53 protein-coding genes, 2 tRNA genes and 1 pseudogene (2 of these 56 only partly in view) are annotated in these 56,543 nt (G+C 60.0%); 36 read left to right on the forward strand and 20 right to left on the reverse strand.

Features of this window, described 5'->3' with window-relative positions:
• The 6 genes from ODQ19_RS02020 to ODQ19_RS02045 all read left to right on the forward strand — a co-directional run.
• Nucleotides 1-1,290: the 3' portion of an ABC transporter substrate-binding protein gene (locus tag ODQ19_RS02020; protein WP_116668350.1), read on the forward strand. 309 nt of this gene lie to the left of the window's left edge; 1,290 of the gene's 1,599 nt are visible here — the last part of the coding sequence; its start codon lies beyond the left edge, outside the window; its stop codon occupies nt 1,288-1,290.
• A gap of 76 nt (nt 1,291-1,366) precedes the next feature.
• A complete protein-coding gene (locus ODQ19_RS02025) occupies nt 1,367-2,377 on the forward strand; it encodes an ABC transporter permease subunit (protein ID WP_003171721.1) in 1,011 nt (336 codons plus the stop codon).
• 10 nt (nt 2,378-2,387) lie between these two features.
• On the forward strand, nt 2,388-3,299 hold the full coding sequence (locus ODQ19_RS02030; protein WP_003188486.1) for an ABC transporter permease subunit: 912 nt from the start codon (nt 2,388-2,390) through the stop codon (nt 3,297-3,299).
• A gap of 10 nt (nt 3,300-3,309) precedes the next feature.
• Nucleotides 3,310-4,278, forward strand: coding sequence for an ABC transporter ATP-binding protein (locus tag ODQ19_RS02035; RefSeq protein ID WP_003188485.1), 969 nt, complete (start codon nt 3,310-3,312; stop codon nt 4,276-4,278).
• Nucleotides 4,278-5,249, forward strand: coding sequence for a peptide ABC transporter ATP-binding protein (locus ODQ19_RS02040; RefSeq protein ID WP_330209216.1), 972 nt, complete (start codon nt 4,278-4,280; stop codon nt 5,247-5,249). Before ODQ19_RS02035 ends, ODQ19_RS02040 begins: the two co-directional genes overlap by 1 nt.
• Nucleotides 5,250-5,641: 392 nt before the next feature.
• Nucleotides 5,642-7,900: a TonB-dependent siderophore receptor gene (locus ODQ19_RS02045; RefSeq protein ID WP_330209217.1), complete on the forward strand. Its 2,259-nt coding sequence runs from the start codon at nt 5,642-5,644 to the stop codon at nt 7,898-7,900.
• 79 nt (nt 7,901-7,979) lie between these two features.
• On the opposite strand, the gene ODQ19_RS02050 is transcribed toward ODQ19_RS02045, so the two are convergent.
• Nucleotides 7,980-8,234, reverse strand: coding sequence for a hypothetical protein (locus ODQ19_RS02050; protein WP_330209218.1), 255 nt, complete (start codon nt 8,232-8,234; stop codon nt 7,980-7,982).
• A gap of 279 nt (nt 8,235-8,513) precedes the next feature.
• Nucleotides 8,514-10,097 (reverse strand): peptide chain release factor 3, encoded by a 1,584-nt coding sequence (locus ODQ19_RS02055; RefSeq protein WP_003188476.1) that lies wholly within the window; start codon nt 10,095-10,097, stop codon nt 8,514-8,516.
• A gap of 332 nt (nt 10,098-10,429) precedes the next feature.
• On the opposite strand from ODQ19_RS02055, the gene ODQ19_RS02060 reads away from it, so the two are divergent.
• From ODQ19_RS02060 to ODQ19_RS02080, 5 genes are all read left to right on the forward strand, one after another.
• Nucleotides 10,430-11,146 carry an ABC transporter permease gene (locus ODQ19_RS02060; RefSeq protein WP_004372306.1) on the forward strand — a complete coding sequence of 239 codons (717 nt, stop codon included), beginning with the start codon at nt 10,430-10,432 and terminating at the stop codon, nt 11,144-11,146.
• Between the two features lie 19 nt (nt 11,147-11,165).
• Nucleotides 11,166-12,059, forward strand: a complete 894-nt coding sequence (locus ODQ19_RS02065) for a glycine betaine ABC transporter substrate-binding protein (protein ID WP_330209219.1) — start codon at nt 11,166-11,168, stop codon at nt 12,057-12,059.
• A gap of 12 nt (nt 12,060-12,071) precedes the next feature.
• The gene (locus ODQ19_RS02070) at nt 12,072-12,725 is read left to right on the forward strand and encodes an ABC transporter permease (RefSeq protein ID WP_003188473.1); all 654 of its coding nucleotides are present in this window, start codon (nt 12,072-12,074) and stop codon (nt 12,723-12,725) included.
• Nucleotides 12,722-13,879 carry an osmoprotectant ABC transporter ATP-binding protein OsmV gene (locus ODQ19_RS02075; protein WP_003188471.1) on the forward strand — a complete coding sequence of 386 codons (1,158 nt, stop codon included), beginning with the start codon at nt 12,722-12,724 and terminating at the stop codon, nt 13,877-13,879. The genes ODQ19_RS02070 and ODQ19_RS02075 overlap by 4 nt, the downstream gene beginning before the upstream one ends.
• Before the next feature lie 444 nt (nt 13,880-14,323).
• The gene (locus ODQ19_RS02080; RefSeq protein ID WP_003188470.1) at nt 14,324-15,487 is read left to right on the forward strand and encodes a type III PLP-dependent enzyme; all 1,164 of its coding nucleotides are present in this window, start codon (nt 14,324-14,326) and stop codon (nt 15,485-15,487) included.
• Nucleotides 15,488-15,534: 47 nt separating this feature from the next.
• Here the strand turns inward: ODQ19_RS02080 and ODQ19_RS02085 are convergent, their stop codons facing one another.
• Together ODQ19_RS02085 and ODQ19_RS02090 are read right to left on the reverse strand one after the other, a co-directional pair.
• Entirely contained in the window at nt 15,535-16,284 is a 750-nt protein-coding gene (locus tag ODQ19_RS02085) for a tetratricopeptide repeat protein (RefSeq protein WP_330209220.1), read from the reverse strand.
• A gap of 2 nt (nt 16,285-16,286) precedes the next feature.
• A complete protein-coding gene (locus ODQ19_RS02090) occupies nt 16,287-16,967 on the reverse strand; it encodes a Fe2+-dependent dioxygenase (protein ID WP_003188464.1) in 681 nt (226 codons plus the stop codon).
• 206 nt (nt 16,968-17,173) lie between these two features.
• On the opposite strand from ODQ19_RS02090, the gene ODQ19_RS02095 reads away from it, so the two are divergent.
• Nucleotides 17,174-19,474, forward strand: coding sequence for a TonB-dependent receptor (locus tag ODQ19_RS02095; RefSeq protein ID WP_330209221.1), 2,301 nt, complete (start codon nt 17,174-17,176; stop codon nt 19,472-19,474).
• A gap of 123 nt (nt 19,475-19,597) precedes the next feature.
• Nucleotides 19,598-22,123, forward strand: a complete 2,526-nt coding sequence (locus ODQ19_RS02100; RefSeq protein WP_330209222.1) for a sulfite reductase flavoprotein subunit alpha — start codon at nt 19,598-19,600, stop codon at nt 22,121-22,123.
• Nucleotides 22,124-22,253: 130 nt separating this feature from the next.
• Here the strand turns inward: ODQ19_RS02100 and ODQ19_RS02105 are convergent, their stop codons facing one another.
• The 4 genes from ODQ19_RS02105 to ptsP form a co-directional block, all read right to left on the reverse strand.
• Nucleotides 22,254-23,795, reverse strand: a complete 1,542-nt coding sequence (locus ODQ19_RS02105; protein ID WP_330209223.1) for an alkaline phosphatase D family protein — start codon at nt 23,793-23,795, stop codon at nt 22,254-22,256.
• A 181-nt stretch (nt 23,796-23,976) separates the two neighbouring features.
• Entirely contained in the window at nt 23,977-25,686 is a 1,710-nt protein-coding gene (locus tag ODQ19_RS02110; protein ID WP_330209224.1) for a PTS fructose-like transporter subunit IIB, read from the reverse strand.
• An 11-nt stretch (nt 25,687-25,697) separates the two neighbouring features.
• On the reverse strand, nt 25,698-26,618 hold the full coding sequence (gene pfkB, locus ODQ19_RS02115) for a 1-phosphofructokinase (protein WP_330209225.1): 921 nt from the start codon (nt 26,616-26,618) through the stop codon (nt 25,698-25,700).
• The gene (gene ptsP, locus ODQ19_RS02120) at nt 26,619-29,477 is read right to left on the reverse strand and encodes a phosphoenolpyruvate--protein phosphotransferase (protein ID WP_330209226.1); all 2,859 of its coding nucleotides are present in this window, start codon (nt 29,475-29,477) and stop codon (nt 26,619-26,621) included.
• A gap of 284 nt (nt 29,478-29,761) precedes the next feature.
• On the opposite strand from ptsP, the gene cra reads away from it, so the two are divergent.
• Nucleotides 29,762-30,757 (forward strand): catabolite repressor/activator, encoded by a 996-nt coding sequence (cra, locus tag ODQ19_RS02125; RefSeq protein WP_014716882.1) that lies wholly within the window; start codon nt 29,762-29,764, stop codon nt 30,755-30,757.
• Nucleotides 30,758-30,759: 2 nt separating this feature from the next.
• Nucleotides 30,760-31,536, forward strand: coding sequence for a TatD family hydrolase (locus ODQ19_RS02130; protein WP_330209227.1), 777 nt, complete (start codon nt 30,760-30,762; stop codon nt 31,534-31,536).
• Here the strand turns inward: ODQ19_RS02130 and ODQ19_RS02135 are convergent.
• The 6 genes and pseudogenes from ODQ19_RS02135 to ODQ19_RS02155 form a co-directional block, all read right to left on the reverse strand.
• A complete protein-coding gene (locus ODQ19_RS02135; RefSeq protein ID WP_116668364.1) occupies nt 31,483-31,911 on the reverse strand; it encodes a hypothetical protein in 429 nt (142 codons plus the stop codon). The genes ODQ19_RS02130 and ODQ19_RS02135 overlap by 54 nt on opposite strands.
• A gap of 125 nt (nt 31,912-32,036) precedes the next feature.
• Nucleotides 32,037-32,966, reverse strand: coding sequence for a methyl-accepting chemotaxis protein (locus tag ODQ19_RS28120; protein ID WP_442962719.1), 930 nt, complete (start codon nt 32,964-32,966; stop codon nt 32,037-32,039).
• Nucleotides 32,943-34,034, reverse strand: a pseudogene (locus tag ODQ19_RS28125) (methyl-accepting chemotaxis protein); the annotation flags it as partial. The gene ODQ19_RS28120 and the pseudogene ODQ19_RS28125, both read right to left, overlap by 24 nt.
• Before the next feature lie 297 nt (nt 34,035-34,331).
• The gene (gene ampE, locus ODQ19_RS02145; RefSeq protein WP_014716879.1) at nt 34,332-35,168 is read right to left on the reverse strand and encodes a regulatory signaling modulator protein AmpE; all 837 of its coding nucleotides are present in this window, start codon (nt 35,166-35,168) and stop codon (nt 34,332-34,334) included.
• Nucleotides 35,165-35,728: a 1,6-anhydro-N-acetylmuramyl-L-alanine amidase AmpD gene (gene ampD / locus ODQ19_RS02150; RefSeq protein WP_330209229.1), complete on the reverse strand. Its 564-nt coding sequence runs from the start codon at nt 35,726-35,728 to the stop codon at nt 35,165-35,167. The genes ampE and ampD overlap by 4 nt, the downstream gene beginning before the upstream one ends.
• A gap of 61 nt (nt 35,729-35,789) precedes the next feature.
• On the reverse strand, nt 35,790-37,937 hold the full coding sequence (locus ODQ19_RS02155; RefSeq protein WP_330209230.1) for a DUF1631 domain-containing protein: 2,148 nt from the start codon (nt 37,935-37,937) through the stop codon (nt 35,790-35,792).
• A gap of 244 nt (nt 37,938-38,181) precedes the next feature.
• Here ODQ19_RS02155 and nadC point away from each other — a divergent pair, with 244 nt between their 5' ends.
• Nucleotides 38,182-39,030: a carboxylating nicotinate-nucleotide diphosphorylase gene (gene nadC / locus ODQ19_RS02160; RefSeq protein ID WP_073523961.1), complete on the forward strand. Its 849-nt coding sequence runs from the start codon at nt 38,182-38,184 to the stop codon at nt 39,028-39,030.
• 170 nt (nt 39,031-39,200) lie between these two features.
• Here the strand turns inward: nadC and ODQ19_RS02165 are convergent, their stop codons facing one another.
• The 3 genes from ODQ19_RS02165 to ODQ19_RS02175 all read right to left on the reverse strand — a co-directional run bounded on the left by ODQ19_RS02165 (nt 39,201) and on the right by ODQ19_RS02175 (nt 40,209).
• Nucleotides 39,201-39,506 carry a DUF6388 family protein gene (locus ODQ19_RS02165; protein ID WP_330209231.1) on the reverse strand — a complete coding sequence of 102 codons (306 nt, stop codon included), beginning with the start codon at nt 39,504-39,506 and terminating at the stop codon, nt 39,201-39,203.
• 149 nt (nt 39,507-39,655) lie between these two features.
• Nucleotides 39,656-39,731 (reverse strand) — tRNA-Thr (locus ODQ19_RS02170).
• A 64-nt stretch (nt 39,732-39,795) separates the two neighbouring features.
• A complete protein-coding gene (locus ODQ19_RS02175) occupies nt 39,796-40,209 on the reverse strand; it encodes a pilin (protein WP_116668369.1) in 414 nt (137 codons plus the stop codon).
• A gap of 201 nt (nt 40,210-40,410) precedes the next feature.
• Between ODQ19_RS02175 and ODQ19_RS02180 the strand changes: the two genes are divergently transcribed.
• From ODQ19_RS02180 to yacG, 4 genes are read left to right on the forward strand one after another with little or no spacing between them, the layout of a single operon-like run.
• A complete protein-coding gene (locus ODQ19_RS02180; protein ID WP_330209232.1) occupies nt 40,411-41,619 on the forward strand; it encodes a type II secretion system F family protein in 1,209 nt (402 codons plus the stop codon).
• A complete protein-coding gene (locus tag ODQ19_RS02185) occupies nt 41,616-42,482 on the forward strand; it encodes a prepilin peptidase (RefSeq protein WP_330209233.1) in 867 nt (288 codons plus the stop codon). The genes ODQ19_RS02180 and ODQ19_RS02185 overlap by 4 nt, the downstream gene beginning before the upstream one ends.
• Nucleotides 42,479-43,102, forward strand: a complete 624-nt coding sequence (gene coaE, locus ODQ19_RS02190; RefSeq protein ID WP_330209234.1) for a dephospho-CoA kinase — start codon at nt 42,479-42,481, stop codon at nt 43,100-43,102. The genes ODQ19_RS02185 and coaE overlap by 4 nt, the downstream gene beginning before the upstream one ends.
• Nucleotides 43,099-43,299, forward strand: coding sequence for a DNA gyrase inhibitor YacG (gene yacG, locus ODQ19_RS02195; RefSeq protein WP_003188437.1), 201 nt, complete (start codon nt 43,099-43,101; stop codon nt 43,297-43,299). Before coaE ends, yacG begins: the two co-directional genes overlap by 4 nt.
• Here the strand turns inward: yacG and ODQ19_RS02200 are convergent.
• Nucleotides 43,296-43,511: a hypothetical protein gene (locus ODQ19_RS02200; protein WP_003171680.1), complete on the reverse strand. Its 216-nt coding sequence runs from the start codon at nt 43,509-43,511 to the stop codon at nt 43,296-43,298. The genes yacG and ODQ19_RS02200 overlap by 4 nt on opposite strands.
• A gap of 64 nt (nt 43,512-43,575) precedes the next feature.
• Nucleotides 43,576-44,265, reverse strand: a complete 690-nt coding sequence (locus ODQ19_RS02205; protein ID WP_330209235.1) for an energy-coupling factor ABC transporter permease — start codon at nt 44,263-44,265, stop codon at nt 43,576-43,578.
• 127 nt (nt 44,266-44,392) lie between these two features.
• Between ODQ19_RS02205 and ODQ19_RS02210 the strand changes: the two genes are divergently transcribed.
• The 3 genes from ODQ19_RS02210 to ODQ19_RS02220 are packed head-to-tail and all read left to right on the forward strand — an operon-like array spanning nt 44,393 to nt 46,608.
• A complete protein-coding gene (locus ODQ19_RS02210; RefSeq protein ID WP_003188431.1) occupies nt 44,393-45,022 on the forward strand; it encodes a DUF1780 domain-containing protein in 630 nt (209 codons plus the stop codon).
• Nucleotides 45,023-45,075: 53 nt separating this feature from the next.
• Nucleotides 45,076-45,249: a DUF3094 family protein gene (locus ODQ19_RS02215; RefSeq protein WP_116668373.1), complete on the forward strand. Its 174-nt coding sequence runs from the start codon at nt 45,076-45,078 to the stop codon at nt 45,247-45,249.
• A gap of 60 nt (nt 45,250-45,309) precedes the next feature.
• Nucleotides 45,310-46,608 carry an NAD(P)/FAD-dependent oxidoreductase gene (locus ODQ19_RS02220; protein WP_014716868.1) on the forward strand — a complete coding sequence of 433 codons (1,299 nt, stop codon included), beginning with the start codon at nt 45,310-45,312 and terminating at the stop codon, nt 46,606-46,608.
• Between the two features lie 124 nt (nt 46,609-46,732).
• Here the strand turns inward: ODQ19_RS02220 and ODQ19_RS02225 are convergent.
• Nucleotides 46,733-46,809, reverse strand: a tRNA-Pro gene (locus ODQ19_RS02225).
• Between the two features lie 241 nt (nt 46,810-47,050).
• On the opposite strand from ODQ19_RS02225, the gene ODQ19_RS02230 reads away from it, so the two are divergent.
• The 13 genes from ODQ19_RS02230 to ODQ19_RS02290 form a co-directional block, all read left to right on the forward strand.
• Nucleotides 47,051-47,911, forward strand: a complete 861-nt coding sequence (locus tag ODQ19_RS02230) for a ParA family protein (RefSeq protein WP_032877846.1) — start codon at nt 47,051-47,053, stop codon at nt 47,909-47,911.
• A gap of 1 nt (nt 47,912) precedes the next feature.
• Nucleotides 47,913-48,671 (forward strand): hypothetical protein, encoded by a 759-nt coding sequence (locus tag ODQ19_RS02235; protein WP_169850551.1) that lies wholly within the window; start codon nt 47,913-47,915, stop codon nt 48,669-48,671.
• Nucleotides 48,668-49,369 (forward strand): DUF2786 domain-containing protein, encoded by a 702-nt coding sequence (locus tag ODQ19_RS02240; RefSeq protein ID WP_372436543.1) that lies wholly within the window; start codon nt 48,668-48,670, stop codon nt 49,367-49,369. The genes ODQ19_RS02235 and ODQ19_RS02240 overlap by 4 nt, the downstream gene beginning before the upstream one ends.
• Nucleotides 49,366-50,085, forward strand: a complete 720-nt coding sequence (locus ODQ19_RS02245; protein WP_198717404.1) for an HNH endonuclease signature motif containing protein — start codon at nt 49,366-49,368, stop codon at nt 50,083-50,085. The genes ODQ19_RS02240 and ODQ19_RS02245 overlap by 4 nt, the downstream gene beginning before the upstream one ends.
• Complete coding sequence (locus tag ODQ19_RS02250; RefSeq protein ID WP_032877851.1) at nt 50,069-50,287, forward strand: hypothetical protein; 219 nt, start codon at nt 50,069-50,071, stop codon at nt 50,285-50,287. Before ODQ19_RS02245 ends, ODQ19_RS02250 begins: the two co-directional genes overlap by 17 nt.
• A complete protein-coding gene (gene dnaB / locus ODQ19_RS02255; RefSeq protein WP_169850549.1) occupies nt 50,284-51,633 on the forward strand; it encodes a replicative DNA helicase in 1,350 nt (449 codons plus the stop codon). Before ODQ19_RS02250 ends, dnaB begins: the two co-directional genes overlap by 4 nt.
• Before the next feature lie 180 nt (nt 51,634-51,813).
• Nucleotides 51,814-52,335 carry a hypothetical protein gene (locus ODQ19_RS02260; protein WP_169850548.1) on the forward strand — a complete coding sequence of 174 codons (522 nt, stop codon included), beginning with the start codon at nt 51,814-51,816 and terminating at the stop codon, nt 52,333-52,335.
• On the forward strand, nt 52,332-52,571 hold the full coding sequence (locus ODQ19_RS02265; protein WP_083216575.1) for a type II toxin-antitoxin system HicA family toxin: 240 nt from the start codon (nt 52,332-52,334) through the stop codon (nt 52,569-52,571). Before ODQ19_RS02260 ends, ODQ19_RS02265 begins: the two co-directional genes overlap by 4 nt.
• The gene (gene yejK / locus ODQ19_RS02270; protein ID WP_169850547.1) at nt 52,571-53,572 is read left to right on the forward strand and encodes a nucleoid-associated protein YejK; all 1,002 of its coding nucleotides are present in this window, start codon (nt 52,571-52,573) and stop codon (nt 53,570-53,572) included. The genes ODQ19_RS02265 and yejK overlap by 1 nt, the downstream gene beginning before the upstream one ends.
• Before the next feature lie 33 nt (nt 53,573-53,605).
• A complete protein-coding gene (locus tag ODQ19_RS02275; RefSeq protein ID WP_032877856.1) occupies nt 53,606-53,842 on the forward strand; it encodes an Arc family DNA-binding protein in 237 nt (78 codons plus the stop codon).
• The gene (locus ODQ19_RS02280) at nt 53,839-55,611 is read left to right on the forward strand and encodes a ParB family protein (protein WP_169850546.1); all 1,773 of its coding nucleotides are present in this window, start codon (nt 53,839-53,841) and stop codon (nt 55,609-55,611) included. Before ODQ19_RS02275 ends, ODQ19_RS02280 begins: the two co-directional genes overlap by 4 nt.
• A 28-nt stretch (nt 55,612-55,639) precedes the next feature.
• Complete coding sequence (locus tag ODQ19_RS02285; RefSeq protein WP_008437329.1) at nt 55,640-56,335, forward strand: DUF2857 domain-containing protein; 696 nt, start codon at nt 55,640-55,642, stop codon at nt 56,333-56,335.
• A protein-coding gene (locus ODQ19_RS02290; RefSeq protein ID WP_169850545.1) for an STY4528 family pathogenicity island replication protein crosses the window boundary here: on the forward strand, nt 56,332-56,543 show its beginning. It continues 1,090 nt past the right edge of the window; 212 of the gene's 1,302 nt are visible here — the first part of the coding sequence; its start codon is at nt 56,332-56,334; its stop codon lies off the right edge, out of view. The genes ODQ19_RS02285 and ODQ19_RS02290 overlap by 4 nt, the downstream gene beginning before the upstream one ends.

Genomic DNA, 56,543 nt, shown 5'->3' on the forward strand with positions numbered 1-56,543 from the left:
AAACCCACGCGCAACCTGAACGCCGATGATGTGCTTTGGAGCTTCCAGCGCCAGCTGGACCCGAATCATCCGTGGCATAAAAAATCCCTCGTGGGCTACCCGTACTTCGAAAGCATGGGGTTCAAGGAACTGCTCAAGAGCGTAGAGAAGACCGACGATCATACCGTCGTCTTTACCTTGACCCGTCCTGAAGCTCCATTCCTGGCTGACCTGGGCATGGCGTTCTCTTCAATCCATTCGAAGGAATACGCCGACCAGTTGCTCAAATCCGGCAAGACCGAAGACCTCAACGCCAAGCCCATCGGCACTGGCCCGTTCATCTTCACCCGTTATCAGAAAGACGCCCAGGCACGCTTCAAGGCTAACCCCGACTACTTCCGCGGCAAACCGGCGGTCGATCCGCTGATTCTGGCAATCACCGTCGATAACAACGTGCGCCTGCAGAAGCTCAAGGCCAACGAATGTCAGATCGCGTTGTTCCCCAAGCCGGATGACATTCCAAGCATCAAGAAAGACCCGAACCTGAAGGTCGATGAACTGGCGGCGATGACCACCAGCTACACCGCATTGAACACCACTCGCAAATACATGAGCGATGCCCGGGTACGTCACGCGATCAACATCGCGTTCGACAAGGCCGGCTATACCGAAGCGCTGTTCGGCAAAGGCAATGCAGTCGTGGGCACCGGCCCGTATCCGCCGACATTGCTGGGTTTCAGTGAAAAGCTGAAAAACCCTGCGCGCGACCTGGACAAGGCCCGTGCCCTGCTCAAGGAAGCCGGCGTGCCGGAAGGCACCGAATTCACCCTGTTCACCCGTAACGGCGGCGGCCCGACCAATCCCAACCCGATGCTTGGCGCCCAGCGTATGCAAGCAGACCTGGCCCAGATTGGCTTGAAGATCAATATCAAGGTCATGGAATGGGGCGAGATGCTCAAGCGTGCCAAAAATGGCGAGCACGACATGGTTTCGGCGGGCTGGGTCGGTGATAACGGCGACCCGGATAACTTCCTGACGCCAAACCTGAGTTGCGATGCAGCCAAAAACGGCGAAAACTACGCCCGCTGGTGTAACAAAGAGTTTCAGGACTTGATCGACAAAGCCCGTGCAATCGCGGAACCGGCCGAACGGGCCGCGCTCTATGAACAAGCACAGGATGTGTTCGAGAAAGACCAACCCTGGCTTCCCATGGCTTACCCGAAACTGTTCACCGCCCTGCGCAAGAACGTAGAAGGCTTCACCCAAAGCCCTCTGGGTACAAATAACTTCGCCACCACCCAGGTGAAGTAAATAAGAAAAACGCTCGGCACCGTCGACATTGACGGTGCCGAACCTGCCTAACCGGCTGATTGAGGTACACACCAAGATGTTTAGTTTTATTGCCCGCCGATTGGGGTTATTGATCCCCACGTTCTTCGGCATCACGTTGCTGACTTTTGCGTTGATTCGCATGATTCCAGGCGACCCCGTAGAAGTCATGATGGGCGAGCGGCGGGTTGACCCCGAAATGCACGCCCAGGCAATGGAGCGCCTTGGCCTTAACAAGCCGCTGTACGCGCAATACCTGGATTACGTCGGCAAGCTCGCCCAGGGCGACCTTGGCGAATCACTGCGCACCCGCACCAGCGTGTGGACCGAGTTCACCGCCCTCTTCCCCGCGACCCTGGAGCTGTCCATGGCCGCGCTGTTGTTCGCCGGTATCCTGGGCCTGTTGGCCGGGGTGATCGCGGCACTCAAGCGAGGATCCCTGTTCGACCATGGGGTGATGGGCATCTCCCTGGCGGGGTATTCGATGCCGATCTTCTGGTGGGGCCTGATCCTGATCATGTTCTTCTCGGTAAGCCTGGGCTGGACCCCGGTTTCCGGGCGTATCGACCTGCTCTACGACATCGAGCCGCGCACCGGTTTCATGCTGATCGACACCCTGCTGGCTGACGAGCCGGACGCGTTCTGGGATGCCTTGCACCACCTGATCCTGCCAGCCATCGTGCTCGGCACCATCCCGCTGGCTGTGATCGCGCGCATGACCCGTTCGTCGATGCTCGAAGTGCTGCGTGAGGACTACATCCGCACCGCCAAGGCCAAGGGCCTGTCGCCGGCCCGCGTGGTGTTCGTGCACGGCCTGCGCAACGCGCTGATCCCGGTGCTCACCGTGGTCGGCCTGCAAGTCGGCACGCTACTGGCCGGTGCGGTACTGACCGAAACCATCTTCTCGTGGCCCGGCATCGGCAAATGGCTGATCGAAGCCATTGGCGCGCGGGACTACCCGGTGGTGCAAAACGGCATTCTGCTGATCGCCTGCCTGGTGATCTTGGTGAACTTCGTGGTGGATATCCTCTACGGCTTCGCCAACCCACGCATCCGTCACCAGCGCTGAGATCATGACCATGACCACACCTACTCAAGTGTCAGCAGTCGATCAGAGCCTGCTGTACCCGTCCCCGTACAAAGAATTCTGGCAAGCCTTCTCCAAGAACAAAGGCGCGGTTGCCGGCCTGTTGTTCATGTTGCTGATCGTGTTCTGCGCGATCTTCGCCCCGTGGGTTGCACCGCATAACCCCAGCGAGCAGTACCGCGACTTCCTGCTGACCCCGCCAGCGTGGCTGGAAGGTGGACAGATGCAGTTCCTGCTCGGCACCGACGAACTGGGCCGTGACTTGCTCTCGCGCCTGATCCAAGGCTCACGTCTGTCGTTGCTGATCGGTTTGTCGTCGGTGGTGATGTCGCTGATCCCGGGCATTTTGCTGGGCCTGTTCGCCGGATTCTTCCCGCGCTTGCTGGGCCCGACCATCATGCGCCTGATGGACATCATGCTGGCCCTGCCGTCGCTGCTGCTGGCCGTGGCTATTGTCGCCATCCTCGGCCCTGGCCTGATCAACACCGTGATCGCCATCGCCATCGTGTCGTTGCCGTCCTACGTGCGTCTGACCCGCGCCGCGGTGATGGGCGAACTGAACCGCGACTACGTGACCGCCGCCCGCCTCGCCGGTGCCGGCCTGCCACGCCTGATGTTCATCACCGTGCTGCCTAACTGCATGGCACCGCTGATCGTACAGGCAACCTTGAGCTTTTCCTCGGCGATTCTCGATGCCGCGGCCCTGGGCTTCCTGGGCCTTGGCGTACAACCGCCAACCCCTGAGTGGGGCACCATGCTGGCATCGGCCCGCGACTACATCGAACGCGCCTGGTGGGTCGTGAGCCTGCCTGGTTTGACCATTTTGCTCAGCGTGCTGGCAATCAACTTGATGGGTGACGGCCTGCGCGATGCGCTGGACCCGAAACTCAAGAACGCCGCCTGAGGAGATTCCCATGTCACTGTTAGAAATCAAGAATCTCAACGTGCGCTTCGGCGACAAGACCGCCGTGCCGGTGGTCGATGGCCTCGACATTTCCGTCGACAAGGGCGAAGTACTGGCAATCGTTGGCGAGTCGGGCTCGGGTAAATCCGTGACCATGATGGCGCTGATGGGCCTGATCGAGCATCCCGGCATCGTGACCGCCGATGCGCTGAACTTCGACGGTAAGGACATGCTCAAGCTGAGCAACCGCCAGCGCCGCCAGATCGTCGGCAAAGACCTGGCGATGGTGTTCCAGGACCCGATGACCGCGTTGAACCCCAGCTACACCGTGGGTTTCCAGATCGAAGAAGTGCTGCGCCTGCATCTGAAAATGTCCGGCAAACAAGCGCGCAAACGCGCCATCGAGCTGCTGGAAAAGGTCGAGATCCCAGGCGCTGCCAGCCGTATGGATGCCTACCCGCACCAATTGTCCGGCGGTATGAGCCAACGCGTGGCAATCGCCATGGCGATTGCCGGCGAGCCCAAGCTGCTGATCGCCGATGAACCGACCACTGCGTTGGACGTGACCATCCAGGCGCAGATCATGGAGCTGCTGCTGGCCCTGCAAAAAGAACAGAACATGGGCCTGGTGCTGATCACTCACGACCTCGCGGTAGTGGCTGAGACCGCCCAGCGCGTGTGCGTAATGTACGCCGGCCAAGCGGTGGAAGTCGGCCAGGTGCCACAGTTGTTCGACATTCCGGCACACCCGTACAGCGAAGCGTTGCTCAAGGCGATTCCCGAGCACAGCCTTGGTGCTACGCGCCTGGCCACCCTGCCAGGCATCGTTCCGGGCCGGTATGACCGTCCGCAGGGTTGCCTGCTGTCGCCGCGCTGCCCGTATGTGCAGGACGCCTGCCGCGCCCAGCGGCCGGGCCTTGATCCGAAAAGCAACAGCCTTGCCCGCTGCTTCTACCCGCTGAACCAGGAGGTGGCGTAATGGCCGTCGTACTTACCGCCCGCGACCTCACCCGTCACTACGAAGTCTCCCGTGGCCTGTTCAAGGGCCACGCCACCGTGCGAGCCCTCAATGGCGTGTCCTTTGAACTGGAAGCTGGCAAGACCCTCGCCGTAGTGGGCGAGTCGGGCTGTGGCAAATCCACCCTGGCCCGCGCCCTGACGCTGATTGAAGAGCCCTCGTCGGGCTCGTTGAAAATCGCCGGGCAGGAAGTGGCCGGCGCCGACAAGGCCCAGCGCAAGCAATTGCGCAAAGACGTGCAGATGGTGTTCCAGAGCCCCTACGCCTCGTTGAACCCACGCCAGAAAGTCGGTGATCAACTGGCGGAGCCGTTGCTGATCAACACCAACCTGTCCGCTGCCGAGCGCCGCGAAAAAGTGCAGGCGATGATGAAGCAAGTGGGCCTGCGCCCTGAGCATTATCAGCGCTACCCGCACATGTTCTCCGGCGGCCAGCGTCAGCGTATCGCCCTGGCTCGGGCAATGATGCTGCAACCCAAGGTGTTGGTGGCGGATGAACCGACCTCGGCACTGGACGTGTCGATCCAGGCCCAGGTGCTCAACCTGTTCATGGATTTGCAGCAGGAATTCAACACTGCCTACGTGTTCATTTCCCACAACCTGGCGGTGGTGCAGCACGTGGCAGACGATGTGATGGTGATGTACCTCGGCCGCCCGGTTGAGGTGGGGCCCAAGGCAGACATCTACGCCCGTCCTTTGCACCCTTACACCCAGGCGCTGCTGTCGGCCACCCCGACCATTCACCCGGACCCGAGCAAGCCGAAGATCAAGATCGTCGGCGAACTGCCCAACCCACTGAACCCGCCGCCTGGCTGCGCGTTCCACAAGCGCTGCCCGTATGCGACCGAGCGCTGCAGCAGTGAGGAGCCGCTGTTGCGGCCGTTGGATAACCGGCAGGTGGCTTGCCACTACGCGGAGCAATTCGTGGCCTGAAGCAACATTGTTTCCCTCTGTGGGAGCGGGCTTGCTCGCGAATGCGTGGGTTCAGCTACAGATGGGTTGCTGACACACCGTCTTCGCGAGCAAGCCCGCTCCCACAGGGGTAATGCGTGATATCGAGTTCCATCGCCCTTCCCGCCAGATTGCGCATCAGTCTGGCCGGAGGGGCTTTTTTTTGCGCGGCTGTAACAAAAAACATACCGTTTGAACCCATGCCAAAAGCCCTGAAAATATTGAGCCAGACCGTTTTGAAAAGTGTATAGATTGTAAATGCAATTTACTTCTGTTTGAGAATCAATACCATTACGGCGCACGAAGAGCGCTGGATGCACGAAAAAATTCAGACGCCTCTCGTTCAATCGCCCCTCCTAAAGGACTTTGTGGACATGTCGTCTCAATTCAGGCTCAGCCATCTCTCGCTAGCGTTTATCGCTACCCTTTCGTCCCCCGCGCTGCTGGCGCAGAGTGTGGAAAAAGAACGCGACAAAGTGCCGATCCAAGCGACAGACCTGCCTGTGGATGGCACGCCCCAAGCCCTGGTGCTGGGCGAAACGCGTGTACTGGGCACCGCCGCCGAAGAACTCAAGCAGGCACCCGGCGTATCGATCATCACCGCCGAAGACATCAAGAAACGTCCACCCACCAACGACCTGTCGGAGATCATCCGCCGCGAGCCGGGTGTGAACCTGACTGGCAACAGTTCCAGCGGCAGCCGTGGCAACAACCGCCAGATCGACCTGCGCGGCATGGGCCCGGAAAACACCCTGATCTTGATCGATGGCAAGCCGTCCACCTCCCGCAACGCGGTGCGTTACGGCTGGAGTGGTGACCGTGATACCCGTGGCGAAACCAACTGGGTACCGGCCGAAGAAGTCGAACGCATTGAAATCCTGCGCGGCCCGGCCGCCGCCCGCTATGGCTCCGGCGCCATGGGCGGGGTGATCAACATCATCACCAAACGCCCCACCGACCAACTGCACGGCTCGCTGACCGCCTACACCGCCTTCCCCGAAAACGATGCCGAAGGCGCGAGCAAACGCACCAACTTCAACCTCAGCGGCCCGTTGACCGACACCCTGGCGTTCCGCGTCTATGGCGGCCTGAACAAGACCGATGCCGATGACGCCGACATCAACCGCTCAGCGCAGGCGACGCCGGACTCGCTGGTGGCCGGCCGTGAAGGCGTGCGCAATAAAGACGTGAACGGCTTGCTGAGCTGGCAGTTCACCCCTGAGCAAACCCTCGACCTGGAGGCCAGCTACAGCCGCCAGGGCAATATTTTCGCCGGCGATACCATGCTCAACGGCGGTGGCGAGTTCGTGGAAAGCCTGGTGGGCAAGGAAACCAGTGTGATTCAACGCAGCAGCTTTTCTGCCACGCACCGCGGCGAGTTCGACTGGGGCTCGGCCCTGGCTTCGCTAACCCACGACCTGACCCGCAACGAACGCCTCAATGAAGGCCTGGCCGGTTCTGGCGAAGGTGCGCCGTCTGCCAGCGCAGGCCGCTTCGAGTCGCGCTTGCGCAACACTCGGGCCACCGCCGAGGTCAACCTGCCCCTGAGCGTCGGTGCCGAGCAGGTGCTGACCCTGGGCAGCGAATACCTCTACGAGTCGATGAACGATCCAGGCTCGTTGCGCCCGCAAACTTATGACCCGGGTACCGGCGGCGTCCCCGCCATCCCCGGCGTCAGCCGCAACAGCACCAAGACCACCGCATCGAGCTATGCCTTGTTTGCCGAGGACAACATCGAACTGGGCAGCAAGACCATCATCACCCCTGGCCTGCGCTTCGACGACCATGAGGAATACGGCGGCAACTGGAGCCCCAGCTTCAACGCCTCGCACCAGTTGACCGATGAACTGAGCATCAAGGGCGGCATCGCCCGCGCCTACAAGACCCCGAACCTGTACCAGTCCAACCCGAACTATTTGCTCTACAGCCGTGGCAATGGCTGCAACGCCAGCGAAGCCAACATGGGCGGTTGCTACCTGGTGGGCAACCGGGACCTGAAGCCGGAAATCAGCGTCAACAAGGAAATCGGCCTGGCTTTCGACAAGGGCACCTGGCGTACCAGTGCGACGTACTTCCGTAATGACTACAAGAACAAGATCAACGCCAGTAACGAGGCGGCTTTCCGCCTGGGCAACGGCCGCCGCGTGCTGGAGTGGGAAAACAGCGGGCCCGCCTTGGTGCAGGGTGTTGAAGGCAACCTGTTCATCAGCCTGCGTGATGATCTGGACTTGAACACCAACCTGACCTACATGATCGACTCCAAGGACAAGGACACCGGCGAGCCCTTGAGCATCATCCCCAAATACACCGTCAACACCACGCTGGATTGGCAAGCCACCGACAGGCTGTCCTTCCAGGTCAGCGGCACCTACTACGGCAAGCAGGAAGCGCCGACACTCAACTCACGCAGCGCCAACAGCTATGACCGCAGCGCCCAGCAGGATGTCGACCCGTACGGGTTGATGGGCCTGAGCAGTGGTTACGAGTTCAGCAAAAACTTGAGCGTGCGTGTCGGTATCAACAACCTGCTGGACAAGCGCCTGTCGCGCAAAGGCAATGCCGAGGATGCGGGCGCGCAGACTTACAATGAGCCGGGCCGTGCTTACTTCGCGTCGGTGACCACTTCGTTCTGAAGAAAAGGGCGGCCAATAAAAATGCCTTGGAGGTCCCATCCAAGGCATCGATTGTTTGAAACGCTTTCCCTTGGCGAGCCTACGTCTGGCTATCGCCTTCGTCTGCGTCGTCGCTGTCAGGCTCGTCGGTGGTCGAGTCGTCATCGTCTTCGCTGCCACCCTGGCCTTTATCGCCTGGCTCCGCTTCGGACTTGGCCAACTGCAAGTCCGCAGCCTGGCCACTCGTCGCCACCGCGGCGCTCTGCACCGGGTTATGCGCCCAGGCCGTCGACATCCCCAACGACAACAGCACCAGCACCTTCATCAACAGCACTACGCGTTGAACAATACTCATGGTCGATTCCGTCCAGTCAGTAGGTATAGCCCACGCGACAGCCCCATTACCATCGCCAGTCTTTGAAGCTAGTTCTGATCAAGGGTTTGCGCCAATTTCTGGTTAAATCGAGATTAACTGTGGGAGCGGGCTTGCTCGCGAATGCGAGGCGTCATTCAACAGATGCGTCGGCTGATCCACCGCCTTCGCGAGCAAGCCCGCTCCCACACTTAGCCTTTGGGCAACCATAAAAAAGGGCGAAGCCATCACAGCTTCGCCCTTCTCTCTACCGCTCAGACCTTAGTGATGTTCGCGGGTCGCGCGGAATTTCACATCCGGCCAGCGCTCTTCCATCAACGCCAGGTTCACCCGCGTCGGTGCCAGGTAGGTCAGGTGACCACCGCCGTCGATCGCCAGGTTTTCCACGGCCTTGTTGGAGAACTCTTCCAACTTCTTCTTATCGCTGCAATCAATCCAACGCGCCGAATACACGGTGATCGGCTCGTAGGAGCACTCCACCTTGTATTCCTCTTTCAGGCGGCTGGCGACCACGTCGAACTGCAGCACACCCACGGCGCCGAGGATGATGTCGTTGCTGCGCTCGGGGAAGAACACCTGGGTGGCGCCCTCTTCGGCCAATTGCTGCAAGCCTTGGCGCAGTTGCTTGGACTTGAGCGGATCACGCAGGCGCACGCGGCGGAACAGTTCCGGGGCGAAGTGCGGGATGCCGGTGAAGCCCAGGGCTTCGCCTTCGGTGAAGGTGTCGCCGATCTGGATGGTGCCATGGTTGTGCAGGCCGATGATGTCGCCTGCAAACGCCTCTTCCAGCTGTTCACGCTCGGAGGAGAAGAACGTCAGGGCGTCGCCGATGCGTACGTCCTTGCCGGTGCGCACGTGGCGCATCTTCATGCCTTTTTCGTACTTGCCGGAGCAGATGCGCATAAAGGCGATACGGTCGCGGTGTTTCGGGTCCATGTTCGCCTGGATCTTGAACACGAAGCCGGTGAATTTCTCTTCCACCGGTTCCACGGTGCGCTCGTTGGCGACGCGGGCCAGGGGTTTTGGCGCCCAGTCCACGACGGCGTCGAGCACGTGGTCGACACCGAAGTTGCCGAGCGCGGTACCGAAGAACACCGGCGTCAGTTGACCGTCGAGGAATTCCTGCTGGTTGAACTCATGGCAGGCGCCCTGCACCAGTTCCAGCTGGTCGACGAAACGATCGTACTCGTCGCCCAGGTGGGCACGGGCTTCGTCGGAGTCGAGCTTCTCGATGATCTTGGTTTCGGTGCGTTCATGACCATGGCCAGCGGTGTAGACAATGATGTAATCGTCGGCCAGGTGGTACACGCCCTTGAAGTCGCGGTAGCAACCAATCGGCCAGGTGATCGGCGCGGCCTTGATCTTCAGGACGGCTTCGATTTCATCCAGCAGCTCGATGGGGTCGCGGATATCGCGGTCGAGTTTGTTGATGAAACTGACAATCGGCGTGTCACGTAGACGGCACACGTCCATCAGCGCGATGGTACGTGGCTCGACGCCTTTACCGCCGTCGAGGACCATCAGCGCCGAGTCCACTGCGGTGAGAGTACGGTAGGTATCTTCGGAGAAGTCTTCGTGCCCCGGGGTATCGAGCAGGTTGATCATGTGCTCGCGATACGGGAACTGCATGACCGACGTGGTAATGGAAATACCCCGTTGTTTTTCCATCTCCATCCAGTCGGAGGTGGCATGGCGGTCGGATTTGCGCGATTTCACCGTGCCGGCTACCGCGATCGCCTTGCCCATCAGCAACAGCTTTTCGGTGATGGTGGTTTTACCGGCATCGGGGTGGGAAATAATGGCGAAAGTGCGGCGTTTCGCGACTTCGGCGGCCTGGTGGGTCATGGGAAATCGCCTGGCAGGTGAGTCAAAAAAGGGCGGCGAGTATAGCGCAAACGCGAGGGTACGGACCACCGTTGAGCCCATTGGGGGTGGCTAAATGCGCCCAAGTGTGGAACCTTTTAAAAGGTCGAGACGTCCACTCCCCTGCTACCGCACTCGGAACAGGGGCTGAAATATCAGCAAGTTAGCCTGACGAGGCTGCGCTCATGGCTTGATCGCATACTGCATTGCCAGTATCGGCGAGCTGCTTTTCGCGAACCTATTCGCCGACAGCCAGGAATGGCATTGCCGCCGGAGAATGTGTTCGCCGACAAAAGAAAAAAAGGAGTCCGCCTGTGGCTATTCGCTATGGCAAAGGGCTGATAGGAGGCGCGGTTGTCGTCGCGCTCCTGGCCCTGCTGGTCCACTGGATCGGCATCAACACGATCGAACTGTACCGCGACGATTTGTTGTTTTACCTGCAAGCTCATCTGATTCTTGTCCTAGTCTCCATGCTGGCAGCCCTGATTGTGGGCATCCCCGCCGGTATCCTGCTCAGTCGACCCAACATGGTCGGGCGCGCAGAACGTTTCATGCAGATCTTCAACATCGGCAACACCGTCCCTCCCCTGGCCGTACTGGCCATCGCCCTCGGCGTCCTCGGCATCGGCAGCGGCCCGGCCATCTTCGCGCTGTTCCTCGCCTCCCTCCTGCCCATCGTGCGCAACACCTACGAAGGCCTGAAAAACGTTCAGGGCTCCCTCAAGGAAGCCGCCACCGGCATCGGCATGACCCCACGCCAGGTGCTGTTTCGTGTGGAACTTCCCAACGCCGTGCCGATCATCATCGGTGGCGTGCGCGTGGCCCTGGCGATCAACGTCGGTACCGCACCGCTGGCCTTCCTGATTGGCGCCAACAGCCTCGGCAGCCTGATCTTCCCCGGCATCGCCCTGAACAACCAGCCGCAACTGTTGCTCGGCGCCGCCTGCACCGCGCTGCTGGCATTGCTGCTTGATGGCCTGGTGACCATGGCCAGCCGCCTCTGGCTGGAACGCGGGTTACGCCCGTCTTAAGCCCGGTAAAGGAATTCACATGAAAAAACTGAGCTTGATATTAGGCTGCGTCCTGCTGCTTGCAGGTATTGCGCAAGCCGCCGAAAAACCCGTGATCCGCATCGGCGCCCGGGTGTTCACCGAGCAGACCCTGCTCGCCGAAATCACCTCCCAATACCTGCGCACCAAGGGCTACGACGCCCGTGTGACCGGCGGCCTGGGCAGCAACCTGGCACGCAGTGCCCAGGAAAGTGGGCAATTGGATCTGATCTGGGAATACACCGGCGTGTCCCTGGTGGCCTACAACCATATCGACGAGAAACTCGACAGCGAGCAGTCCTACGCTCGGGTCAAAGAACTCGATGCGAAAAAAGGCCTGGTTTGGCTATCGCCGTCGCGCTTCAGCAACACCTATGCCCTGGCACTGCCGGAGAAAGTCGCCCAGGAACATCCCGAGATCAACAGCATCAGCGACCTCACCAAAGCCATGGCCGAAGACACCAAGGAACACCGCCTGGTCGCCCTGGACACCGAGTTCGCCAACCGCTCCGATGGCCTGGCCGGCATGGTCAAGCTGTACGACATGAACCTGACGCGCAAAAACACCCGGCAGATGGACGCAGGCCTGGTCTACACCGCGCTGCGTAACGGCCAGGTGTTCGCCGGTTTGGTCTACACCACTGACGGTCGTCTCAATGCCTTTAAATTGAAGCTTCTGGCAGACGACAAACACTACTTCCCCGACTACACCGCAGCCCCGGTGATCCGCCAGGAATACCTCGACCAGCACCCGCAACTGGCCGCCGAACTCAAGCCTTTGGCCAACCTGTTCGACGATGAAACCATGCGTCAGCTCAATGCACGGGTCGACGTCGACCATGAAAGCCCCTCCGCCGTTGCCGCCGATTTCCTGCGCCAACATCCAATCAACTAAAAAGGAGAAGACATGGAATTTTTGAACGCCTTTTCCCATCTTGATTGGGCCCAAGTCCTGCACTTGACCTGGCAGCACATCACCCTGGTCGGCATCGCCGTGATCCTGGCGATTTTTATTGGCGTGCCCCTGGGCATTCTGATGACACGCTTCCCGACCCTCGCAGGCCCCTTGCAAGCCAGCGCCACAGTGTTGCTGACCGTGCCCTCCATTGCGCTGTTCGGCCTGCTGCTGCCGTTCTACTCCAAGTTCGGTCAGGGCCTGGGGCCAATGCCGGCGATCACCGCCGTGTTCCTGTACTCCCTGCTGCCGATCATGCGTAACACCTATCTTGCGCTGACCGGCGTAGAGCCAGGCATTCGCGAAGCCGCACGCGGCATCGGCATGACCTTCGGCCAGCGCCTGCGCATGGTCGAACTGCCGATTGCCGTGCCGGTGATTCTCGCTGGCGTGCGCACCGCCGTGGTGATGAATATCGGTGTGATGACCATCGCCGCCACCATCGGTGCCGGTGGCCTGGGTGTACTTATTCTGGCTTCCATCAGCCGCAGCGACATGTCGATGCTGATCGTCGGCGCCGTGCTGGTCAGTCTCCTGGCCATCTTCGCCGACCTGCTTCTGCAATGGCTGCAACGCTCGCTGACTCCAAAAGGATTGCTCAAATGATCGAACTTCAAAACCTGTCCAAGACTTTTCAAAGCAACGGCAAGACCGTCACCGCCGTCAACGATGTAAGCCTGACCGTCAACGAAGGCGAGATTTGCGTATTCCTGGGGCCCTCGGGCTGCGGCAAGAGCACCACGCTGAAGATGATCAATCGCCTGATCAAACCCACCTCGGGCAAGATCCTGATCAACGGCGAAGACACCACCGACCTTGACGAGGTGACCCTGCGTCGCAACATCGGCTACGTGATCCAGCAGATCGGCCTGTTCCCCAACATGACCATCGAAGAGAACATCGTAGTGGTGCCCAAGCTGCTCGGCTGGGACAAGCAAAAATGCCATGACCGCGCCCGCGAGTTGATGAGCATGATCAAGCTGGAGCCCAAGCAGTACCTGCATCGCTACCCGCGTGAATTGTCGGGTGGGCAGCAACAGCGCATCGGTGTGATCCGTGCCCTGGCGGCCGACGCGCCGTTGCTGCTGATGGATGAGCCGTTCGGCGCGGTCGACCCGATCAACCGCGAGATGATCCAGAACGAGTTCTTCGAGATGCAGCGCGCGCTGAACAAGACCGTGATCATGGTCAGCCACGACATCGACGAAGCCATCAAGCTAGGTGACAAGATCGCCATCTTCCGCGCCGGTAAACTGCTGCAGATCGACCACCCGGACACGCTGCTGGCGCACCCGGCCGACGAGTTCGTCAGCAACTTCGTGGGCCAGGACAGCACCCTCAAGCGCCTGCTGCTGGTGAAAGCCGAAGACGCAGCGGACAACGCCCCGTCGGTGAGCCCGGAAACCCCGGTGGCCGATGCCCTGGAATTGATGGACGAGCATGACCGCCGCTACGTGGTGGTCACCTGCGCCGAGAACAAGGCGCTGGGTTATGTACGTCGTCGCGACCTGCATCGCCAGGCCGGCACCTGCGGCCAGTACCTGCGCGAGTTCAACGCCACGGCGGCGTATGACGAGCATTTGCGCATCCTGCTGTCGCGCATGTACGAGTTCAACCGCTCGTGGCTGCCGGTGATGGATGCCGAGCGCGTGTTCCTGGGTGAAGTGACCCAGGAGTCGATTGCCGAATACCTGAGCTCCGGTAAGTCCCGTGGAGGCAAGACCAGTATTGTCTCTCCGGCCGAAACTGCTTTGGCCTGATAGATCGCTATCGCAGGCGAGCCAGCTCCCACAGGGGAATGCATTCCAGCATAAGAATGCAGTTCAAATGTGGGAGCTGGCTTGCCTGCGATGAATACACCGCAAATCCATCTGATTAGCCCCATCCGGGGAACATCAATCCGTCACACCGGTCGGTTACATAAGTAGCTGCACGCGGCCGCGCGACGAACGCGTGCAAAAACGCGACATTTTTAGTTGATCCCACGCCCGCCAAGCCCTAAAGTTCGCGCCGAACGTCCATGCTGGAAACGATCCATCCGGCTCAAGTACTGACGACGAGACAGCAAGGCCAAGGGCAGCTTACCCCGTGGCCTTTTTGCTTTCGGCGACATGCCTTGGGAAGTAGGCGAACCAAAGTGGGGATACGGAGGACGTTCATTTGCACCCATTGCTAATTTCAGTTTGCCCTTAGGAGTTCCCAGCATGTCGATCAACGTCGAAGATTATTTCGCGCGCGCCACTTTTGACAAAATGAAGGCGTTCGCCGACAAGCAAGAAACCCCATTCGTGGTGATCGACACCGCGATGATCAGCCAGGCCTACGATGACCTGCGCGCCGGTTTCGAATTCGCCAAGGTGTATTACGCCGTCAAGGCCAACCCGGCCGTGGAGATCATCGACCTGTTGAAAGACAAGGGTTCGAGCTTCGACATCGCCTCGATCTACGAGCTGGACAAGGTCATGGACCGCGGCGTCAGCGCCGACCGTATCAGCTACGGCAACACCATCAAGAAATCCAAGGATATCCGCTACTTCTATGAGAAGGGCGTGCGCCTGTTCTCCACCGACTCCGAAGCCGACCTGCGCAACATCGCCAAGGCCGCGCCGGGTTCGAAAGTGTATGTGCGCATCCTCACCGAAGGCTCGACCACTGCCGACTGGCCGTTGTCGCGCAAATTCGGCTGCCAGACCGACATGGCCATGGACCTGCTGATCCTCGCCCGCGACCTGGGCCTGGTGCCTTACGGCATCTCGTTCCACGTCGGTTCGCAACAGCGCGACATCAGCGTATGGGACGCGGCGATCGCCAAGGTCAAAGTGATCTTCGAGCGCCTGAAGGAAGAAGACGGCATCGAGCTGAAGCTGATCAACATGGGCGGCGGCTTCCCGGCCAACTACATCACCCGCACCAACAGCCTGGAAACCTACGCCGAAGAAATCATCCGTTTCCTCAAGGAAGACTTCGGTGACGACCTGCCGGAAATCATCCTGGAACCTGGCCGTTCGCTGATCGCCAACGCCGGCATCCTGGTCAGCGAAGTGGTGCTGGTAGCGCGCAAGTCCCGTACCGCCGTCGAGCGCTGGGTGTACACGGATGTGGGCAAGTTCTCCGGCCTGATCGAAACCATGGACGAAGCCATCAAGTTCCCGATCTGGACCGAGAAAAAAGGCGAGATGGAAGAAGTGGTCATCGCCGGCCCGACCTGCGACAGCGCCGACATCATGTACGAAAACTACAAGTACGGCCTGCCTCTGAACCTGGCGATTGGTGATCGTCTGTACTGGTTGTCTACCGGTGCCTACACCACCAGCTACAGCGCAGTTGAGTTCAACGGGTTCCCGCCGTTGAAGTCGTTTTACGTGTAAGACCGCTTCGCATAAAAAACCCATGACGCGTCATGGGTTTTTTTGGCTCACGAAAAAGTCGCAGCACGTTGTTGATATGCCTCAGCCATGGCGCGAATTCGCGGATCATCCGCCTGCGCCAGCGCCTTGTGCGCCGTTCGCAGAAACTTGAGATTCCCGCCCTCCAGCGCCTTGTGCAACCACTCCAGCGCCGCGTCGATCTGGCCGCTGTCGGCCAGCACCGCCGCATGGCTGAACTGCCCGCGGAAATCCCCAGCTTGGGCTGAACGGCGATACCACTCGACAGCCGCCTCAAGGTCCCTGGGGCAATGCTGCCCGTCTTCCAGGTAACGCCCGAGCAGGTTCATCGACTTGGCGTGGCCCTGCTCGGCGGCCTGGCGATACAGCGCCAGTGCTTGCGCCTGGTCTTCAATAACGCCACGGCCGGTAGCCAAGAGGTTGGCGTAGTTGTACTGCCCCCAATCCAACCCGGCGTGTGCCGCCAGGCGATATTCCCGCGCTGCGGCGGCTTCATCGACAGCGCAGCCCCAGCCATGCTCCCGGCAACGCCCGATCATATTGCGCGCCATCAGGTGCCCGCCCTGCGCGGCAATCTGGAACCAGCGCAGTGCCAGGGCCTCATCACGTGCGATGCCACGCCCTTGCAGCAAGATTTGACCGAGCAGGGCCTGGGCATCGACCACCCCTGCCTTGGCGGCGATCAGGATGGCCTGGGCGGCGCGCACCGGGGAGTCATCGAGCATGCTCTGCAATTGTTCGACGTTGAGCACTTCTTCGCGGCGCAATAAAAAACCCATGCTCAGACCTCGACCCAGCGGCGCAACAGGTTGTGGTAGGTGCCGGTGAGCTGGATCAGCGCAGGGTGGTCGGGCACGTCGCGGGTCAGTTGCTGGATCGCGCCGTCCATTTCGAACAGCAAGGTGCGTTGGCTGTCTTCGCGCACCAGGCTTTGGGTCCAGAAGAACGAGGCATAGCGCGCGCCACGGGTCACCGCGTTGACCTTGTGCAGGCTGGAGCCGGGGTACAGCACCATGTCGCCGGCGGGTAGCTTGACCCGCTGCAGGCCGAACGTGTCCTGGATCTCCAGTTCCCCACCGTCGTAGTCGTCGGGGTCGCTGAAGAACAACGTGGACGAAAGGTCGGTGCGCACGCGCTCATGGCTGCCTTTGGGTTGGCGCACCGCGTTGTCGATATGAAAGTCGAAACTGCCGCCAGCGGTGTAGCAGTTGAGCAGTGGCGGGAAGACTTTATGCGGCAGCGCGGCCGACATGAACAGCGGGTTGCTCCACAACCGTTCCAGCATCGCCGCGCCGATTTCCTTGGCCAGGGGGTGGCCTTCGGGTAATTGCAGGTTGTGCTTGGCCTTGGCCGACTGGTGCCCGGCGGTGATTTTGCCGTCAGCCCATTCGGTCTCTTCCAGGGCCTGGCGAATGCGCAGCACCTCCTCGCGAGAGAACAGGCCGGGAATGTGCAGCAACATGGGGGCAATACCTGCGATCAGAGAGGCGTCAATGGTATTGATTCTTATCCTCTCTGTAAAACGCAGGGACGAACGAGAGCGCAAAATCCGTAACAAAAAAGTGTAAAGAATGTAAATTTGATGCGAATAGCAATATCTCGCAATTGATACAAAGTCTTGTTGGCCCTATATTCCGCGGCCTCACATCCTTGGGGAAGGGACACGTCATGTCGCGCACTATTCTAAAAATACCGGCCCGTTCGCCACGCATGCTGGCCTCCGCCATTGGCGTTGCCCTGAGTGCCGGCTCCGCCGCCCACCTGGCACAGGCCGCTGAAAATACCGAGTCAAAAGGCGAGCGCAACCCTATCTCCCTCGGCGCCACCAACATCACCGGCCAAGAACAGGACAACACCTCCTACCAGGTGGAAAAAGCCTCGTCGCAGAAGTACACCGCGCCGCTGGTGGACACGCCGCGTTCGGTCACTGTGGTGCCGCAACAAGTACTCAAGGACACCGCCGCCACCTCGTTGCAGGATGCTTTGCGCGCCGTACCGGGTATCACCTTCGGCGCCGGTGAAGGGGGCAACCCTCAGGGCGACCGCCCGTTCATCCGTGGTTTCGATGCCCAGGGCGATACCTACCTCGATGGCGTACGCGATACCGGCGGCCAGAGCCGTGAGATATTCGACATCGAGTCCATTGAAGTCAGCAAAGGCCCGAACTCTTCATTCGGCGGCCGTGGCTCGGCCGGTGGCAGCCTCAACCTGGTGAGCAAGACCCCACAAGCGCGGGACTTCACCAACGGCGGCTTTACCTACGGCTCCGACCAGACCCGCCGCTACGTGCTCGACGTGAACCGCCAGTTCCTGGACGACAGCGCGGCATTCCGCCTGAACCTGATGAGCCATGAACAAAACGTGGCTGGCCGCGATGCGGTGAACTACGACCGTTGGGGCGTGGCGCCGTCGCTGACGTTTGGCCTGGGCACACCGACCCGTGTCAACCTCAGCTACTACCATATGGAAAGTGATGACCTGCCGGATTCGGGGATTCCGTATGGCTATGGCTCAGCGACCGCCACGGCCCACGCGCATGACAAACCCAACGACGGCGGCGACAGCAACAACTTCTACGGTTTGAAAAGCCGTGACTTCCGCAAGACCCGCGCCGACATCAGCACGTTCTCCATCGAGCACGACCTGAACGACAACATGACGCTCAAGAACACCCTGCGCCACGGCAGCACCGGCCAGGACTATGTGCTCACTCAGCCGGATGACAGCAAGTTCAACGTCAACCGCTACGGCACCGTCTGGCGTCGCGCCAACAGCCGTGTCTCCACCACGACCACAACCACCAACCAGACCGATCTGTTTGGCAGCTTCCAGGCCTTGGGCTTCAAGCACACTTACTCCACTGGCCTGGAGTTTACCGGTGAAGAGACCCGTGTCAGCGGCTATACCGTTTCGCCAAACGGAAACCCAGTGTGCAATCCGGCCAAAGGCAGCCTGGGTGGTCAGTGCACCTCGCTGAGCAACCCGAACCCGGACGACGCCTGGAACGGCAGCATTGCGCGCAACTACATGGGTACCAACACCAAGGCCACCAGCCGTGCCGCCTATGTGTTCGACACCATCGAACTCGATCCGAAATGGTTGCTGAATGTCGGCCTGCGCTATGACACCTTCGATACCGAGGCCAACACCAACGCAGTGCCGAGCCCGACCGTGAAAGGCCGCACCAAGATCAAGGACGACAGTCAGTTCTTCAACTGGCAGGCCGGCCTGGTGTGGAAGCCGGTGGAGAACGCCAGCATCTACGCCTCTTACGCCACATCGGCCACGCCAGCCGGTGGCCTGGTAGGCGAAGGCTCCGACGGCAACCCGTTGTCTGCCGGTGCCGCCACCAGCGACTTGCAGCCAGAAGAAACCGTCAACTACGAACTGGGCACCAAATGGGACCTGTTCCACGACCGCCTGTCCCTGACCGCAGCCGTGTTCCGCACCGAGAAGAAAAACACCCGCATCCTGGTGGATGCGCTCACCTACCAGAACGCTGGTGAATCTCAGGTCGACGGCATCGAGTTGTCCGCCAGCGGCAAAATTACCGAACAATGGCAGGTGTTCGCGGGCTACAGCTATCTGGACAGCGAACTGGTTAAATCCGGCCTCAATGGGCGTAACGGTGTGGTGAGTGCTGGCTCTAACAAAGGCAACCAGATGCCCAACACGCCGAAGAACTCCTTCAGCCTGTGGACCACCTACGACATCACCCCCAAGCTGACCGTCGGCGGCGGCGCCTTCTACGTCGATGAGGTTTACGGCGATGCCGGCAACACCGTGTATGTGCCGTCCTACACCCGCTACGACGCCATGGCCAGCTACAAGCTGACCAAGAACGTCGACCTGCAATTGAACGTGCAGAACCTGACCGACAAGACCTACTACGACAAGGCCTATTCGGCGCACTTCGCCAACCAGGCGGCCGGTCGTACGGCGTTGTTGACCACCAGCTTCCACTTCTAAAAGCGGTCAAGGTTCAGCCAGGAGCCCCACACATCGGATGCGTGGGGCTTTTGCGTGTTTCCCGGCAACTCACGGCATAATGCGCGCCGTGATCAGATATCCAGCTAAGCGAGGCGCTCCGACGTGTTGAAGAAAACCCTGTTCCAGTTGCATTGGTTCTTCGGCATCACGGCCGGGCTGGTGCTGGCCTTGATGGGGGTCACCGGGGCCGCGTACTCGTTCCAGGACGAGATCCTGCGGGCGCTCAACCCCACCGTGTTGAGCGTGCAGAAACGCGAGGCCGGTGTACTGCCGCCCGCCGAGCTGGTACGCAAATTGGAAGCGGCCGAAGGCAAGACCGTGGCCATGCTGTGGGTAGAAAGCGACAGCGGCAACGCCGGCCGTGTGTCCTTCACCCCGCCACCGGGCGAGCGCCGTGGCCAGATGCGCTACTTCGACCCGTACACCGGCGACTACATGGGTGACGCTGTCGGCCAGGACCTGTTCGGTTTTATCCTGCAACTGCACCGCTTCCTCGCCATCGGCGACACCGGGCGCAATATCACCGGCGCCTGCACCCTGATCCTGTTGTTCTTCTGCCTCTCCGGCCTGTACCTGCGCTGGCCGCGCCAGGTGAAAAGCTGGCGTGTCTGGTTGACCCTGGACTGGCGCAAAAAGGGCCGCAGCTTCAATTGGGACCTGCACTCGGTATTCGGCACCTGGTGCCTGCTGTTTTATCTGTTGGCGGCGCTGACCGGGCTGTATTGGTCCTACGACTGGTACAACCGTGGCGTGACCAAACTGCTGTCCGACGCGCCGCAGAACGAGCGCATGCGCAAGCGCGGCCCAGCCCCCGCAGGCCCGGCTCCGGTGGCCAACTACGACGCGATCTGGAGCAGCATCTACAGCAACGCCGGCCCCGACTTGAGCGCCTACAACATTCGGATGCCTGCGGTCGCCGGGCAACCGGCCACCGTGTATTACCTGCTCTCTTCATCGCCCCATGACCGCGCGCTGAACCAGATCAACCTGGACCCGGCCACCGGCGAGGTCAAATCCCACGAGCGCTACGCCAGCAAAAGCCTCAAGGCGCAGTTGCTGACCAGTGTGTATGCGCTGCACACCGGCAGCTATTTTGGCCTGGTCGGGCGCATCGTCCTCACCGTCAGCTCACTGCTAATGCCGCTGTTTTTCATCACAGGCTGGCTGCTGTACCTCGACCGACGTCGCAAAAAGCGCCAGGTCCGCGATGCCCGCAAAGGTCTGACACATAACCACAGCGATGCTCCGGCCTGGCTGATCGGCTTCGCCAGCCAGAGCGGCTTTGCCGAACAACTGGCCTGGCAAACGGCAGGGCAACTGCAGGCTGCGGGCCTGGCGGTGAAAGTGCAGCCCCTGGGCAGTGTCAGCCGCGACGACCTCAGCCAATCGCAGAACGCGCTGTTCGTGGTCAGTACCTTTGGCGACGGCGAAGCCCCCGACAGCGCCCGTGGGTTCGAGCGCAGCGTGCTCGGCCAGGCGCTGCCCCTCAAAGGCTTGAACTACTCGGTGCTGGCCCTGGGTGACCGGCAGTACGAACATTTTTGCGGCTTTGCCCGGCGCCTGCATTTCTGGCTGACCAACCAGGGCGGCACCCCGCTGTTCGCCCCGGTGGAAGTCGACAGCGGCGACAGCCTGGCGCTGCAGACCTGGCAACAGCAACTGGGCCAGCTCACCGGGCATGCTCCGGTAGCGGCCTGGCCAACGGCCCAGTACGAAAACTGGACCCTGAGCCAACGCACTCTGCTCAACCCCGACAGTGTCGGCTCGCCCGTCTACCTGCTGGGCCTCACATCCACGTCTGCGCACAGCTGGCTGGCCGGCGACCTGGTGGAAGTCCTGCCGCGCAATTGCCCCTGGGCCATCGAACACTTCCTGGCCGGACTGGGCTTGGTCGGCAGCGACGGCGTGGTGATCGACGGCGTGGCCCACACCCTTGATCAGGCCCTGGCCACGCGCCAACTACCGGACAACCGCACGCACCTGGTCGGCCTGCACGCCCAGGCATTGGTGGATGCGCTGGTCCCCCTGGGCATGCGCGAATACTCCATCGCCTCGATTGCCAGCGACGGCGTGCTGGAGCTGATCGTGCGCCAGGAGCGCCACCCCGACGGCAGCCTGGGGCTTGGCTCCGGCTGGCTGACTGAACATGCCGCCCTCGGCTCGGCCATCAGCCTGCGCCTGCGGCGCAACAGCGGCTTCCATTTGCCCGACGCGCCTGTGCCGCTGATTCTGCTGGGCAACGGCACCGGCCTGGCGGGCCTGCGCAGCTTGCTCAAGGCGCGCATTGCCGATGGCCAGCAGCGAAACTGGCTGCTGTTTGGTGAACGCAATATCGCCCACGACTACCTGTGCCAGGACGAACTGCAAGGCTGGCTCGCCAGTGGAGACCTGGCCCTGCTGGACCTGGCGTTTTCCCGTGATCAAGAGGAGAAGGTCTACGTACAGGATCGCCTGCGCGAGTCAGCGGATGTGCTGCGCAAATGGCTGGCGGACGGCGCAGCGATTTATGTGTGTGGCAGCTTGCAAGGGATGGCGACGGGGGTGGATCAGGCACTGCTGGAGATCTTGGGCAATGAGGCGGTAGAGCGCCTGATCGAACAGGGCCGCTATCGTCGGGATGTCTACTGACCCTGCTAACGCCTGCCTTGATCGTTCCCACGCTCCGCGTGGGAATGCCGCCCTGGACGCTCCGCGTCCGCTCTTGACGGCGTGACGCGGAGCGCCACAGGATGCGTTTCCACGCAGAGCGTGGGAACGATCAGGCCGGTTGCAGTTTTTGCTCGAACACTGAAACCCCGTCCAAATCCCGCAGCATCACCGTCAACTCTCCCGTCTGCCCATCAATCTGCACTTCACCAAAAAACTGAAAGCCCGCAAACGGCGAGGTGTTCTGTGCCGGTGGCGCCTTCTGGAATACCACGTGCGGGCCAAAGGTTTTGTCCAGCGGATTGGGCCCGAAGCTCCCGGCATTCAAAGGCCCCGCTACAAACTCCCAGAACGGCTCGAAATCCTGGAACGTCGCACGGTCAGGGTGATAGTGATGCGCTGCACAGTAATGCACATCGGCCGTCAGCCACACGTGGTTGCGCACCTTGTGCTCATGCAGGAACCCCAGCAGTTCGGCGATCTCCAGCTCACGCCCTTGCGCCGGGCCAGGGTCGCCATTGGCGATCGCTTCCCAACGCGCCACGCCGGGGCTGACTTCACCGTCGGGCACGCCCAGGCCAATGGGCATGTCGGCGGCGACCACCTTCCACTGCGCTTGCGATGCCTTGAGACCGCGCTTGAGCCAGTCCAACTGCTCACGCCCGAGGAAGGGTTTTTCAGCGCCCAGGTTGTCGTCATTCGGCCCGCGATAGCTGCGCATATCCAACACAAACACATCCAGCAGCGGCCCATAACTGAGCTTGCGATAAATGCGCCCGCCACCGTCGGCGCTCTGTCGGCGCATGGGTGAATATTCCAACCAGGCCTGGCGGGCACGGCCCACCAGGGTGTTGATGTCGCGGGTCTGGTAACGCTCATCCAACTGCTTGCTCGATGACCAGTTGTTGATCACCTCGTGATCGTCCCACTGCCAGATCTGCGGCACCTCGGCATTGAAGCGGCGCACGTTTTCATCCAGCAGGTTGTAGCGGTAATTGCCGCGATATTCATCGAGGGTTTCGGCGACTTTGCTTTTGGCTTCAGTGGTGATGTTGCGCCAGATGCGCCCGCCTTCAGTGGTGAGCTGCGCGGGGACCGGGCCGTCGGCGTAGATGGTGTCGCCGCTGTGGATAAAAAAGTCCGGCAGGCGCAGGCGCATGGCTTCATAGATGCGCATGCCACCGATGTCCGGGTTGATGCCGAAGCTTTGGCCGACGGTGTCGCCGCTCCACACAAAACGGATATCACGCCGCTGTTGCGGCACGCTACGCAAGTGGCCGAACCAAGGCTCGCTGGCGACGCCGCTCTGGGCATCTTCGAAGTGCACGCGGTAGAAAATCGCCTGGTCGACCGGCAGCCCGGTAAGCTCGATACGGGCGGTAAAGTCGGTGCGGCTATCAGCCAGGGGCGAGACGAATCGGCGCGGGTTGCTGAACACGCTGCGAGTGTCCCACTCCACCACCATTTTCGCCGGGCGGTCGCTGCGGCTCCAGATCATCGCGCGATCGCCCTGCAGGTCGCCCGATTGCACGCCGTCAGTGAGTTGCGGCCGGTCCTTCACCGAAGCGATCACCGCCGGCGCCAGGCCCGGCAACAACAGGCCAGCGCCCACGGCTTGCATCACACGGCGGCGACCGAGATCGAAGTGGCTCATGCAGGTGCCCTCTTGAGTATCAAAAGGGCCACTTAAACATGATGGGATGAAGCGCAGATGACAGGATCCAACTGTAGGAGCGAGCTTGCTCGCGAAAAACGTCAACGATCACGCGGGCTTGCTAAATGAACGCGGCGCCGTTGAGTTCTTCGCGAGCAAGCTCGCTCCTACAGGGTATTGGTCAGGCAGTCACGGCCAGCTCGGCCGCTTCCGGCCGCTTGAGCACGGCATACACCAACCCGGTCAAAACACTGCCCGCCACAATCGCCAACAAGTACAACAACGCATGGTTCATCGCATTCGGAATCACCAGCACAAACAACCCGCCATGGGGCGCGGCGAGTTTGCAGCCAAAGTACATCGACAGCGCGCCGGTCAACGCACCACCGGCGATGCTGGCCGGAATGACGCGCAGCGGGTCTTTGGCGGCGAAGGGAATCGCGCCTTCGGAGATAAAGCACAGCCCCAGGATCATCGCCGCCTTGCCGGCCTCGCGCTCGGTCTGGGCGAACTTGCGCCGGGCCAGTAACGTAGCGATGCCCATGCCAATCGGCGGCACCATGCCGGCGGCCATGGTCGCGGCCATCGGCGCGCCGCTCGACGCGGCCAGCAGGCCAACCGAGAACGCATAGGCCGCCTTATTGATCGGCCCGCCCAAGTCCACGCACATCATGCCGCCGAGCAGAATGCCCAGCAGCACCGCGTTAGTGGTGCCCATGGTGCTGAGGAAATCCGTCAGGCCCGTGAGCAAGCGGGCGACCGGTGGGCCCACCAGGTAGATCATCACCAAGCCGGTAAACAGGCTCGCCAGTAACGGGATGATCAGGATCGGCTTGAGCGCTTCCAGGCTCTGGGGCAGTTGCACCGCGCGGCTGATCAGCTTGACGCAATACCCGGCGACGAAACCGGCGAGGATGCCGCCGATAAACCCAGCCCCCAGCGTCCCCGCCAGCAGCCCGCCGATCATGCCGGGCGCAAGCCCAGGACGGTCGGCAATCGAGTAGGCGATGTAGCCCGCCAGCAGCGGCACCATCAACAGGAACGCCTGGTCACCCACGGATTTGAGCGCCGCCGCCAAGGTGCCGGGCTGTTCGAAGGCATGGATGCCGAACACAAACGACAAGGCGATCAGCAAGCCCCCCGCCACCACCATCGGCAACATGTACGACACGCCGGTGAGCAGGTGTTTGTAGACGCCGGTTTTCTCGGCCTTGGCCGGTGCACCGCTGGCCGCGCTTTCCACCGCACCTTCGGCGAGGGCTTTGTTGAGGATGGCTTCGGATTGCTTGAGGGCAATGCCGGTGCCACAGCGGTAAATCTTCTTGCCGGCGAAACGCTCGGTGGCGACTTCAATATCCGCCGCCAGTAGCACCACGTCTGCCTCGGCGATGGCTTGCGCGCTCAGTGGTGTACGGGCGCCCACCGAGCCTTGGGTCTCGACCTGCAAGTCGTAGCCCAAGCGCTTGGCGGTCTGCTGTAAGGCTTCGGCGGCCATGAAGGTGTGGGCCACCCCGGTCGGACACGCAGTAATCGCGACGATACGCGGCGCGTTCTTCGCCAATACCGGGGCGTCACTGGCGACATACACCTGCGCCTCTTCAGCGCCCCGGCGCAATACGCCTTCTACATCCGCCAGCGCCTGGGCCGGCGTGGCCTGGAACACGCGCTTGCCGACAAAACGCTGCATATTCACCGGGGTACTGCTGACCAGCAGCACCCACTCGGCCTCATCAATCGTCGCCTGGGACAACTGGCGTTCCGGGCGCTGCACATCGACGACTTCAACACTGGTGTGCAAGCCCATGCGCTGGGCGGCGGCGTCCAACAAGCGGGCGCACAGCACACTGGTGACCATGCCGTTAGGGCAGGCGGTAACAATGGCTAACTTCATCACAAACCCTCTTATTGTTCTGTCAGCGCGCGCACAGCGACGCCGCTTTCGAGATGCGCCAACTGCGCGTCATCGCTGATGCCAAAACCGATCTGTGTCACCGCCATCGCAGCAATCGCCGTGGCCCGGCGCAAGGTGTGCTCCGGCGTGTCGCCACTGAGCAAACCGTGGAGCATCCCGGCCAGCAGCGAGTCGCCGGCGCCCACAGTACTGGCCACTGCCACCTTGGGCGGCGTGGCGTGCAGAGCCGCACCCGGGCGGTACCAGGTCACACCTGCGGCGCCGTCGGAGACCACCACATGCTCGACGCCTTGCTGATGCAGTCGGCTGATGGCATCGGTGGCGTTACCCAAGGCCTCGGCCAACTCTTCGGTATTGGGTTTGACCAGCCACGGGCCAACCTCCAACCCCAGGCGCAGCGCTTCGCCACTGGTGTCCAGGGCGACTTTCAACCCGAGGTCTTTCAACGCCTCCAGCAAACCTTTAAACCACTGCGGGCTGACGCCGCGCGGCAAGCTACCGGCCACCACCACCGCATCGAACTCCGGCCCAATCATCGCGATCATTTTGAGCAGCGCTTTTTGCGCCTCTTCAGTCACCTGCGGCCCCGGTGCATTGATGTCGGTAACCCGCCCATCCTGTTCGGCAATCTTGATGTTGCTCCGGGTTTCGCCGGGGACACGGATGAAGGCATCGCCAAACCCACGGCGCTTGATCAGCGCCTTGAAAGCCTGGGGGTTGGCACTGCCGAGGAACCCGCCCACGCTGACGTAATGGCCCAGGTCCGCCAGCACCTGCGCCACATTCACGCCCTTGCCCGCCGCGTGGGTGAGCATCGCTTCACTGCGATTGACCTCACCGGGTTGCAGGTGCGCCAGGCGTACCGTGAGGTCCAACGCCGGGTTCAGCGTCAGGGTCAGAATATTCGCCATCTACACGGCCTCCACTAGGGCACGCACTTCGGCGGGCGAACCCACCGCCAGTGCTTGTTGCGCCAGGCACTGGGCCTCGCTCAGACTGAATTCACGCACCCGCGCCTTCACCTCGGGAATGCTGCGGGCCGACACGCTCAACTCATCCACACCCAGGCCGACCAGCACCGGCACCGCGAGCGGGTCCGCCGCCAACTCGCCGCACACGCCCACCCATTTGCCGTGGGCATGGGCGGCGCGCACGGTGATGTCGATCAGTTGCAGGACTGCCGGGTGCAAGCCATCGGCCTGGGCCGACAGGGTCGGGTGGCCGCGGTCGATGGCCAGGGTGTACTGGGTCAGGTCGTTGGTGCCGACGCTGAAGAAGTCGACTTCCTTGGCGAGGACCGGCGCCAGCAACGCGGCTGAGGGCACTTCGATCATGATCCCCAGTTGCAGGTCCACCACTGGGATCTCCAGGCGCAGGCGCTCGGTCATGTCCCGGGCGGCGCGCCACTCATCGACGCTGCCGACCATGGGGAACATGATGCGCAGCGGGCGGTTATCCGCTGCACGCAGCAATGCGCGCAGTTGCGCTTCCATGATCTGCGGGCGTTGCAACGTCAAGCGAATGCCGCGTACACCCAAGAAGGGGTTTTCCTCTTCGGCGATCGGCCAATAGGGCAAGGGCTTGTCACCGCCCACATCCAGGGTGCGCACCACCAACGGGCGACCATTGAGGCCGTCGAGTACGCGACGGTATTCGGCCTCCTGGGTGGCCTCGTCCGGCGCCTGGGGGTGGGCCATGAAAATCAGTTCGGTGCGCAGCAGGCCAATGCCTTCGGCGCCCTGCTCCACTGCACTGGCCACCCCGGCGCTTTCGCCAATGTTGGCGAACACTTCCACGGCGTGGCCGTCACGGGTCAGCGCCGGTTCATGGCGTTGGGCCGAAGCGGCTTGCAAGCGCTGTTCGCGGCTGTCGCGCTCCACGGTGGCCCGTTGCAGGGTGGCGGCGTCGGGGTCCACATGCAGGCGACCGCGCTGGCCATCGAGTAACAGCGGCGTACCGGCGTTGAGCAGTAACACCGCAGCGCCAGCGCCGACCAAGGCCGGAATGCCCAGGGCGCGAGCGACGATGGCACTGTGGGCGGTGGCGCCGCCCCGGGCGGTGAGAATGCCGGCAACGCGGGCCGGGTCCAGACGCGCCACGTCCGAAGGGCCGACCTCTTCCATCACCAGGATGTAGGGCTCGCTCGGTTCCTGCACGCTTTGGACGCCGCACAACTGGGCCAGCACGCGGCGGCCGATGTCACGCAAGTCCGCAGCGCGCTCGGCCAGCAAGGCATCCTGCAAGGCTTCCTGTTGCTTGGCGGCGGCTTCGATCACGCTCATCCAGGCGGCTTCGGCGCTTTCGCCTTGCTTGAGGCGGGTGTCGACTTCGTCGGTCAGTTCCGGGTCGTCGAGCATTTCCTGGTGGGTGATGAAAATTTCGCGGATGGCCTTGGCCTGGCTACGCTCGATCAAGCCCTGGATATCCGTGCGCACGTCGCTCAAGGCCGTGTGTAGGCGCTGGCGTTCGGCGGCGGCGGATTCACCGCGCAACGGGTAATCGAACACCTGCGGCACCTGGATATGGGCCGGGCCGATGGCGATACCCGGCGCGGCGGCAATGGCCTGGAGTTGGCTACCGCTCAGTGGCGCACTGAGCACGGGTTCGATATCGACCTGTGCTGGCTGTGCGCTTACGGTGGGCAAGGGCTCGACCTCTTCGCCAAGGCCCTCTTGCACGGCGGCCAAGAGGGCGGGCAGTGCATCGCCGGCCACCGTCGGCTCGGCCACAAACTCCAGCACCTGGCCACGACGTGCGCCGAGGCTGAGCAACTTGCTCAGGCTTTTGACCGACACGGCACCCACCGCGCCGTCGACGATGCGCACGCGAATATCGCCATCAAAACTTTTCGCCAATTGCGCCAGGATCTTGGCCGGGCGTGCATGCAACCCGTGGGCGTTGGCCAGGGTAATGCGGGCGCTGGGCCAGTCCGGCGGCAGTTCACCGCCCAGCACTTCCAGCACCGCGCGGCTGCTGGTGGCGCGTCCCAACTCCTGGCCGCGCCCTTCAATTAGCAAGGCACACAGGCGTTCGAGCAGGGTCTGGTGCGCTTCACCAAGGCTCGCCAGGCAGAACAGGCCGTGCAAGGGTTGGCCGAGGTAACGCATGGGCTTGTCCGGCGTCACAAAGGCCAAGCCCGGACGCTTGACCGTCTGTTCGCTGTGCAACCACCACAGGCCATCGCCCAGGGGCAGCGCGTCGACCTGCTGCAATACGGCGGCAAAGCCATTGCTCACACAGTCGGCCTGGCGCAGCAGGCGTGCGCCGCGCCACACCAACTCTTCAAAATCATCGGCCGACACGCCCAGGCTGATCATCTGCGCATCCAGCGCCAGTTCCTGGGGTGCGCCTTGCAACAGTTTCAACAGCGCTTCGGCACTGCCGGCACGGCGCAACGCCTGGCCCAGGTCGGTTTCACCGAGGGCACGGGTGAGCAGTTGCAGCAGGCGCAGGTGTTCATCGGATTTAGCCGCGATGCCAATCGCCAGGTAGACGATCTGGCCATCGCCCCAGTCCACCCCTTCGGGGAACTGCAGCAGGCGCACACCAGTGGAAAACACCTGGTCGCGGGTTTCTGGCGTGCCGTGGGGAATAGCGATGCCTTGGCCGAGAAAGGTCGAGCCTTGGGCTTCACGGGCTTGCAGGCCACTGAGATAACCTTCGGCAACCAGGCCATCGGCCACCAGTTTGTCAGCGAGCAGGTGCAAGGCAGCAGATTTATCCACAGCCACCTGGCCCATGGATATCTGCTCTACAGTGAGCTCAAGCATGCCGTTCTCCTAGTTAGTGCGACGGGCGCACTAGGTATTGTTGTAGGTAAATAGGTTCAAAATTAACTGACTGAGCGGTCAATTGGCAGTAGTCACTCAGTGGCGAACATCGTAAAAATACGCTTGCTGAAACGTTTAATCTAGAATTTATGGCAGATTACGCGTTAATTGCGCAAGCTTGAAGGGCCACTCGGCGCTTGCTGTGGGACATTGGTCGAATGCTGGAATCGGTTACGATTGGACAAAATGTCGGGGCGAGCGCCAAAAAACAAGGAAATCCCGGTTTGAAACTCAGTGATATCGCACGTCTGGCCGGTGTGTCCGTTACCACCGCCAGCTATGTCATCAACGGCAAGGCCGAACAGCAGCGCATCAGCAACGCAACCGTTGAGCGTGTGCGTGCCGTGGTCCAAGCCCATGGCTTTACCCCCAACCCTCAAGCCGCCGGGCTGCGCAGCCGGCATACGCGAACCTTGGGGTTCATCCTGCCAGACCTGGAAAACCCCAGCTACGCACGCATCGCCAAACTACTGGAACAAGGGGCACGGGCGCGGGGCTATCAACTGCTGATCGCCAGCTCCGATGATGAAGCGGACAGCGAACGCCAACTGCTGCAACTGTTCCGGGCGCGGCGTTGCGATGCGCTGTTCGTCGCCAGTTGCCTGCCGGCCAGCGATGACAGCTATCGCGAGCTGCAGGCCAAGGGGCTGCCGGTGATTGCCATCGACCGGGAGATGGAGCCGAACCAGTTCTGCTCCGTGGTCAGCGACGACCACCAGGCCTGCAGGCAACTCACCAGCAGCCTGCTGCAGCCGCTGCCCAAACAGATCGCACTGATTGGCGCGCGGCCCGAGCTGAGCATCAGCCAGGCCCGTACCGCCGGTTTCCGTGATGCGCTGCAGGGCTTTACGGGCGAAGTGATCATCGAACAGGGCGAAGCCTTCAGTCGTGACTGCGGCCGAGAGCTGATGGAGCAACTGCTGCAACGCCTGGGGCATTTGCCGGACGCGTTGGTAACCACCTCCTACGTACTGCTGCAAGGCGTGTTTGATGCGCTGCATGACTTCCCCCTCAAGTCACGCCCCCTGCGCCTGGGCACCTTCGGCGATACCCAGTTGCTGGATTTCCTCCCGCTGCCGGTCAACGCCATGGCCCAGCAACATCAATTGATTGCCGAGACCGCCCTGCGCCTGGCCCTGGCCGCCATTGAAGAAGAACAGTACCAACCCGGCGTGCATGCGATTGGCCGGACCTTCAAGCAGCGTATCCACGAGGCCTGAGCGTGGAGCTGATCGACACCCACACGCACCTGGACTTCGAGGACTTCGACCAGGATCGCTCGCACGTCCTTGCCCGCAGCCGTGAACTCGGCGTGCGGCGCCTGGTGGTGCTGGGGGTGTACCAGAAAAATTGGCAGCGGCTGTGGGACTTGGTGCAACAGGACGAAGGCTTGTTCGCCGCCTTCGGCTTGCACCCGGCGTATCTCGATGAGCATCGCCCCGCAGACCTGCTGGAGCTGGGCGACTGGTTGACGCGCCTGCATGGCCACCGGCAACTGTGCGCCGTGGGCGAAATTGGCCTGGATTACTTTCTGGAACAGTTGGACCACGAGCGCCAGCAACAGTTATTTGAAGCCCAGCTGAAACTCGCGGTGGATTTCCAACTGCCGGCCTTGCTCCACGTTCGCCGCAGCCACGCCGCCGTGATTGCCACCCTCAAGCGCATCCGCGTGCCCAGAGGCGGCATCATCCACGCGTTCGCTGGCAGCGCTGAAGAGGCGCGCGAGTACATCAAGCTGGGGTTCAAACTGGGCCTGGGCGGCGCTGCCACCTGGCCCCAGGCGTTGCGCATGCACCGGGTACTGGCGCAGTTGCCACTCGACGCCGTGGTGCTGGAAACCGATGCGCCGGATATGGCCCCGGCCATGTACCCCAACCAGCGCAATAGCCCGCAGCACCTGCCAGACATCTGCACGGCCCTGGCCGAGCGCATGGGCACCCGCCCTCTATTGCTGGCTGAGGCGAGCACACGCAATGCGTGCGAGCTGTTCAACTGGTAGCGGACTGATCACCTGCAACCTCAAGATCATCGTCTGTCGATGGCGGGCATAGCGCACCACCAGCAAATGGATCAGCACGGCGACCAGCGAAACGTTCAGTTGCCCGATCACACTGAGCAGCCCCAACCATTCAGCGAACAAGGCCACCAGCAAGGTCACGCATGTCAGCATGATCATGCTCGGACGTACCAGCGCCCATTGGTCCAGGGCCTTGAACTGGCGCAACTGCTTGACGCACTCCAACTGCAAACCGCAGTGGCAATACGTACAGTCAAACGGCACATCAATGGCAATGGCATTCAGTTGCCAAGGCTTGAGTTCAAACGTCATGTCGCACTGGGCGCAATGCCCTTTGATACCGATTGCAGCGGCCATCGTCGTGTCTCCTCGTGACCGTGACGGATGAAATAAATTTTCACCTATTCACGCCGCGATAAAACATGCCCAGGTAAATCAAGACATCGGCCACAGGGGCGGTAGCTACATCCTTCAGAACCTCCCTACACCCGAAACGCACCAATCAATTGCTTCAACTCAACCACCTGGATTGCCAACTGCCGACTGGCCGCTTCCGTGTGCTGGGCGCCTTGCGCCGCATGTTCGCCGGCGCGGTTGATTTCGACAATATTCTGGTCGATGTCCTGGGCGACCGCCGTTTGCTGCTCCACGGCGGCGGCGATCTGCTGGTTCTGGTCGACGATCATCCCTACCGCTCCCAGGATATTTTCCAGAGCTTGCTGGACTTTTTCCGACTGCCCCACCGTGCCATTCGCCATTTCATGGCTGCTGCCCATGGCCTTCACCGCCGCACCGACGCCGCTGTGCAAGCGGATGATCATCTGCTCGATTTCCTCGGTGGAGTGCTGTGTACGCCGAGCCAGGGTGCGCACCTCGTCAGCCACGACCGCAAACCCACGCCCCTGGTCACCGGCGCGCGCCGCCTCGATGGCTGCGTTGAGCGCCAGCAGGTTGGTCTGCTCGGCAATGCTCTTGATCACTTCCAAAACGCTGCTGATGGACTGGCTGTCGGCAGCCAGTTGGTTGATCACCCGCACCGACTCGTCGATCTCCGCCGCCAGGCGCGCGATGCCGCCTTGCTGGGATTGCACCAGCGCACGCCCGGTGACCGTTTCATCATTGACGCTCTGGGCACTGCTGACCGCCGCCGCCGCGCTGCGCGCCACCTCCTGGGCGGTGGCGGACATCTGGTTCATCGCCGTCGCCACTTGTTCGATCTGGCTGCGCTGTCCGGACACCGCCTGGTTACTCTGTGCCGACACCGCCTGCACCTGGCCGGCCTGCAACTCCACCTGGCTGACCGTATGCCCAACGCGCTCGATCAGGTCATGAATCTTGGCCACGGTGCCATTGAACACCTGGCCCAAATCCCCGAGTTCGTCACGGCTTTGAGCCACGAAGGTGACCGTCATGTCACCCGCCGCCACTTTGTCCATCATCGCCCCCAGGCGGCGCAAAGTGGTGCGAGTGGAAACAAAGAAACCGGCATAGAGATAGAAAATCAGCGCAAACACCGCCGCCAGGGCGGCGATCAGCAACACCATGTGCAGGCGGTTTTGCGCCAGGCGCTGCTGCAACTGCTGCCCGAGGAACGCCAGGGTGGCGTCATCCAATTGATAGGTCTTGGCCATTAGTTGGCTGACGCCGTCATAAAACCCCTGCCAAGGCGCGTCGAGGGTTTCGGCCATCACCACCTGCTCTTCGAAAAACTCACTGCCTTGCTTAAGGCTCGCCTGGCTGGCTTGCGCCGACACGTCGAGGGCGGCGTGCGCGGCCTGGCTGGCGCCCAGCGCGTCCTGCAGCTTCAGGCCATATTCACCATGAAGTTTTTCAAGCTGCTGCAGCAGTTCGTCAAAACGGGTGCTGGAGGACGAATTGATAAAACCCTGCCCCAGGGAATACGCGCCCATCGCACGGCCTTCACCCAAGGCCTGGGTGACTTGAGGGGTGACGGTGGTGACCAGGTCACTGAGCTGGCGCAGATCACTTTGCGGATCACGGCTCAAGCCGGCTTGGCTGGCAATAATCTGGCTGAACATCTGGGCCTGGTTGAGTAACTTGCCGATCAACGCCGCCTTGTTGAGCAACGAGGTTTCCTGTTGCTGAGCCTTGAACGCAGCGATCAGCTCATCGCGCTTACTGTCGAAGACGGCAACGTGCTCGGGCTGGGTCGCGATGGCGCGCAAGCCCTGCAAGCGCTCCACTACACTGGCTTCCAAGGCGCTGATCCTGGTCTCCAGGTCTGCCGCTTTGCCAGACTGGCCGAGGGTGGCGTTGATCTGTACCTGGTTGTTGAGGGTTTCCAGCTCGCGACGCAACGCCAGGCTGCTGCCAAGCAGGTCAAGGCTTTGCAGTTCGACGCGGGTGCCCTGGTATTCGCGCCACGAATCGCGCACCAGGTAATAGTTGGTCGCCAGCATCGGCAGCAGGAACAGCACGCTGATCAGGCTGAACTTCATGCCGAAGCTCAGGCGGTTCATCAGCGCGACGGCGGGATAGAGCAAGCTCTTCACAGGTGACCTCCCCTTCTTTTATTTTTATTGAGGCGCAGGGCGGCGGCAGATAGCCACTATTTGGCGCTCTATCTGTATAGCTCAATTCGAAAGGGAGTTTTGTAACGTAAGGTTAACGGCGTGTCTGGAGGCCAAATGTGGCAAGGGGAAAGCCCTAACGCCATGTAGGAGCGAGCTTGCTCGCGAAAAACTTAACGACGCCGCGTTTATTCAGGAAGCACGCGTTATCGTTGACGTTTTTCGCGAGCAAGCTCGCTCCTACCATCAGGGCAACACCGTCCAGATGGCAAACCCGGCATACCACAGCACCGCCGCACGCAGCAGCAGTTCCCACAGGCGATCCAGGCTGTTGATGCCATCGGCCCCCACCACTGGCGGAGGAATTTCCGCGGCAGCCAGGCCGACTTTTTCCATCAGTTGGGCAGCGCTGATGTCCCAGCTCAGCAGTTCGTGGAGCATCACCCGGCTGACCCCGACGAAATTGCCCACTAAGGCAAAGCTGGCCGCCAGCAGGCGTACCGGCAACCAGTCAAACGCGTGGCGCAATTGCGTGGCGCGCTCGGCCACCAAGGGGTTCTGGCTGTTTTCGCTGGCCAGCGCCAACAGGCGGTACGCCAGGGCGGCCACCGGGCCCAGCAGGAAATACCAGAAAATCACCGCGAAAAAGCTTTGATACGCCTGCCACAGCAGGTAGCCCTGGACACGCTCCAGCAGTTGCTCACCACTGTCGGCGCCAAGCTTGAGGTCGCGTTCGGCCACATGCTCGGCCGCTTGCAGGTCACCGCGCCGCCAGGCATCGCGAAACGGCCCCAGCCCTGCCAATAGATCGCCACGGCCCAGGCTGTAGATCACCACCAGCAAGTGCACCGGCAATGCCAACAGGCCATAGGCCACCGGCTCCAGGACCAGCAACAACAACGCCAGCAACGCCACCGGCAGCAGCACCAATACCAGCAGGATCAACCAGGGCCGCTTGCCCATGCGCGGGCTCGATTCCAGCTTGGCCAGCTCACGCAGCCATCCACCGTCGCGCTGCAACCGCAGGCGCAAGGCCGAGAACTTCTCGATCCATACCGCCAGCACCAACACCAGGAAACTCATCGTTCGTGTCCTCCATCCTGCAGGGCGCTGCGAAAGCGCATCCAATCAAAAGCGGGGCCCGGGTCGGTCTTGCGCCCCGGAGCGATGTCGCTGTGACCACAAATACGTTGGCGGGTGATATCTGGGTATGCGGCCAGCAGTTGGCGTGTCAGGTCGATCAGCGCCGCATACTGGGAATTGGTAAACGGTAGGTCATCCGTGCCTTCCAGCTCGATTCCCAGAGAAAAATCGTTGCAGACCTCGCGCCCCTCAAAGACAGAAATACCGGCATGCCAGGCCCGATCACGGCACGAAACAAATTGCGTCACAGTGCCGTCACGTTCAATCAGAAAATGCGCAGACACCCGTAGGCTGGCAATCCCTTCAAAGTAGGGATGTTCTGATATATCCAGGCGGTTCTGGAAAAACTCCTGCACCTTGCCGGTGTTGAACTGCGCCGGGGGCAAACTGATGTTATGCACCACCAACAGCGAGATTTCGCCTTCAGGGCGCTCGTTGAAGTTGGGCGAAGGGCAATGACGAATGCCCTGGCACCAACCGCTGGCGGGGTCCAACTGCATACAGGCTCCTTGAGTGAGACGAGGTGTGACCAGTATGCCGCGTTCCACCCTGCGGTTGCGATCACTTGCCGCGATTGAGTTGCCGCAGGTCGCCCACCACGGCGGCCAGCGCACGTTCGAACAGCGGGCCATCGTCCAAGGTGTGCAGGGCGGCCTGCTTGAACGCCAGGGCTAACTGGCCCGCGCTTTTCTCCAGCACCTTGAGGCCCGCTCGGCTGACAAAAATATAGGTATCGGCGGGCGGCATGATTGCGGTCAACTTGCAGCGCAGGTTACCGGCTTCATTTTGCTGCAACGCTACCCAGTCACCGACTCGCAACTGCTGGGCCTTGAGCAGGTCGGGGTCATCAGAGGTTAATGGTTCGTCGGCAGCCGGCGGGCCAGCCCACAGGGCAAAAGGCTCACGGACTTCCACCAGCACCTCGCTGTCGAGCGGCTCGACATGCATGGCCTGCAACCGCAGGAAAAACTCGCGAGTACTGAACGGATCGAACGCCGCACCGGCCAACCCGCCACGCAATGCCTTGAGCAGCCCAGGTAATTGCTCAAGCAAACGCCGGCCCGCTTCGGTGTCTTCACGCAGGCCCACGCTCCAGACCAACTCATCCAGGGTACGCAGCGACGTTTGCCATTGCAGCGATTGTTCACCGTGCTTGAGAACGGCCACTAACAGCACTTGGCTCCAGGCCTGCTGCACAAATTGCAGCACCGATTGCGGCAAGGTTTTGCCCGCGAGCCGCCGATTGAGCACCTGCGCGACACGCTGGCGCGCCACCTCGATATGCAGGCGCTCTTGCTCGACGTCACGGGTATGTCGCTCAAGTTGCTCGCTGCGCGTGCGCTCTTGAGCTGTAAACGCACTGAACGTGGTGAGCAGCGAGGTGAAAATCGCCGGGTCCTCGACGAACTCATTCAACAAACGCTGTACCAGTTGCTCGATACACAGGTAGAGGTTTTCCCGTGGGTGGTCATGGGGCGGGCTCCAGCCGATGACGGCGCTCGCGATGTCATTGAGCAAGCGCCGCGCCGGATGCTCCGCGCAACTGAACAGGCTCTTGTCCAGCACCGCCACTTTCAGCAGCGGGATCTGCAAGCGAGCGATCAGCGCCTTGAAAGCGTCCGGCACACTGCTGTCATCGAGCATGAACTCGAACAGCATGGCGACCAGATTGATCACATCTTCGTCTGCTTCCTCTAATACCCGCGACTTGCCACTTTTGACACTGACCCGGGTGAGCAACTGCTCCAGCTGGTTGCGCAGGTCGAAATCGTCCTCGCTCTCCGGCTCCGGTACATACTGTTGCAAATGCGACAGCAGCCGCAGCAGATCGCGGGTGGCAATGGGTTGCGGTTCGGCACTGGCTTCAAGGGTCGGAGCCACGCTGCCACGCACGGCTACCAGCAACTTCTGCAAGGCGCTGAACGCTTGCTGGCCGCTTTTATCCAGCGGCGGGTCGGCCAGCGCTTGGCTGGTGCAATGCTGGTGCTCCCGGGCCGCACGCCCGCCGGCTCGACGGGACGGCACCGCCTTGAGTTCCGGCAATACGCCAGTGGCGATCAGTAATTGGTTGGCCTCGCCATACAACAGGTCGGCGTCACTGAGCACGTATTTCTCAAACAGCTTGAGCATGACCAGCTTGACGCGGATTTCCACCCCCAGGCTGCGCCCTGCTTGCAGGAAAAACTCGCACAGCCGCGCCGGACCCAAGGGGTTTTCAGGATCATCCAGGCGCCTGCCGAGCAGTTCACTCATGCGCGCGCTCAATTGCCCCAGGGCCAAGCCATCACGATGCCGAACCCGACCGAGCATCGCCTCCAGGGCCACGGCTTTTTCCACGTCATCCGCGCTGGTGCCGGGTACCGCCTCATAAGACACCACCGGCACCAGGTGTGCCCCGCTGCACCGGGCCTGGCCCAGGTTGGCGAACGCCACGAACAGCTGCTCCATGAACACGCGCTCGAAGTTCTTGCGCTTGAGGCGCAGGTCGCGCATGGCCTCGAAAAAAATATGATGGTCGACGGTGCTACGGGCCTTTTCGGCCATTTCGAACAGGGTGTCGTCGGCGTTATCGAACAGTTCCTGCAACCCCTGTTGCAGCTGTTGTGCAGCCTTGTCACGCACCTGCAGCAACACCACCGGCAGGCGCGCGAGCGGCGATGGCGTGGCCTGTGCCCTGTTGATAGGCACCACCTTCCCGTCATTGTGCATCCTGGCCTCCTGAAACGGCGGTTTTGAGGGGTGGAAGACGGGCACAGGCCCGGCAGGCACTGCAAACATCCCGTTCACCACCAAGACGTCAAAGCTATGACGCCAATTGCAAGGCGCGAGATTATCTTGCAAACGAGGGCAGTTGCGCCAGCCCACTCTGACTTTGTGCAGTAAATGAGTGGCGAGCCTGGGTTAGAACGCATGCTGGCCCTATAATCGAGGCACTTTGTTTGTGGAGCCTGTTATGCCGAACCTCCGTCTTGCCGACCTCACCGCCGAAATCGAAGCCAACGTGCGCCGCGCACTGCTGGAAGACATCGGCAGTGGTGACATCACCGCGCAGTTGATCCCGGCCGAACGGCTGGCCAAGGCCACGATCATTACCCGTGAGGCGGCTGTTATCGCCGGCACGGCGTGGGTGGATGCAGTGTTTCGTCAACTGGACCCACGGGTTGCCGTGCACTGGCAGGTGGCTGACGGTGAACGGGTGAGCCCCAACCAGGCGTTGTTCCACCTTGAGGGCCCTGCCCGCTCGCTGCTCAGTGGTGAACGTTGCGCGTTGAATTTTCTGCAATTGCTGTCAGGGGTTGCGACCCGTGCGCAATTTTTGGCGGACTTTGTCGCCAGCACCCAGGTCAAGCTGCTGGACACCCGCAAGACATTGCCGGGCCTGCGCTTGGCGCAAAAATATGCGGTGACCTGCGGCGGTTGCCACAACCACCGTATCGGGCTGTATGACGCGTTCCTGATCAAGGAAAACCACATCGCCGCCTGCGGTGGTATTGCCCAAGCGATCACCGCCGCCCACAAGATCGCCCCGGGCAAGCCGGTGGAAATCGAAGTGGAAAGCCTGGAGGAATTGCGCGAAGCCCTGGCGGCGGGTGCCGACATCATCATGCTGGATGAACTGAGCCTGGAAGACATGCGCGAAGCCGTGCGCCTGAACGCAGGCAAGGCCAAGCTGGAAGCCAGCGGCGGGATCAATGAAACCACCTTGCTGCCTATCGCTGAAACCGGCGTGGACTACATCTCCATCGGTGCGATGACCAAGGATGTGAAAGCGGTGGACCTGTCGATGCGCCTGAGTATCTAAGAAACCATGCAGGGCCGGGCGATTGTGGCGAAGGAGCTTGCTCCCGCTGGAGTGCGCAGTGCTCCCAAACCGTTCATCGACGTACACCTGATGTATTTCGATCACCCAATTTGGGGCTGCTTCGCAGCCCAGCGGGAGCAAGCTCCCTCGCCACAACAAGCCCGCCGTGCTTAGACGACGAGGTTATTCATCTCGCAGTACTCGTCCCAATCGACACCCAGCACTTCGGCGGCCTCTTTGTGCAAGGCCAACCGCGCGGCTTCGAACTCTTCGGGTGTCGAGGTGTACTTGAGGGTCAGCTCCCAAGGCTGGTAGCCCTGGCTCTCGGCCTCATCTTCAAATGCCCACTGAATCTGGTCGCGCTGATCGTCGGCACTCAGGTCCTTGATCTCTTCTTTAAGCTGCGGCGACTCCTCGAGATATTTTTCGAGAGCTGCTTGGTGCCGAACTTCCTGGGTCATTTCAGTCGTGGTCATGTTGTTCTCTTAGATCGAGGAATGGGGATGCATCTGGGTCTTCAAGGTTGGGCAGATACAAAAGAGCGGGCGCAAATGCCCGGCTCACCTGGCCTTCAGAACCATTCTGGGATCATCTGAAAACATTGCCGTTGAAACAGTGGTGCCTGTGGTGCCCGAGACAGGAATCGAACCTGCGACCTTCGCGTTACGAGTGCGCTGCTCTACCGGCTGAGCTACACGGGCGGTGGGCTAAAGCTAGCACTGCATTGGGCATGCAGCAACTTGCTCGCTCACCGCCCGGCGACTGTCACGCGCCGTGGGCGCCGCAGCCCTTGGCAGCGTATTGCGGCTCTACCGTGGTGGCACAGCTCCAGCCGGTGGTGGCGCTACGGGTCAAGGTGATGGTCTTGCCGAGCACGGGCGCGGGCGCATCGAGGATTTCACAACGCAGGGTACCGGCGCCCGAGGCCACATCGCCTGTCACTTCGATGGTGCAGTTGGCGGTAGGGCTTGTGCCCCCGATGAGGGCCAGGGTCGGCACGGTACCTTGGTTGATAGCGTCCTCGTAGCCAGCCTTTAGAGCGCTGATTTCAGCCAACCCCGCCGTGAACTTGGCCTTGGCCTGGTGCTTGGTGTACATGGGCAGACCGATGGTGGCCAAAATGCCGATGATTGCCACGACAATCAATAACTCGATCAAGGTAAAACCTTTTTGACGCATCTCTTTCACTCTCCAGAATAGAACCATGACAAGGCGCGTCCTGCGCCCCGCAGTGTGCAACGGCGTCAGTGTACTCATCCCCACGCAGTCCATGGCCTGCAAGACGCACAATCTGACATTTTATCGCTCAGCGCCAGCCTGCCCGCATCCGCCATCTGACTAAGCTATAAATTCTTCACGACCTGGGTGCGCCAACCTCACATGAACGACACGTCGACAATTTATGCCTGGGAAGGCATCAACCGCAAAGGGCGCCGGGTTTCCGGACAAATCGCCGGCCATAACCTTGCGCTGATCAAGGTACAACTGCGCCAGCAAGGGATCTGCCCTGAGCGTGTGCGCAAGAAAACTTGCGCACTACCGGCCTTCAAGGCGCGAATAACGCCTGTGGGTATCGCCCTGTTCACTCGCCAGTTGGCCACCTTGCTCAAAGCCGGCATCCCACTGCTGCAAGCCTTCGACATCATCAGCGAAGGCGTCGAAAAACCACAACTGCGAGAACTGGTGAAGGCGTTGAAACAGCACATTGCCAGCGGACACTCCTTGGCCGCTGCCCTGCGCCAATATCCCCGTTACTTCGATGAGCTGTATTGCAATCTGGTGGCAGCTGGCGAAATGGCTGGCGCCCTGGAAACCTTGCTCGAGCGCGTGGCGATTCATTTGGAAAAAAGCCAACGGCTCAAAACCAGGATCAAGAAAGCCATGACCTACCCTGTCGCGGTACTCGTGATTGCCACAGGGGTGAGCACAGTGCTGTTGATTCACGTTGTGCCGCAGTTCCAGAACCTGTTCGCCGGGGTCAACGGCCAATTGCCGGGGTTTACTCTGGGAGTCATTGCACTGTCAGAACTGTTGCAACAAGCGTGGTGGATGCTGGCGCTGGGCGTGGGCGCCATAATGGTCGCTGGGCATCATGCCTATCGAACTTACCCGGGGTTTCGCCATTGGTGGGCGGCGGGTTTGTTGAAAGTGCCCGTGGCAGGCAAACTGCTGCACAAATCTGCGGTTGCTCGCTACGCTCGCACACTTTCCACCACCTTTGCGGCTGGCGTCCCTCTGGTACAGGCATTGGGTTCGGTGGCCGGCGCCGTCGGCAATGGCCCCTTCAAACAGGCAATCGAACGTATGCGCCACGATGTATCCACAGGCATGCAGTTGAATCAATCGATGCATAACAGCGGCCTGTTCCCAGGCATGGCGATCCAGATGACCGCAATCGGGGAGGAGTCCGGCACCCTGGACCGCATGCTGGAAAAAGTCGCGAACCACTACGAGTCAGACGTGGATACTTTGGTCGACAACCTCACCAGCCTGATGGAGCCGCTGATCATGGTTGTACTGGGAGGCATTGTCGGAGCGCTGGTAGTCGCCATGTATCTGCCGGTGTTCCAATTGGGGACGGCATTTTGAGCCTGCTGCTGAGCGAACATCCCTGGGCATTTGCGGGCCTGGCGCTGGTGTTGGGCCTGATCGTCGGCAGCTTCCTCAATGTGCTGGCATGGCGCCTGCCCAAAATGCTCGAGCGGGAATGGCGTGCCCAGGCCCATGAGATTCTCGACTTGCCAGCCGAGCCCGGTGGGCCGGCCTATAACCTGATGCGTCCGAACTCCTGCTGCCCGCGCTGCAATCAACCGATTCGGCCTTGGGAAAATATCCCGGTGCTCAGCTACCTGCTGCTCCGGGGGCGTTGTGCCCACTGCCGCGAGCCCATCGGCCTGCGTTACCCCCTCACCGAACTCGCGTGCGCGCTGATCTCAACCGCTGTCGCCTGGCACTTCGGCTTCGGCTGGCAAGCCGGCGCGGTGATGCTGTTGAGTTGGGGCTTGCTGGGCATGAGCCTGATTGATCTGGACCACCAACTGCTGCCGGATGTGCTGGTGCTGCCGCTGCTATGGCTGGGGCTGATCCTCAACAGTGCTGACCTGCTGACGCCCCTGCCCGATGCAGTGTGGGGCGCGGTCATCGGCTACATGAGCTTGTGGTGCCTGTTCTGGCTGTTCAAGCTGGCCACCGGCAAAGACGGCATGGGCCATGGCGACTTCAAGTTATTGGCCTTGCTGGGAGCCTGGGGCGGCTGGCAGATTCTGCCGATGACCCTGCTGATGGCCTCACTGTTGGGCGTGTTTGTCGGGCTGATCCTGCTGCGTTTGCGTAAGGCCCAGGTGTCAGCGCCGATGCCGTTTGGCCCCTGCCTGGCAATTGCCGGCTGGATTGCATTGCTCTGGGGTGGTCAAATAACCGACTTCTATTTGCAGTCTGTCGGTTTCAGATGACCACTTCTGTTGCAACACCCTGGATTCTTGGGCTCACGGGCGGCATTGGCAGCGGCAAAAGTGCTGCGGCCGAGCACTTTATCAAGCTGGGCATCGACCTGGTGGATGCCGATCACGCCGCGCGCTGGGTCGTCGAACCTGGCCGCCCGGCCCTGGCACGCATCGCCGAACACTTCGGCAGCGACGTGCTGCAAGCCGACGGCCAACTGGACCGTGCCGCGCTGCGCAAACTGATCTTTGAGGCCCCGCAAGAGCGCCTGTGGCTGGAAGCCTTGCTGCACCCGCTGATCGCCGAGGAAATTCGCAGCCACCTGGCACGCGCCCAATCGCCCTACGCGATCCTGGTGTCGCCGCTGCTGATCGAGTCCGGGCAGTACAGCATGACCCAGCGCATCCTGGTGATCGACGTGCCGCAATCGCTGCAGATTCAGCGTACCCTGCAGCGCGACGGCATCAGCGAACAACAGGTGCAGGCAATTCTCAAGGCCCAGTCCAGCCGCGAAGACCGCCTGAACCATGCCGATGACGTGCTGGTCAACGATAAGGACCTCGCCTGGCTGCACGGCGAGGTCGAGCGACTGCACCACTTTTACCTTACTTTGCGTGGAGGCCGATCATGAGCCAACCCTTGACCGTCGACTGCCCAACCTGCGGTGCACCCGTGGAATGGAAAGCGACCAACCTCAACCGGCCGTTCTGCTCGGACCGTTGCAAGCTTATCGACCTGGGTGCCTGGGCCGCTGAAGAACACAAGATTCCCGTGGCCCCGGACGCCGAAGATGAACTGTTTTCCGAAGACCTGCCGCCGCGCCACTAAGGCCGCATAAAGGCATATTCCTGCTGGTCGTCGAGGTTTTCTGCAAGGTATTGCAACTCGTCGGCCAGGTCTTCAAAGCTGCGTACACCCTTGCTTTGCTGCACCACTGCGCTGAGCATGGCGCGCAAGGTCAAACCGGGGTCAAACCCGATTTCCTGCGCTGCATCCTGGCTTCTGCGCAACTCCTGCCGTGCCCATTCATACACACTCATGATTCATGCTCCTGAAAATTTTGCCGAGCATGGACCTGCGCCGCTGCCTGGCATTTGACCTGGATCAACGCCGCGAATCGTCGTCCTTCCACGGCGCCGAGAGGTAGCGAGTACGGTTGAAGGTCTCCAGCCATTCCGGGCAAAACACCACCAGCGCGCTGATGACCATGCCGTTGATAAAGGCTTCGGGAAAGATGATCAGCCACAGGTAACCGACAAAATCCTCCAGCCATTCAGGCATCGCAAAAAGGCCGTCGAACCACAGCAGGCCCAGGCCGGCCAACAGGCACAGCAATGCCGAGAGTGCGGCCGCAAAAAAGCCCGAACAGAAGATATACACAAAGGGGTTTCGCGGCTGAGCCCGCTCTACCAACAGCGCGCACCCTTCGGTGACCAACACCGGCAGCACGATCAGGAGCAGGCCATTGACGCCAAGCGCGGCCAGATCCTCGCGCCCCAACAGCATCAAGCCAAGCTGGGCGGCAAAGCCACCGACGATTGCCAGCGGCCAATCCAGCAGCAAGGTCACGGCGGTCATGCCGATAAAGTGGTAGGACACGCCAGTATCGAAATCCCGCCGCACCAACCACAGCATGAACAGCGCGAACACCGTGCCGAACAGCAAGTGCTGGCGCCGACGGTCGGCAAACAGCTCCAGGCATGGCGAGCGCAGGATCGCCCACATCAGCACGGGCGCATACACCAGCCAGCCGATACCGAGGGTCTGGGGTGCCAGAACCGCTGCGCTGATCACGGATGCTCTGCCTTTACAAAAAAACTCATCACACACCTCGTCCCTGGCCTGTTTCACGTGAGCATTCTACACCCGCGTTTTAAGGCAAGACTTCCTGTGGTCATCATTTGAACGCTAAGCTGCCACTATGGATGACTCAGATTATTTGCGCCTGCTCACCGTAGCAGCCGAACAAGCCAATGCGTTTCTGTCCAATGCCCGCAAGTGGGAGCGTGAGCGTTGGGTCTGCCAGCGCCTGCTGCAAGGCTTGAACGTGCCCTACCGCGTCGAAGAGTTTCACGCTGCGGGCCAGGAGCCGCCCGACGTGTTGTTTCGTGACGCCAGCTTCGAGGTCTTTTTTGTGCTGGACGAGGGCCGACGCCTGAACGACGAGTGGCGTGATGAGCTGCTGCGCAGGCGCAGTGCTTTTTCCTTGAGCCAGCTGGTACGGCGCGAAGCCAAGCCACGGCGAATCCCCGCCCATGAATTCCTGCTGCGCCTGGCCCCCACATTGCGTAAAAAGGCCCACAACTACAAAGAGCGCGGCATGGACCTGGGGGAGTTGGACTTGATTGCGTTTACCAGCCTAAAGCGCGAAGTGCTGGACCTCAACAGCCATTTTCCGCCGCCGACCGAATACCTGCGCCAGGGCTGGCGCTCGCTTTCACTGGTGGGGCCGACCTTCGCCCGGGTGCTGTTTGCACATCCCGACGCGCCGGACTTCTTGCGCAACAACCTGGGGCGCAGCATAGTGTTTGATGTCGGCATCAGCCTTTGATGCCCTGGCTGTAACGTGGCGCCCCTTTGCAACGTCTACCTGACGAGGCCTTTATGACCAGCCGCCTGAAACCCGATGACCAAGAGCGTGTCGAAGAGTACCTGCGACTTTCCCAGAACAGAGTCGAGCGCAAGCCTTTCCGGCCGTGGCTGCTCCTCTGCGTGGTGCTGGTAGTGGTCATCGGGCTCGGTGCGCTGAGCCGCCTATTGAGTTACCTGACGCTATGAGCCGCCTGGCGCTCGCGAGAGTAACTGCTCCGATTTCTTTTAGCCTTGCGAGATATCCCCATGACCCATCGTATTATTATCGTCGGCGGCGGTGCCGGCGGCCTGGAGTTGGCTACCCGCCTGGGTAAGACCCTGGGCAAGCGTGGCAAGGCCAGCATCACGCTGGTCGACACTAACCTGACCCACATCTGGAAGCCGTTACTGCACGAAGTCGCCGCCGGCTCACTGAACTCATCTGAAGACGAACTCAACTATGTTGCCCAAGCGAAATGGAACCACTTCGAGTTCCAGCTAGGGCGCATGAGCGGGCTTGATCGTGAGCAGAAGAAAATCCAGCTGGCCGCCACCCTCGACGAAGAAGGCCGCGAACTGGTGCCTGCCCGGGTGCTGGGCTACGACAGCCTGGTGATTGCGGTAGGCAGCACTACCAACGACTTCGGCACTGAAGGCGCAGCGCAACATTGCCTGTTCCTCGACACCCGCAAGCAGGCCGAGCGCTTCCACCAGCAATTGCTCAACCACTACCTGCGCGCCCATGCCGGGCAGACCGACGCCGTTGAACAGATCAGCGTCGCCATCGTGGGCGCCGGTGCCACCGGGGTCGAGCTGGCCGCCGAGCTGCATAACGCTGCCCATGAGCTGGCTGCCTATGGCCTGGACCGTATCAAGCCGGAAAACATGCATATCACCCTGATCGAAGCCGGCCCGCGGGTATTGCCTGCACTGCCGGAGCGGATCGGTGGGCCAGTGCACAAGACCCTGGAAAAACTAGGGGTGACCGTACTGACCAACTCGGCGGTCAGTGAAGTGACCGCCGATGCCTTGATCACCAGCAGCGGCCAGGTGATTCCGGCCAGCCTGAAAGTATGGGCGGCCGGTATCCGCGCGCCCGGTTTCCTCAAGGACATCGATGGCCTGGAAACCAACCGCATCAACCAGCTGCAAGTCCTGCAAACACTGCAAACCACCCGCGACGAAAATATCTTCGCCTTTGGTGATTGCGCCGCCTGCCCGCAGCCGGGCACCGACCGCAATGTGCCGCCACGGGCCCAAGCGGCTCACCAACAGGCCTCATTGCTCGCCAAGTCGCTGAAGCTGCGAATTGAAGGCAAGGAACTGCCGACCTACAAGTACACCGACTACGGTTCGCTGATCTCGCTGTCGCGCTTTTCCGCGGTGGGTAACTTGATGGGCAATTTGACGGGCAGTGTGATGCTGGAAGGCTGGCTGGCGCGGATGTTCTACGTGTCGCTGTACCGGATGCACCAGATGGCGCTGTATGGGTTCTTCCGCACGGCGATGCTGATGCTGGGCAGCAAGATCGGCCGCGGCACCGAGCCACGCCTTAAATTGCATTAACAACCTGGTCTCGAAGGAGACCTGGTAAATGTGGGAGCCCGCTCCCACATTTGTTTTGCGGAGAATTCAGGATTCGCGCACACAAAAAAAATCCCCGTATCTTTCGATACGAGGATTTTTAATATGGTCGGGGTAGGGGGATTCGAACTCCCGACATCCTGCTCCCAAAGCAGGCGCGCTACCGGACTGCGCTATACCCCGGTAATAAAAAGGCGACCTTTCAGTCGCCTTCTTCGATCAGCGCTTTTGGCCTCTGATCTTAAGATTCGATCCCAGCGTTAACTGGTCTCAAAAATGGTGGGTCGTGTGGGATTCGAACCTACGACCAATTGGTTAAAAGACAATTGGTTTAGTGCTTCAGAGCCCAGGATCGTGTTCGCTACACATAGCTGTTTCCGTGGCCTCGCAGCCTCTAATGAACCCACATTAGAGGCTCCAAACCATGAAAATCTCTGCGGTCGTTTCGACCAAAGGCGGCGTAGGCAAAACCACCATCGAGGCCAACCTCGGCGCTTTTTGTGCGGATGCAGGGCTGCGCGTGCTCCTCATCGACCTAGATCCTGCACAGCCCTCACTCTCCTCGTATTACCAATTGGTCGATGAAGCTCAGGGCGGCATCTACGACCTGCTGGCATTCAATATCACCGAATCAGCCAAGATCATATCCAGCACAGCGATTCCAAACCTGTCGCTTGTCATTTCCAACGACATCAACAACCAACTGAACAGCCTGCTCCTGCAAGCACCTGACGGGCGGTTGCGACTCGCCAACCTGATGCCGGCGTTCAAAGACCATTTCGACCTGGTACTAATTGACACCCAAGGCGCCAGATCGGCCATGCTCGAAATGGTGGTCCTAGCCTCTGATTTGGTCATCTCTCCGCTTCCGCCCAATATGCTCGCTGCTCGGGAGTTCAGCCGGGGAACCATGCAGATGTTGGACGGCCTGCGCGCCTATGGGCGCCTGGGCATGAAAATCCCTCCCGTGCGGATCGTCGTCAACAATCTCGACCAAACCACTGACGCGCAAATGATCGAGCAGTCGGTACGGGAAATTTTCCAGGACAATGACGAAATCAACGTTCTGGATAGCGTCGTCCCCAGCGCAGTGGTGTTTCGTAGCGGTTCTTCACTGGGCGTCCCAGTACATCGCCTGGAATACAGACAGCCTTCAAACCGAATATCTCCGGCAGCCCTAGTCGTCATCCGCCGTTTGGCCATTGAGCTTTTCCCAGAATGGCGTGACCGCTTCGAGGCCATGACCGAGGAAAAGGTAGCCAACTTGGTGAGGGAGGGTCGTTGAAATGGCGAAGCCCTCCATTACCGACGCCCGCAGTATTACTGCAGATCTCATCCTAGAGGTTGGCAAGTACTACAGCGCTCAGCAATTGCGCAGCTTGCAAGCCAAGCTCAGTGGAACCGCACGAGAAATCAGAGCCCTGACAAGCGGTTGCCATCTGCCCGGTCGGATTGGCGCCCAGTTGAGCGTTGAACAGATTCAGCTTTTGCAAGACGCAGCGAAGCTAATCGAGTCAGTGAACTCGAACATAAAGCACGCGAAGGAAAAGCGCGGCCGCGACGAAAGCCAAGCCAAACAGCGTCAGCAAGGGCGATATGCCGAAGCCAAACGTCTGGTAGCTGAAACATATCTAGAACCTTTTGCTCCTGAGTCAACGGCTTTGGACCCTCTCCTAGATATTCTTAAAACAGCGCTGACGCTCAACCGCGCAGATGTTTTCAGGAATGGTTATTCACCTAGGGAGTTCAATCTCAGACTCCGTGATTACCTGTCGCCTGCCAGAACTCGAAAGCTTATTGGCTGGACCAGCCCAAGTGCCTTTTGGATAAGCACGGTTCTCTCTCTGCGTAATGACGTTGTGCAAACTGTTGAGCAAGAGATTGCTTACGACGATGGCTCAAGTGTTCAAGACCGTCTTGACGCCTTGAAACAGAAGGTTGCGAACTGTCTTGCCCGGACTCACCTCTCTGCTGATGAGGAAGAAACACTTCGCCTGTGGTCAGAGGCGCTATCCCCCCGCCTTCAACAGGAAGGGGGCGAATGATGGACAAGCAAAAAGTCCTCAGCAAGGTCGCCAAACTCATGGCGCTGGCCAAATCGCAAGGCGCTGCCCCCAACGAAGTGGAAATTGCACTTCGCCAAGCGCGCCATTTGATGAAGCAGTACAACCTCGAACATACCGAAGTAGCAGCTCATGCCATCGAAGAAGCCAGTGTGGGTACCAAGACCCGGCGTGCGCCGCAGGATTGGCTGCACAACCTGGCCACAATCTGCTCTCAAGCCTTTGATTGCAGCCACTTGGCGTATTTTCATCCGCTGGCAGGTTGGTCCTTCAAGTTCTTGGGGAAAGGTATTTCGCCCGAGCTGTCCGCTCACACCTACTCAACGCTGCATCACCAACTCGTCGCTGCCCGTCGAGCTCATGTTGCTCTGCAGAAGCGCTGCCAACTGAAAACAAAACGTCACCGTGGCCAACTCTTTGCCGAGGGTTGGCTGAATGCCGTCGCCTCAAAAGTAACCCAGTTTGCAGACGGGGTAGACGAAACCACTGTGCAGGAGATCCAGGCCTATCTGGAATTGCACCACCCCAACCTCAAGCAATTCATTATCAAACCTATCGAAGCCAAAGGTCATGACACCCGCTCTTTGCAAGCGGGATGGGACCAGGGCAAGCATGCCAGGCTGCATCGTGGTGTTGGACAGCAGTCGCAAGGATCCCTTGGGCATGGGGGGAGCCAATGAGAACTCATTCGCTTTCACCTTTGGCCATGGCGGCGCTGGAACAAGCCAGATCCCAACTTGGGCTTACCCCGGTTCACAAACACCATGTTTGGAGTGAGGCAGAAGAGCGCACGCTCATTGCCCGTTATCCCGATGAACCGACTCAGGTCCTAGCCGCCGAATTGGGGCTCAGCGTCTATCAGGTCTATGCCAAAGCCAAACGGCTGGGTTTGAGCAAAAGTACCGAGTTTCTTCGCAGTAGTCTCTGTGGCCGGCTTGACGGCAAGTTGGGCGCTGAATTCCGCTTTCCCAAGGGTTTTGTCCCGTGGAATAAGGGCCTCAAGGGGCTCCCCTCCTCTGGCCGCATGACTCAAACGCAGTTTAAGGCGGGGAATAAACCAGGGAACTGGCTCCCTGTTGGGAGCCTGCGCACGACTCCTGACGGCTATCAGCAGAAGAAAATCACCGATACAGGTTATCCACCCGTTGACTGGAAAGCGGTGCACGTACTGCTCTGGGAGGAGCATCACGGACCAGTCCCTTTAAACATGTGCGTGTGCTTCAAGGACGGCAACAAGGCCCATATAGCCCTGAATAACCTGGAGTTGCTGACGAGGGCAGAACGCATGCGTCGTAACACCATTCATCGGTATCCGGAAGAGCTGAAATCCGCAATACGCGCTATCGGCAAACTCAAACGCACCATCCGGGAGGTTGAAAATGAAGAACAAGATTGAAGATCTACGTAATCACCTGTTCGTCGCGATCGAGAGCCTCCTGGACCCGGAAAAACCAATGGAAATTGAACGGGCTAAAGCGGTAGCGGAGGTTGCTCAGGTCATGATCAATTCAGCGAAGGTTGAAGTCGACATGGTCAAAGCCCTGGGGGCACGCAACGGGAGTGGTTTTCTTCAGATAGGTCAGGAGTCAGGGAAATGAATCACCTTGACCTATCACCGCCCTACTCCGTAGAGGCTGAACAAGGTGTGTTAGGTGGGCTACTGCTCGACAACAACACCTGGGATCTCGTCGCGGACAAACTGGATGCCTCTGATTTTTTTCGACACGACCATCGGTTGCTGTTCCGGACAATGGCAAGCCTTGCTGACAAGTCGATTCCGTTCGATATCGTCACCGTCCACAACGCGTTGGAGGAGCCAGACGAAGCCGGAGGGCTGAGCTATCTGGGCGAGCTGGCCAAAAATACGCCGTCTGTAGCCAACATCGAGCATTACGCATCCATCGTGCGTAATCGCTCTCGGCTCAGACAGCTCATGTCCCTTGGATACCAATGCTCTCGCGAGGCGACAGACCCATTGGCAAGTGCGGAAAATGTTCAAGAATCAATTGAACAGCAACTGTTCGCTCTGGGTGAGGGCAAGAGCGCAACGGAATTCGTCAATATCAACCAGTGCCTGACGAACGTCGTCGAACAAATAGACGAGCATTTCAACGGCAATATCACCGTGACCGGCCTGCCTTCAGGCCTGGAGGACCTGGACGAGCTGACGTCGGGTTTTCAAGAAGCCGACCTGATCATCCTCGGCGCGCGCCCGTCTATGGGGAAGACCTCTCTGGCCTTGAACTTCATAGATACGGCTCTGCAGGCAAAGCTTGATCGTACAGTTCAGGTTTTCAGCATGGAAATGCCGGCCAAAGCATTGATGTATCGATTGATGGGCATCCTAGGCCATATCGATCTGGGCAGGCTATTGAAGGGCAAGCTCGATGATGATGATTGGCCGAAGCTGACTGCAGCGGTTTCACGTATCAATGGCTATGGCGAGCGCCTGGTCATCGACGACTCATCAGCGCTCACGCCTGCAGTAATCAGAGCCAAATCTCGTCGAGCAGCTCGTCGCTTCGGGCACCCGAGCTTGATCCTGATTGATTACCTGCAGCTCATGCGCTGCCCAGGTCAGGAAAACAGGGCCAACGAGATCAGCGCTATATCCCAGTCCCTCAAGGCCCTGGCGAAAGAGATGAATTGCCCGGTGGTTGCGCTTTCCCAGCTCAACCGAGAACTGGAGCGACGGCCAAATAAGCGTCCGATCAACGCAGACCTGCGTGATAGCGGTGCGATTGAACAGGACGCGGACCTGATTATGTTCGTCTACCGGGACGAGGTGTACCACCCTCAGAGCGAACACAAAGGCATTGCAGAAATCATTCTCGGCAAGGCGCGTAACGGCCCAACTGGGACCGTAAGAACAGCCTTCATCGCCAATCAGACCCGGTTTGCCAACCTCAGTCCCAACGCCGGCTGGCAAGGGGCTCAACTATGAAAAAGCACACCTCAGCGATGAATACTCTCGTCCGCATCACTCACCGGTGCCTTCAATGCGATAGCCACCACCCGAAACATCAAGTGAATGGGGCTCCAGCCTTACCCGACGGTGAAGTGGACGAGCTTATTTGCCCTACTTGCAATAGCTATGACATCGAGGAGCTTCAGGAGGTGTCGGATGCACAGTAGCGTCGAGCTATTTCCTAGTATCCATGCCGGTGCGGTGTTCGAAGCCTCTGCCGTGGCTCACGCCCATAAATCTGGGATCAACCCAGTGGAGCTCGACGCATTAGCTCAAGCGATCGGCCGCCTTGCTCGTGACCACACCACCGTGGTCCCAATGAGCATGCGTGAGGATCTGTTGGAGTTTGAGAAGCTCGGCTACGTCGAGCTGACCAACACGCCCAGCGCAACAATTACCGTTGAACTGCTCTGCGCGGGCGCCTTGCTATCCAGCTACTTCTGGTCGGTTTGGGTGCCCCGCTACCTCCAGTGCTGCTCGCTGAAAGTGGGCGTCATGTCTCACCTACAACACCCCGCGGAAGTTCAGCACTGCAGCGTGGTGTTCCGCGTGCCTGGAGCACGTGAGGCTACGCGTCACTTTTTGCATGAGCTCGGTACCAAGTTTCCTGGCGACCAGGCTGAAATCATCGCGATCCAGGCCGGTAACGTTCTGGAAGACAGGGATGCAGAGCTATGACCACCAATCTCCTACGCGGAAAAAGCGAGAGCCTTCGTGTACTCGTGAAGTTTGCTGAAGCGAATGGCTGGACGGTGTCTCGCACTCAAGGTGGCCACATCAAGTTCACGAAGTCTGGCCTTGGATCGATTTACACCTCATCAACCGCAAGCGATTACCGCTCAGGCCTCAATGCCAAAGCCCGTATTCGTCGTGCTGATCGAGCTCAAACCATACATTCGCAGGAGGCAATCTAATGCCTATCCGTCATTGCATCGTCCACCTGATCGACAAAAAACCCGATGGCACACCAGCTGTTCTCCAGGTACGCGATTCGGAGCTATCCGAATCGGTCGCCATTGGGGACATGCTTGCCAACCTCAACGAGAGCTATAACGCCAAACAAGGCAAGGCCTGGGGTTTTTTCCATGCCGAGTCCGGCGCGCACCCGTTTAGCGGCTGGTTAAAGCAGTACTTTGAAGGTGGCCAGGACTTCACCGCCTTCAGCCACACGGCGGTCGAGCATCTGCAAAAGCTGATGGAAGAATCCAACCTCTCCACCGGTGGCCACGTACTGCTTGCCCATTACCAGCAAGGCATGACCGACTACCTAACTGTCGCCCTGCTCCATCACAGTGAAGGCGTGGTGGTTACTGACGACCTGGACGTCACTCCTTCACGCCACCTGGACGTTGGCCAGTTGCACCTTGCGGCGCGTATCAACTTGTCCGAGTGGCAGAACAACAAGCAGTCCAAGCAGTACATCTCGTACATCAAAGGCAAGAACGGTAAGAAGATCTCGGGGTATTTCAGCGACTTCATTGGCTGCATGGAAGGCGTCGACGGCCCGGGCGAAACCCGCACCCTCCTCAAGGCGTTCAGCGACTTCGTTGAAAACGAAGACCTGCCAGACGAATCGGCCCGCGAGAAAACCAAGGCCCTGGTGGACTACGCCACCAGCCAGGCCAAGCTCGGTGAACCCATGGGCCTGGAGGAACTGTCGGGCTTGATCGATGAAGATCGTCCCAAGGCGTTCTACGACCATATCCGCAATAAGGACTACGGCCTGTCGCCGGAAATCCCCCTGGATAAACGCACTCTCAACCAATTCCGTCGGTTCACCGGCCGTGCCGAAGGCTTGTCCATCAGTTTTGAAACGCATCTGCTAGGGGACAAGATCGAGTACGACGAGGCGTCCAATTCATTAGTCATCAAGGGGTTACCTACCCAACTCACTGATCAGTTGAAACGTCGCTGAACACACTTTCTACCCTATGCATCGGAGCCCACCATGAGTAACAAACCAAAGCGTCTGCATGAAGAAAAATTCGTTATTCGCCTTCCCGACGGGATGCGCGAACGCATCGCGTTGGAAGCACGTGACAACGCCAGGTCGATGAACTCAGAAATTGTTTATCGGCTGGAGACAACTGCCGAACTTGAAGCCGCTCTGGATCGCGCTTTGAAAATCATTGACCAGCTCTTGGCGGCAAGCCCGGCTTACGAGCAGCCAGGAGCCAGAGTATGAAAGCGTCTTTGGCCCAGACCATGAAAGATAAGCTGTTGCTGCCGGCGTTTGAATCGAAGTCGCCGGTGGCAGAGCGAATGAGTGACCCCATCGTCGATACCCCCATGCTGTTGACCCTCGACGAAACGCTGCCGTATGACGAAAACCCAAGGACGACGCGTAACCCCAAGTACGATGAAATTAAAGAGTCGATACGGAATCGGGGTCTCGATACGCCACCTCCCGTAACCCGTAAACCTGGGGAAAATAAGTACCGGATCCGCAACGGCGGCAACACGCGTCTGGCAATTTTAAACGAGTTGTATCGTGAGACCGGCGACGAGAAGTATTTCAAGTTCCACTGCCTATTTCGCCCCTGGGACGCCGTTCGGGGCGAAATCATTTCGCTCACCGGCCACTTGGCTGAAAACGACCTGCAAGGCCAGCTCCTGTTCATTGAGCGAGCTATTGGTGTCGATAAAGCAAAAGTGTTGTATGAGGCTGAAGCTGGAGAATCGATCTCTCAACGTGAACTTGCAAGACGACTGGCCGCTGATGGATATCCAGTTTCACAATCACACATCAGCAAAATGCTGGAAACAATCCGACACTTACTGCCTGCTGCTCCAAACCTGCTTTATTCAGGGCTTGGAGTAGACCGTATTACGAGACTTCTAGCATTACGCAAAACAGCCCTTCAGTGCTGGGATCGTAATTATCAAGAGCAGGAGCAGGAGCAGCACCTTGATTTCGATACGCTTTTCCAAGATGTACTGTCCCAGTTTGAGGGCGACGCTGAAGAATTCCTATTCCAGCGATTTCAGGACGAATTGATAGATCAGCTTAAAAAGCCGCTGAACCTCGGCTACGAGCAGATACTGTTGGAAATCACTCAGAACCAGGACCAATTGCGTCGGTCTACGCCGGTTCTTGAGCTGCCACAGTACCCTGCATCGCAATTTGAGGGGGGGACTCAACTTAACGTTTCAAACAATGGCATTGAGTCTAATCAGAACACTCTACAACTACCCCCTACTACTTCGGGGGGCAGCACACATAAGACGACGCCCTCCAAAGAGAGTCCTTCACCTCAAAGGGTGCAACAGCAACTGGCACCTGCTCCGCAGGAGCAAATGAGCCCACAAGAGCGCCAAGCACGTATCGATGGGCACGTTGCGAGCCCTGTGAAGACTTCTCCCAGAGTCGACAAGATGAAACGGGAGCTCGCTGCGCTTGACGGTGAGGTCTTGCCCGACTTCGCCTCCAATGCCTTGGTGGCCATCCCTGTTCAAGCTGGCGGGCTCAATCCCATTTCTGACCTTTGGTACATCGAACGCGAAATAGACAATACCGCGACCCTGCGTCAGCACATCGCTCAATTGGCTCGCGAAATAGCCAGCTCGGTCAAAGCCCCAGGTCAATTTATCGATATCGATGGTGGCGTCGGGTTCAGCTACCGACACCCCGAAGCGGAAGTCGAAATTACTGCCACAGCCCAACATACCTTGACGCTGCTCCAGTCTTTGAGCGGCTCGATGGCCATCGTACTGAAAATGATTCAGCAGCAACCCGAGCTTCAAATCGACGCGTTGGCTGACTTTGAGTTCGCAGCCGGGCTGGGTCAGATCTTACTAGGTCAGCCTCACACAAAAGATCAGCCCCCTGAAAGTGAATGCCGTCTCAGCGACGGCGCTCTAGTGAAGCTGTTCCGCATTATTCGTCTCGCAAGACGTTTGATTGACCTGGAAATCCAGTCAGTCGCCAACAACGGTCCGAATTCAGCCAGTTAACACACGGACTCTACAAGGGGGAGTCGTCATGTCCAAGACACCAATAAATGAAGCAATCCTGTCACAGGTGCTTCATCACATGCGTAATGGTCAACTTCGGCGCTGCATCGAAATGGGCCTGGAGCCAGAGATATTGGCTCAGCTCCAACAACCTTCAGTACTGAGCTTGCTGCTTAACACTCCCGTGTCTTGGTGCAACGTCACCATTGATGGGGACATGGTAAAAAAACTACTGTCAGGCGCGCAGCGTTCTGATGAAGAAGTGCGCATGATTGAACGTGCGCTGCGACTTGGCGCGACCACTCAAATGCTGCAACAGTTCTTCGGGCTGTCTCCGCAGGATGTGGCACTTCAACGCCTCATGATCGGCGTGACGGCACGTCGTGGCCGTTGGCGCGAATTCAGTGAGGAGATGGACGCTCAGCTTTGGTACCGATGGACGCACCTAATGCAAGAGCATCAGGTAGAGCTTGGCGACAGTCTCGCGTTGCTGGACATCGCCATGTTAGTCGCCGAGGAACTCAATGCTCCACAGGATACTAGCCCAGATGAAACCCACGAAAACCTCAGCCTGGCCATCATCTGGCATCGCATTCAGTCCTGGATAAAGGAAGGGCTTTACCCTCCTGCAAACCCTGGCCTTCCGAGAAGGCTACAGCTTGTGTCTTCTCAACGACTTGCACAGCCTGCAGCGACATCGGTGGAAGGTGACTCTGTATTATGAGGTTGTCTCGGCTCCCCTTGTCGACGCTTTTAGACTCGGCCTCGGGTCACCTTGAAGCTCACTTGCTTCAGAAAAAAGAGTCGGCGCCTCCGGGGATTGAAGGGTCTTCCCCCTACTCCGGAATTATTTTCAGCGGGAACCCACACGAAACGGTACCTCGCCGATTGCTTTTGGATGATCGCTTAACCCCGCTTGAAAGAAACACCTG

The organism is Pseudomonas sp. AM4(2022), assembly GCF_036346515.1.
Taxonomy (GTDB): domain Bacteria; phylum Pseudomonadota; class Gammaproteobacteria; order Pseudomonadales; family Pseudomonadaceae; genus Aquipseudomonas; species Aquipseudomonas paracarnis.

Excerpts from the sequence above, each read along its gene's own strand:
- ODQ19_RS02025 (WP_003171721.1), top strand. The coding sequence starts at position 1,367 with ATGTTTAGTTTTATTGCCCGCCGATTGGGGTTATTGATCCCCACGTTC.
- ODQ19_RS02030 (WP_003188486.1), top strand. The coding sequence starts at position 2,388 with ATGACCACACCTACTCAAGTGTCAGCAGTCGATCAGAGCCTGCTGTAC.
- ODQ19_RS02035 (WP_003188485.1), top strand. The coding sequence starts at position 3,310 with ATGTCACTGTTAGAAATCAAGAATCTCAACGTGCGCTTCGGCGACAAG.
- ODQ19_RS02040 (WP_330209216.1), top strand. The coding sequence starts at position 4,278 with ATGGCCGTCGTACTTACCGCCCGCGACCTCACCCGTCACTACGAAGTC.
- ODQ19_RS02045 (WP_330209217.1), top strand. The coding sequence starts at position 5,642 with ATGTCGTCTCAATTCAGGCTCAGCCATCTCTCGCTAGCGTTTATCGCT.
- ODQ19_RS02050 (WP_330209218.1), bottom strand. The coding sequence starts at position 8,234 with ATGAGTATTGTTCAACGCGTAGTGCTGTTGATGAAGGTGCTGGTGCTG.
- ODQ19_RS02055 (WP_003188476.1), bottom strand. The coding sequence starts at position 10,097 with ATGACCCACCAGGCCGCCGAAGTCGCGAAACGCCGCACTTTCGCCATT.
- ODQ19_RS02065 (WP_330209219.1), top strand. The coding sequence starts at position 11,166 with ATGAAAAAACTGAGCTTGATATTAGGCTGCGTCCTGCTGCTTGCAGGT.
- ODQ19_RS02070 (WP_003188473.1), top strand. The coding sequence starts at position 12,072 with ATGGAATTTTTGAACGCCTTTTCCCATCTTGATTGGGCCCAAGTCCTG.
- ODQ19_RS02075 (WP_003188471.1), top strand. The coding sequence starts at position 12,722 with ATGATCGAACTTCAAAACCTGTCCAAGACTTTTCAAAGCAACGGCAAG.
- ODQ19_RS02080 (WP_003188470.1), top strand. The coding sequence starts at position 14,324 with ATGTCGATCAACGTCGAAGATTATTTCGCGCGCGCCACTTTTGACAAA.
- ODQ19_RS02085 (WP_330209220.1), bottom strand. The coding sequence starts at position 16,284 with ATGGGTTTTTTATTGCGCCGCGAAGAAGTGCTCAACGTCGAACAATTG.
- ODQ19_RS02090 (WP_003188464.1), bottom strand. The coding sequence starts at position 16,967 with ATGTTGCTGCACATTCCCGGCCTGTTCTCTCGCGAGGAGGTGCTGCGC.
- ODQ19_RS02095 (WP_330209221.1), top strand. The coding sequence starts at position 17,174 with ATGTCGCGCACTATTCTAAAAATACCGGCCCGTTCGCCACGCATGCTG.
- ODQ19_RS02105 (WP_330209223.1), bottom strand. The coding sequence starts at position 23,795 with ATGAGCCACTTCGATCTCGGTCGCCGCCGTGTGATGCAAGCCGTGGGC.
- ODQ19_RS02110 (WP_330209224.1), bottom strand. The coding sequence starts at position 25,686 with ATGAAGTTAGCCATTGTTACCGCCTGCCCTAACGGCATGGTCACCAGT.
- pfkB (WP_330209225.1), bottom strand. The coding sequence starts at position 26,618 with ATGGCGAATATTCTGACCCTGACGCTGAACCCGGCGTTGGACCTCACG.
- ptsP (WP_330209226.1), bottom strand. The coding sequence starts at position 29,477 with ATGCTTGAGCTCACTGTAGAGCAGATATCCATGGGCCAGGTGGCTGTG.
- ODQ19_RS02135 (WP_116668364.1), bottom strand. The coding sequence starts at position 31,911 with ATGGCCGCTGCAATCGGTATCAAAGGGCATTGCGCCCAGTGCGACATG.
- ODQ19_RS28120 (WP_442962719.1), bottom strand. The coding sequence starts at position 32,966 with ATGACGGTCACCTTCGTGGCTCAAAGCCGTGACGAACTCGGGGATTTG.
- ampE (WP_014716879.1), bottom strand. The coding sequence starts at position 35,168 with ATGAGTTTCCTGGTGTTGGTGCTGGCGGTATGGATCGAGAAGTTCTCG.
- ampD (WP_330209229.1), bottom strand. The coding sequence starts at position 35,728 with ATGCAGTTGGACCCCGCCAGCGGTTGGTGCCAGGGCATTCGTCATTGC.
- ODQ19_RS02155 (WP_330209230.1), bottom strand. The coding sequence starts at position 37,937 with ATGCACAATGACGGGAAGGTGGTGCCTATCAACAGGGCACAGGCCACG.
- nadC (WP_073523961.1), top strand. The coding sequence starts at position 38,182 with ATGCCGAACCTCCGTCTTGCCGACCTCACCGCCGAAATCGAAGCCAAC.
- ODQ19_RS02165 (WP_330209231.1), bottom strand. The coding sequence starts at position 39,506 with ATGACCACGACTGAAATGACCCAGGAAGTTCGGCACCAAGCAGCTCTC.
- ODQ19_RS02175 (WP_116668369.1), bottom strand. The coding sequence starts at position 40,209 with ATGCGTCAAAAAGGTTTTACCTTGATCGAGTTATTGATTGTCGTGGCA.
- ODQ19_RS02180 (WP_330209232.1), top strand. The coding sequence starts at position 40,411 with ATGAACGACACGTCGACAATTTATGCCTGGGAAGGCATCAACCGCAAA.
- coaE (WP_330209234.1), top strand. The coding sequence starts at position 42,479 with ATGACCACTTCTGTTGCAACACCCTGGATTCTTGGGCTCACGGGCGGC.
- yacG (WP_003188437.1), top strand. The coding sequence starts at position 43,099 with ATGAGCCAACCCTTGACCGTCGACTGCCCAACCTGCGGTGCACCCGTG.
- ODQ19_RS02200 (WP_003171680.1), bottom strand. The coding sequence starts at position 43,511 with ATGAGTGTGTATGAATGGGCACGGCAGGAGTTGCGCAGAAGCCAGGAT.
- ODQ19_RS02210 (WP_003188431.1), top strand. The coding sequence starts at position 44,393 with ATGGATGACTCAGATTATTTGCGCCTGCTCACCGTAGCAGCCGAACAA.
- ODQ19_RS02215 (WP_116668373.1), top strand. The coding sequence starts at position 45,076 with ATGACCAGCCGCCTGAAACCCGATGACCAAGAGCGTGTCGAAGAGTAC.
- ODQ19_RS02220 (WP_014716868.1), top strand. The coding sequence starts at position 45,310 with ATGACCCATCGTATTATTATCGTCGGCGGCGGTGCCGGCGGCCTGGAG.
- ODQ19_RS02230 (WP_032877846.1), top strand. The coding sequence starts at position 47,051 with ATGAAAATCTCTGCGGTCGTTTCGACCAAAGGCGGCGTAGGCAAAACC.
- ODQ19_RS02235 (WP_169850551.1), top strand. The coding sequence starts at position 47,913 with ATGGCGAAGCCCTCCATTACCGACGCCCGCAGTATTACTGCAGATCTC.
- ODQ19_RS02240 (WP_372436543.1), top strand. The coding sequence starts at position 48,668 with ATGATGGACAAGCAAAAAGTCCTCAGCAAGGTCGCCAAACTCATGGCG.
- ODQ19_RS02245 (WP_198717404.1), top strand. The coding sequence starts at position 49,366 with ATGAGAACTCATTCGCTTTCACCTTTGGCCATGGCGGCGCTGGAACAA.
- ODQ19_RS02250 (WP_032877851.1), top strand. The coding sequence starts at position 50,069 with ATGAAGAACAAGATTGAAGATCTACGTAATCACCTGTTCGTCGCGATC.
- dnaB (WP_169850549.1), top strand. The coding sequence starts at position 50,284 with ATGAATCACCTTGACCTATCACCGCCCTACTCCGTAGAGGCTGAACAA.
- ODQ19_RS02260 (WP_169850548.1), top strand. The coding sequence starts at position 51,814 with ATGCACAGTAGCGTCGAGCTATTTCCTAGTATCCATGCCGGTGCGGTG.
- ODQ19_RS02265 (WP_083216575.1), top strand. The coding sequence starts at position 52,332 with ATGACCACCAATCTCCTACGCGGAAAAAGCGAGAGCCTTCGTGTACTC.
- yejK (WP_169850547.1), top strand. The coding sequence starts at position 52,571 with ATGCCTATCCGTCATTGCATCGTCCACCTGATCGACAAAAAACCCGAT.
- ODQ19_RS02275 (WP_032877856.1), top strand. The coding sequence starts at position 53,606 with ATGAGTAACAAACCAAAGCGTCTGCATGAAGAAAAATTCGTTATTCGC.
- ODQ19_RS02280 (WP_169850546.1), top strand. The coding sequence starts at position 53,839 with ATGAAAGCGTCTTTGGCCCAGACCATGAAAGATAAGCTGTTGCTGCCG.
- ODQ19_RS02285 (WP_008437329.1), top strand. The coding sequence starts at position 55,640 with ATGTCCAAGACACCAATAAATGAAGCAATCCTGTCACAGGTGCTTCAT.